We start from the raw sequence: 43812 nt of genomic DNA, 5'->3' as shown, positions 1-43812 counted from the left end.
CACCGCCAGCGGCAACTCGACCCGGCGCAACAACTGCCAGCCGGAGAGCCCCATGCCCTTGGCCGCGTCCCGGGTCTCCGCGTCGACCTGCCGCACACCGGTGTAGGCGTTGGCGAGCAACGGCGGGATCGCGAACACGGCGAGGGCGATGATGATCGGCGGCTTACCGAAACCGAGGGTCAACGGCAGGATCGTCAACAGTGCGATGGTCGGTATCGCCAGCGTCAGGTCCGACAGCAGCACGATCACGCCGCCACCGCGCCCGGAGTGCGCGAGCCAGATGCCCAGCGGCCAGGCGACCACCAGGCCGATCGCCACCGCGGACGCCGAGATGACCAGGTGTTCGCCCAGCCGGTCCAGGATGCCGCCCGGGTTGGTCCAGTTCAGCGGGTCGTTGAGGTACTGGATTGCCGACTGCACGAGGTTCATCGGGCTCTCCTGGTCCACGGGGTCAGCACCCGTCCGGCACCGATCAGGATCAGATCGAGCACCAGCCCGAGCAGCACGCACAGGATCGCGCCCGTGGTGATCTCGGCCTTGAAGAAGTTGTTGCGGAAGCCACCGAGGATCAGGTTGCCCAGACCGCCCTTGCCGATCAGACCGCCGATCGTGACCAACGCCACGGTCGACACCGTGGCCAGCCGGACGCCGGTGAGGATGCCCGGCAGCGCGAGCGGCAGGTCCACGCGGAGCAGCCGGCCCCACCGCCCGTACCCCATGCCGATGGCCGCGTCCTGCGCCTCGCTCGGCACCTGGTTGAGGCCGGCCAACGTGTTGCGCACGATCAGTAACAGCGCGTAGAGCACCAGGCCGATCAGCACGGACGTCGACTTCGTCGGGCCGACCGCGGGTGCGATGAACGCCAGCAGCGCCAGCGACGGAATGGTGTAGAGCACACCGGAGGTGGCCAAAATGGGCCCTCTGAGCGGGCGTACCCAATAGGCCAGCACGCCCAGTGGGATCGCGACCACAGCGGCCAAGGCGACGGCCTCCACCGTCAACGTGACATGCTCGCCAAGAGCGTCGAGGATGGTGCTCGAGTTGGTCCGGATGTAGTCCCAGGAGAACCAGGGATTGGCGGCATCCTGATACGCCAGGTCGCGGAGGGACATAGGTGGACGCTACCTCGGAGAGCCGGACGGCCGCGCCGGCCGATCGCAAGGCGGCGCCGATCGAGCTCCGCGACGTACGCAAGCGGTACCCCGACGGCACGGTCGCCGTCGACAACCTGAGCCTGCGCATCGACGCCGGCGAGCTCGTGGTGCTGATCGGGCCGTCCGGCTGCGGCAAGTCGACCGTACTCCGCATGATCAATCGTCTGGTCGAACCCACCGCGGGCCAGATCCTCATCGACGGCGAGGACGTGACCGCGGCCGACGCGGTGCGACTGCGGCGGCGCATCGGTTACGTCATCCAGAACGTCGGCCTCTTTCCACATCAGACGGTGCACACCAACGTCGGCACGGTCCCCCGCCTGCTCGGCTGGCCCAAGCAGGTCACCAGGGAGCGGTCCGACGAGCTGCTCGACCTCGTCGGCCTCGACCCGGGCCGCTACGGCAGGCGCTACCCGCACGAGCTCTCCGGCGGCCAGCGCCAGCGGGTCGGTTTCGCCCGCGCGCTGGCCGCGGACCCGGTCGTGCTGCTGATGGACGAGCCGTTCTCGGCGGTCGACCCGATCGCCCGCACCTCGCTGCAGCGCGAGTTCCTCCGCCTGCAGGCCGAGGTGCGCAAGACAGTGGTGCTGGTCACCCACGACCTGGACGAGGCGGTCCGGATGGGCGACCGGATCGTGGTGCTCTCGCAGGGCGCGCACCTCGAGCAGTTCGGCACGCCGGCGCAGCTTCTGGGCGAGCCGGCGTCGCCGTTCGTGCGCGAGTTCGTCGGCAAGGACCGAGGCATCCGGCGGCTGGCGGTGATCCCGGTCACCGAGGAGATGCTGACCCCGGCCGCCCAGGTGACCATCGGCGACCACCTGCCCGCCGTCGAGCTGGGCACCTCGCTCTACGACGCACTGGCCGCGATGCTGGTCACCAACTCCGACTACGCCGAGGTCAAGGACGGCGACCGGGTGGTTGGCGTGATCAGCCGGCACCGCATCCTCAGCATCGACTACCCGGCAGAGTAAGGCGGACCCGGCGCACCGGGTCCGCCTTGAACACTCTTAGCTGCGGGTCCCGCGCCAGCCGCCGAGGGTGGCCAGGCCCACGATCCAGCCCACGAAGAAGCCGTACGCGGCACCCTGCCCGGCGGCGTCGAAGGCGGACAGGAGCGTCGGGTTGCTGCGGACCAGCGTGGTGATGAGGCCGGCGAACGCGCCGGCGAAGATGAACGCGGCCCAACCGGCGAAGAGCTGGCTGAGTGTGCCGCGGGCCCGGGCCAGCTGGCTGCCGGGCAGCAGGTAGAGGAAGAGCGCCGTGAGCACCACGACGAGGATCGCGCGCAGGTCGTCGGCGAGCACGTTCTGGAGCGTGTCGCTGGAGTCGAACCGCCAGGCCGGGTAGGCGAGCAGTCGCAGGAACCAACCACCGGCCGTCTGGTCCGTGTAGTTGGCGGTGACCCAATCGCGATACCAGGGACTGCCGAAGACCAGCACGAGGATCAGGGCAGCGATGGTGCCCGATCCGGTCGCTGACTTGTATCGGTTGGTGAGAGCCATGCCGCCGGTAGTTCCCAGCGGAATACATCGACGAAACCTGGCGTCGATTACCTGGAGCTATTTGTCGTGCTTGAGCAGATAGTCGATGAACTTCGCGCGCAACAGCGGCTCGTCCTCACCGAGGTCGTGCCCCTCGAGCTCACGGAACATGGCGTACGCCTCGTCGATCGTGGGTCCGACGGTGTTGAACGCGCCGTCCAGGCTCCCGGCGGTCTCCGCGTCGGGCACGTGCCGCAGCACGGACCAGAAGAAGCGCACGTCGAGGCGCTCGCGGGCGAGATGGAACGCCCGCTCACGCAGTTCCTCGGTGGACAACTGGTCCAGCGCGGCGAACTCCGACGATTCGGTCATGTTCCGAGACTAGCCCGTTGATCGGCCCCGCTGCCCGGCCCGAGTCAGCGCCCGTCGTTGGTCCAGCGGTCGGTGTCCCAGGCGGCCCGGCTCTCGGTCGGCTGCGCCGGCAGCGACGACCACGACTCGGTGCGGTCGCCCAAGGTGTTGTGCGCGTTGCCCCGCGGGGTCGTGGTCTGCCAGGACGTGTCGTCGCCGGCCGACTTGGGTCGGCCGAACGTCTCGACGAGCCGGGTCACCACCAGGCCGATCACCACCGCACCGGCGCCCAGCGCGGCCGGCGTGACCTCGTCCCAGCCGCGCTCGGCGAGGTAGCGCTCGCCGACGACCAGCAGCGCGACCGCCAGCACGGTGCCGAAGATGCCACCCCGGCGGCCGTACGCGCTGGTGCCGCCGAGCAGCGCCGCGCCGACCGCCAGCGCGGTCCACTCGAGGCCGCTCGTCGGTGCCACCGGGCCGTCCGAGGCGGCGGCGATCAGCACGCCCGCGCCGGCCGCGAGCGGCATGGAGATCGTGATGGCGCCGCCGGTGAGCACCGCGGCCACCGAGCCACGGCGCCGCGCCGGATCGGCGACCGGGCGGAACCGGCCGACCGAGCGGCGCACCGACTTGACGGTGCCGAGCAGGCCGCCCAGCACGGCGATCACGGCGACGCCGACGAAGAGGTAGAGCGCGTGGTCGGTGGGGTCGTAGCCGCCCTGCACGTCGACCGGGCCGGGCCGGCGCTCGATGAAGACGAGCGTGCCGGCGGCCGCCGCCAGGCTGGCCGCCCAGCCGGGCACGTGGAAGACCACCACGACGAGGGCCGTCACCAGGCCCAGCACCAGCGCCGCGACCACGGCCTGGGCGAGCGTCGGCAGGAGGCCGCGGTCGCCCTGCTCGGCGAAGTGCAGCGCGGCGGCCACCGCGACCGGGCCCAGCGCGAGGTTGACCGCGCCGGTCCGCAGGGTCAGCCCGGCGCCCATCGCGAGCAGCCCGAGCGCCGCTCCGGCGACGAGCAGTTGCTCCAGGGCGTTGCCCCGTAACGCTCCGGAGTCTTCGCGGAGAAGCAGGAAGCCCACCCCGCCCACGGCTAGCAGGAGGACGACCTCCCACACGACGTGGAACGCCAGCCGGTCGCGGCCCGGCTCACCGTGCGCCGGGTCGTCGAACACGTCGTCGAGAACCGCCGCCGGAACCGCCTGCCGGCCGGTGTCGGTCTGGTCGCCGGCGCGCAGGTCACCGATGCCGAACTCGCCGGTCGACTGGTAATCGTCCGGGTAGTCGCCGGTGAGACCCGCGTCGGTGCCGTCACCCGCGCGTCGCCGGTAGATCGATTCGTCGTAGCCCATCAGGTGCGCCTTCCTACCATTCGCACGCACCCTAACCGCGCCTATGCCCGCCCGTCACCCCCTGTGTATGAGGCGTCTTCGCAGTTACCGGGGGGTAGAGCGGGCGTCGTTGTCCTGGTCCTCGTCCTCGTCCCGCCGCTTGGGCACCCGGCAGGCGCGTTCGAGCAGCAGCGCGGCGATGACCAGGATGATCGAACCGACGAGGCCGCCGATCGCGGCCGGCAGGTCACCACGGGCCGCGTCGGTGTGCTTGAAGATCAAAAAGATCAGCAGGCCGGCGAAGAAGCCGCCGAAGATCGACCCGACCAGCGACGACGCCTTGGCCAGCACCGCGAACCGGGCCACCGCCAGCGGGTCGACGGGCAGCCGGCCGGGCTTGCGCTGTATCCGGGCCCGGGTGTTCAGCGCGAGGTAGCCCTCCAGCACGCCGAGACCGGCCAGCACCGCGGTCGGTGACCAGGGCAGGTCGGGCAGGCTCGCGTAGGTCATGCTGACCAGCAGCCAGGCCAGGGCGGCGGCCACCAGGGCGGCGAGCACCAGCGTGGCCGGCTGGGTCGGACCCATCCGTGGCCGGTGCGGCCCGTGGGGGCGCGGCGAAGGCTGCTGGCTCATCCCGCCGACTGTATCCGGAGATCCGGCCGGGCACGCACCGCCGCCACGTCGCTCGCCGCCGGCTCGGCCGCCAGCAGGTCGGTCAGCCGGCCGTGACCGGGCACCTCGCCGCCGGGCTCGAGGTCGGCCCACGGGCGCAGCACGAAGGCGCGCAGGTGGGCCCGGGGGTGCGGGAGTGTCAGTTCGGGGTCGTCGGTGCGCACCGGGCGGCCGGCGGCATCGGTCACGGTGATCACGTCGACGTCCAGCGTCCGCGGGCCGAACCGGCGCTCCGGGTCGCGACGCCGGCCCTCGGCGCTCTCGATCGCCCGGGCCCGGTCGAGCCAGTCCCGGGCGGTTGCCGCCTCGTCGTCGACGACGGCCACGGCGTTGAGGTAGTTGGGCTGGTCCGGATCACCCCAGGGCGGGGTCTCATAGACATCGGACACCGCCACGAGTACGGGTCGCAGCGCGGTGACCGCCGCCCGCAGGTGAGCGAGCCGGTCGCCCAGGTTGCTGCCGAGGGAGAGCACCGCCCGGGTCAGTGGTCCGCCCTCCCCCGGCGCATCCGGACCGAGACGTCGGCGAACTCGTGCGGGATCGGCGCGTGCGGCTTGTGCACGGTGACGGTCGCCGTGCGTACCCGTTGATCGTCCAGACAGACGTCGAGCAGGCGGTCCGCGAGCGTCTCGATCAGGTCGACCGGCTTCCCCGTGATCACCTCGACCAGCCGGCCGGCGAGCACGCCGTAGTCGACGGTCTTGGCCAGGTCGTCGTCGCGGGCGGCGGCCCGCAGGTCGAGCTCGAGCACCACGTCGACGAGGAAGTCCTGGCCCTCCGCGCGCTCGAACGCCAGCACACCGTGCCGGCCACGGGCCCGCAGCCCTTTGAGGGTGATCCGGTCGGTCATCGTTCTCCTGTTTCGGCCAGCCGCGGGCGCCCACTGGCCTGCCACACGGCGATCGCGTCGGTCGTCTCGCGCACGTCGTGCACCCGGACGCCCCAGGCACCGGCGGCGACCGCCAGCACGCTGGTCGCGACCGTCGCCGCCTCGCGCTCGCCGACCGGCCGCGGCGTGCCGTCCGGGCCGGCGAGGAGGCGGCCGAGGTAGGACTTGCGGCTCGCGGCGAACAGCAGCGGATAGCCGAGCGAGAGCAGCTCCGGCAGCCGGATCGTCAGCTCCCAGTTGTGCTCGGCCCGTTTGGCGAAGCCCAGGCCGGGGTCGATGACGATCCGGTCGGCGGACACGCCGGCGGCGAGCGCGTCGTCGACCCGCTGGCTCAGCTCGTCGCGTACCTCGGTCACGACGTCGTCATAGGTGGCCAGCTCGGCCATCCGGCGCGAGTGCCCGCGCCAGTGCATGAGCACCCAGGGGCAGCCGGCGCCCGCGACCACCTTGGCCATGTCGGGGTCGGCCAGGCCGCCCGAGACGTCGTTGACGACGGTCACGCCGGCTTCGAGCGCGGCCGCGGCGACGCTGGCCCGCGTGGTGTCGATGCTCATCGGCACGCCCTGCGCGGCCAGCTCGTGGATGACCGGCAGGACCCGCGCGGCCTCCGTCTCCGCGTCGACCCGCTCGGCGCCCGGCCGGGTCGACTCGCCGCCGACGTCGACCAGGTGCGCGCCGTCGCGGTGCATGGCGACGCCGTGCGCGACCGCGGCCGCGAGCCCGCCGCCCGCGTCGGCGGAGAAATAACGCCCGCCGTCCGAGAACGAGTCGGGCGTGACGTTCAGGACGCCCATCACCACCGGGTCGGGCGACCGCAGCAGATCGGCCACTCGTAGACGGTACCGAACAGGGCTCACGGCCCTGCGCTCGAACTCCTGTGCCACACCGGTCACGGGAGCCACAGGAGGCACATGCGGGCGCATTCCTCGTAGCTTGTTCGATCCAGGGGCGCGCCGTACGCTTTGCAATTGCTAATGATTCCGGCGCCAACACGAGGGAGACGGGCCGAAACCGGGACAAAACACCCGAGTATGAGACACCGTTAGCGGTGAGCGCACAACACCTGGGCCGGCGGACACGGCGTACGACGAGACGTCACCCGAAGGCCTGACAATCACAGTGCCGCGGCTCCGCCGGCCGTCGGCACCGGGGAGGTTTTCCGATGATCGCCACTGAGCTCGTCCAGCAGGCGTGGGGCGCATCCGCGCAAGCCGCGTCGGGCGTGCTCGCCCATGTCATCGCGGGTGAGGCAGACCCAAAGGGCATCGACACACAGGGCATCGTCAGCTTCTTCGCTGGCAAGGTCGCACCTATCCTGCTCGCCGTGCTCGGCGTGATCTTCATCGGCCGTGCGAGCCGGGGTGAGATCTCGAAGGTCCTGACCAGCTCCGCGATCGCCATCGTCGGCCTGGCGTTCATAGCCGGCGCGGCAACACTGTTCTTCGTCGGCGACTACCTGATCCAGCTGATCTTCGAATAGGCCGCGGAGCACGAGATGCGGCTGCGCACCGACGACGACATCTACCGGGCCCGCCTGGTCTACCTGGGCCCGCCGGGATACACGCTTCCGGTCCACCTGCCCTATGCGCAATACGGGCTGTTCATCGTGCTCGTGCCGCTCTACATGTTCATCCACTGGCTCTTCACGTTCAACGTCGAGCTGTTCCCGGCCTGGGAGATCGCGCTCGCGATCGTGACGACCTCGTTCATCTTCCGCCACGTCGATCCCGACCGCCCGGCACGCATGGTCATCCGCACCGCACTCACCGACTGGCGCCGCACCCGCGAGCCCGCCGTCGAGCAGCGCGACCCGCGCCTCGTCGCGACCAAGATCCGGATTCGCGAGGAGCTGGTATGACCTGGCCCGACGCAGGCGCGTTCGCGGAGCGGAGCGAGGTCCGCGCATGAATCGACCGGTCCCGCCGGAGTCCCGTCCGGCCGACACGCAGCCCGGGAGTCACGGTCACCGTCCGCGATCAAGTGACTACCCGGAGACGGATCTTGATGAGGACCGCGCCGACGACGAGCTCGTGACCACTCCGGGCCACGGTTCGGTCGCCGTGTTCCAGGCTCCGGGGCCGGCGCGGTCGCGGCCGGGAGACGAGCGCGGGCGCGGTGGCGTGCCCGCTGGGCGGCGGCCCACCGCTCCCCAGGCGGACATCGACTCGCCGTTCCTCGACCTCTTCGGTGGCGCCGCGCCGCCTCGCGGTGGCGGCGAGCAGCCGGCCGAGGAGTCCGGTGGGCGGCATGCGGCGCTCACCAACGGGCACAGCGCCGGACCGGCCGCCGAGCCCGTCCACGCGGTGGAGCCGGCGCCTCAGGTGGAGCCTTCACCTCGGATGGAGCCGGCGCCCCGGGTCGAGCCGCCGTCTCGGGTGGACCCGGCGCCTCGGGTGGACCCGGCGCCTCGGATGGAGCCCTCGCCTCGGGTGGAGTCGTCGCGAGCCGAGCCCGCTCGGCGGGTCGCGCCTGATGTCGACCGGCAGCGCATCGTCAGCCGGGCCAACCCTGGCGAACGGCTGCCCGAGCCGCGCCAGGATGCCCGCCCCGAGCCGCGACGCCGGGCGGAGCCGCCGAGTGCGAGCCGCTTGGCGCCGCCACAGCCGGCGCGGCCACGGCGACCGGCTTCGGGCGTACCCCCGCTGCCGTCGGGTCCGGAACGCGGTGCGGAGATGGCGGCGCGTCCGGAGCGCGCGCCCGACGTGCCAGGCGCGCAGCTGCCGGTGGTCCGCGAGCCCGCGCAGCCGCCGCGCCGCGCGGGCAAGGAGCGCCGCGAGCCGGCCAAGAAGCCGGTGACGGTCAAGCCGCCGGCGATCAAGTTCGGCGACCGCGACCCGGCCATCGGCCTGGCGATCACGGAGATCGCCGGCCACCTGACCTTCACGCCCAACACGGTGACCGCGTGGTACTGGCTGCCCGAGGTGCGTTGGGCGTTCCGGCCGGATGCCGAGCGCGAGGCGCTGCTGTCGGCGATCTCGGAGCAATATGCCGGCCTTGCCGGGTTCCGGCTGCACCTGCGCCGCACGACCCGGCCGTTCCCGGCCGACGAGTGGGCCCGCACGGTCGACGCGCACACGCCGTCACCGCTGGCCGGCGTCCCGGGCGCGACGTCGTGGTCCGACCACCTGGTCGCGGCGCAGCGGCACCTGCTCTCGGTCAACCACGCCGAGGGGCAGACCTACCTCGGCGTGACGTTCGCCCGCCGGTCGCTGGGCAACACCATGACCGAGCGCGTCCTGCGTACGTTCGGCCGCGGCGTCGCGGAGGGTGAGCGGCGCAAGCTGGGCCGCACCGTCGAGCAGTTCGACGAGGTGCTCGGCGCGTTCGGCATGCGCGGGCGCCGCGTGACCCCGACCGAGCTGGAGTGGCTGCTCTACCGCTCGGTCGCGCTGTGCATGGCGCCACCGACCGCGCTGTCCCCGGTCTCCAACGGGCAGTGGGAGCGCGGCGACCTGCTGGGGTTGACCGAGCAGATCGAGCGCTACCGCACGCCGTACGGGTCGACGGTCAAGCTCGTCAACCGGATGACCGGCGAGGAACGGCACGTGGCGGTGCTGGCGGTCGGCCGCATGGAGCCGCTGGAGATCCCGGAGCGGCACGAGCCGTGGATGCACTTCCACGAGCGGCTGCCGTGGCCGATGGAGCTGTCGTCGCGGGTCGACGTGCTCGGCTCCGGCGACTCGTTCCGCAACCTCGAGCACCGGCTCCGGATGATCAGGTCGCAGCAGCTCGACTACGCCGAGCACGGCATCGACGCACCGCCGGAGCTGGAGCGGCTGGCCAAGCGCGCACTGGTGATCGGCGACGAGATGACCACCGGGCTGCCGGTCGAGTCGGCCCGGGCGCACGGCTGGCACCGCATCGCGGTCGGTGGCCGCACCCGCGACGAGTGCCTGGAGCGGGCGCGCCGGCTGATCCAGCTCTACTCGCGCGAGCTGCGGATCTCGTTGCAGCACCCGAAGAACCAGGACTGGCTGGCCCGCGAGTTCATCCCGGGCGAGCCGATCGCCAACACCGGCTACATCCGCCGCATGCCGGTCAAGCTGCTGGCGGCCGCGCTGCCACAGGCGGCGTCCACGGTCGGCGACCGACGCGGCGACCTGATCGGCCGCACGGCCGGCACCTGCCGCCGGCCGGTCTTCCTCGACCTGCACTTCCCGATGGAGGTACGCGAGCGATCGGGCCTGGCGGTCTTCGTAGCGGAGCCCGGCGGCGGCAAGTCGACGCTGCTGGGGGCGCTGGGCTACCTGGCGGCTCGGCGGGGCGTCCAGGTGACGCTGCTGGACCCGTCGGGTCCGCTGGCCCGGCTGTGCTCGATGCCGGAACTTCGCCCGTTCTCGCGGGTGTTGAACCTGACGGGTTCCGAAGCGGGCACTTTGGCGCCGTATTCGCTGATCCCCACGCCCTTGCGGACGGAGTTCTCGCTCGGCGCACCCGGGGATCGGGAATTTGAGATCGCGGTGTCCAACTCGCGGGCCGAGCGCCGGATGCTGGTGCAGGACATCTGCCAGATGCTGGTGCCGCCGCAGGTGGCCCGCCAGGCGTCGACGGCGACGCTGCTCCGGCACGCGGTGCGCCAGGTCCCGGCCGAGGAGACGTCGACGCTGGACGACGTGGTCGCCTGCCTGGCCGCGATGGACGACGACGACGGCAAGGAACTGGCCAACCTGCTGCTGGACACGGCCGAGATGCCGCTCGCCCTCCTGTTCTTCGGCCGCCCACCGGAGCACCTGCTCGGCGCCGACGCGGCGCTGACGGTCATCACGATGGCCGGCCTGCGCCTGCCGGACCTGAAAATCGAGCGGGAATATTGGTCGGCGGAGGAAGCGCTGGCGCTGCCGATGCTGCACACGGCCCACCGCCTGGCCGTCCGCCGCTGCTACGGCGGCTCGATGTCGTCGCGCAAAATGGTCGGCCTGGACGAGGCCCACTTCATGGAGGGTTGGCGCTCAGGCCGTTCCTTCCTGGTGCGCCTGGCCCGCGACTCCCGCAAATGGAACCTGTCAGCGCTGGTGGCGTCGCAGAACCCGCGCGACATCCTGGGCCTGGACGTGCAAAACCTGGTGTCGACGGTCTTCGTGGGCCGGATAGCGGAGGACCAGGAAATCGCGTCGGAGGCGCTGCGCCTGCTCCGCGTCCCAGTCAACGACGGCTACGAGGCAACACTGGCGTCGCTGTCTAATGTAGACACCTCATCGGCTTCAAGACTAGGCTTCCGCGAGTTCGTAATGCGCGACGTAGACGGCCGGGTCCAAAAGATCCGGGTCGACGTCTCGTACGTCAACGGACTCCTGGACCACCTGGACACGACACCGGCGGTAGCGGCCAACACGCCGTCCATCCTCCCGCCGGGCACCCCTGCTGCCGACCTGGAGGAGTAGATGGCTCGCGCGCGAGCACGGGTAGCCTCTCTGGTCCTCACCCTGCTGATAGCGGCCGCGGCCACCATCAGCTGGCCCGCCCTCGGCGCCACCGCGGCCCCACTACCCACCCGGGCACCGGGCGACGTGTGCTCAATCGAACAATGGGAATCCAACTTCAAGGCCTGCGTCGACAAGCTGCCCGATGTCGCGGCGGAACGCGCGCAGTGTCTCAAAGCTCCGACCCCGAGCACGCCCGATGCCGGCCTCGCTGGCTGGTTCACGACTACGCCTGAGGCGCCCCGGACGTCGGGCGTAGCCGGCATGTACGGCCGGTACGGATATGCGGGGTATAGCTATAACACCTATGACGTGGAAGGTGGGTGCGCGTCTAGCGTCCTACACCCCGACTACCGTTTCCTCACCACAGTGGCCAACGGCGAGCTCATGATCGCAACAGCTGTCGTTGGGGCGTCGAACGCGGTGCGCGAGCGGGCCTGGGATCCCCAATCGATGTGGGGTTGGGCCGATCCGCTGGTCGACCAGGCCACCAAGGCCATCTACACCAAGGTCTTCACAGTGTTCGGCGGCATCACGCTGGCTGTGGTCGGCCTCTACCTCATATGGCGTTCTCGTCAGTCAGACATGAGCAACGCACTGACGACGACCGGGTGGGCGCTCCTCGTAATGGTCGCGGTCACCGCCTTGGCCGCCTGGCCGGTCAAGTCGGCGAACGTCGCAGACGGAACTCTAGTCAGCGCCTTAGGCGTTGTCCACGACGCCGTCGGACCCCAACCCAAGGACGGCCAATGCGTCCTTGCGGATGACCCGCAGTCGTGTAAAGACAACCGCCCGCCTGCGGTTCGCGCCAGCGACACAGTGACCGAAACGATGCTCTACCGAAACTGGGTGCGTGGGGTCCTCGGCTCGGCCGACAGCGACGTTGCGAAAAAGTACGGTTTGGCGCTATACGACGCAAAGTCCTTCACGTGGTCGGAGTTGCAGCAGATCCGCAACAATCCGAACAGTCGCGACGGGATCATCGCCCGGAAGAGCAACCAGTGGATGAAGGTTGCCGAACAGATCAAGTCCGAAGACCCAGAGGCTTACGAGTACCTCCAGGGCAGTCGCGACATGGAGAGAGTGGGCGCCGGATTCATTGCGCTGCTGGCGGCCATCCTATTTGCGCTATTCGACCTCACGGCCTCGCTACTCGTTCTCCTCGGGTTCCTAATATTCCGATGGGCCGTGATTGCCGCGCCGATCCTCGGAACGATTGGCTTGATGCGGCCGGCGAGCGCAGGGATCCGCAGGCTGGCCAACGCCGTCGTCGCCGCCGTCTTCAACATCGCAATCTTCGGTACTGGTGCGGCGATCTATCTTTTCGCCGTTGACCTGGTCATGAACACGCCGACCCTCCCAGGCTGGCTCCAAGTCGTGCTGGTGTGGCTGACCGGCGTCGTCGGCTGGTTGCTGCTCCGGCCCTACCGACGGATCACACAACTCGGCGGCAAGGACAGCACGGCGGCGATCACGTCGGCTGGGTCCTGGCACCGGCGGTTCTTCCGCGACATGCGAGAGGCTGCGAAGCTCGACGTGGCCGAGCCGGGCGGCACCGCCGAACCGAAACTAGGAAAGGGCCGTGGCGTCGTGGTCGAGCAGACCACGTTGCGGCCAGAGGCGCGGCTCGAGGATCCCAGCCACGCGTCGCCGACCGGCAGCGAACGCAGCCGGCCGGAGGAGCGCTCCGACGCTCCACCGCAGACGCCGCAGCCGCAGCCGAACCCGCCGTCGCGTCGCCGCCCCGGCCGTTGGGTCGAGCCGGAGGTCCCGGACACCGCGCCGGCCAGCTACGCGATCTACCGGCCGGAGTCCTCGAAGGACGTGCCAGCCACTCCACCACGGGTCCGCTCCGAGGCGAGGTGACCCCTTGCGGCGGGTACTCCAACTCCTCGGCACCTCGGTCCTTCGCTCGCGGCTCGGTGTGGCCGTAGTGCTGGCCATCGTTGTGCTCGGCATCGTCGGTGTGGCGCGGGTGGTAGCCGGCCCAGAGGGCCGGTCAACCGGAAACCTCCAGCCGGTCGAGACCTCGACGGCCGAGGCGTCCGCGGATTCCCGCGAGGGAGACGACGGCGTCGTCGAGCCCGCACCGACCTCGTCGACCAAGCTCGATCCGGGACCGAGTCTCAGCCCAGGCGGCGCCAAGCCGGAAACGGTCGCCGAGGCGTTTGCGGAGGCCTGGCTCGACCGCACCGCGAAGGCCGATGCCTGGCACGCGGCCCTCGTGCCCAATGCGACTGCGGAACTCGCCACAAAGCTCGAAGGTGTCGACCCGGTGGTCGTGCCGGCCCAGCGGTTGACCGGCCCGCCCAAGGTGGTGCCCCAGGGCAGCGGGCTGGCCGAGGTCTCTTATCCGGTCGACTCCGGAACCTTGGTTCTCCGAATGGTCGTCGGGCAGGGTCGGTGGTTGGTGGACGGTGTCGACTGGGAGCGCGGATGACACTGTCCGCAGATTTGGAGCAGGCGGGTCGGCGACGCCGGCCGCGAAAGGTCGTCCTGTTTGTGGCGCTGACAGTGGCGCTCTCTGTGCTGTGCTGCGCGGGTGGGATGGCCGCCTTTTTCCTGGACGGGCTCAGCAACGACGATCAGACGCTGTCGACATATGGTTGCGGTGCGGGTGGCCCACTACCGGCCAACGGTGACATGCCGAGCGTCTCGGGCTACAACGAGGCTCAGCTCCGCAACGCGGCGACCATCATCAACGTCGGCGCACAGCTGAAGGTGCCACCGAAGGGCTGGGTGATCGCGGTCGCGACCGCGATGCAGGAGTCGTCGCTGACTAACCACGGCTATCTCGGCGCCCGCAACGACCACGACTCACTTGGCCTCTTCCAGCAGCGGCCGAGCCAGGGTTGGGGCACACCCAAGCAGGTGCAGGACCCGGTCTACGCGAGTCGCAAGTTCTACCAGAAGTTGCTCAAGGTCCGCGGCTGGGAGAAGCTGCCGTTGACAGACGCGGCGCAGGCAGTGCAGCGCAGTGCGTTCCCTGACGCCTACGCCAAACACGAGCCGGACGCGGCCGAGATCGTGAACCTGTTGGCCGACGGCGCGGCCCGTGCGGTCGGCGCCAGCGTCGCACTGGCCTGCACCACCATGGGCGATGTGGCGGCGTCGGGCTGGACCGCGCCGGTGAAGGCAGGCCTCGTCTCGGGCTTCCGCACAGCCGAGCGACCTGACCACCAAGGCGTCGATCTCGGTGCCTCCCGGGGTGACGACATCCTGGCTGCCGCGGCGGGCACTGTCATAGTCTCGCGCTGCGACAACGACTCGCAGCCCCCGTTCCGATGTGACCGGGATGGCTCACCCTCTACGCCCGGTTGCGGGTGGTATGTCGACATTAAGCACGCAGGGGACGTGATCACCCGTTACTGCCACATGCTGTACCGCCCCAAGGTGGGGGTCGGGCAGACCGTAGCGGCCGGTCAGCCGATTGGCATCGTTGGCACGAGCGGCCACTCTTCAGGTCCGCACCTACACTTTGAGGTGCACCTGAACGGCGACCGCAGTTCATCTGGTGCGACCAATCCCATGGTCTGGATGCGAGAACAAGGCGCGCCGCTGGGCACAGGCGCATAGCCGGCGGGCGGGCGCGCGGAGCGGAGACGACGGATGAGCCGCGAGCCGATGCCGGACCCTTTCTCCGGCCAGCCCGACTGGGCACCGAGGCCGCCTCGACCGATCGTGCCGATGCCGGCCGCAAACGTGGAGGACCTGCGGGGACGGCGGCTGGTCGTCGGTTTCCCCGGAGCTGGCTGGCGTGGCGACCTGCGCGCGGACGACCGGATCGTGCAAGGCAGCCGCACCTACGTGCCGGCGATACCCGAACAGGAGTGGTATCGCGCGGAATCCGAGCAGATCGAAGTCTTCGCGCCGTTGGTGCCCATTGAACGTGTCTGGGTTGAGACGCTCGGTAGCGGCCCTGGCTCCGCCAACGTCGGCCACCGGGACGTGATAGCCCGCCTAGTCTCTCTCGACTCCCCGGCCGTCAGGACGCCCATGGCCGCAGTCGATGTGGATGCCCTCTCGGGTCGACGCATCGTCCAGGTTGTCGACGGGGTCGAGCGACGTGACCTGCGCGCGGTTACAGAGATTCATACAAACGCCGATGGCGACATCTGCGTAAGGGTGGCCACCGAGTTGGAGTGGTACCGGTGGGCGTGGAGCGGGCAGGCCCCCAAGACTCTGGAGGTTCCGGTGCACCTCTTGTGGATCGAGTAGTTAGCTCGCCCGTTCAGCCGAGCACACGCGCCAACCGCCATTCTCGTCAACGACGGTGAACCGCCAAACCTGTACCGAACGTTCGCCGCCAGCGAGACTTCGTCCAATGTCGGTAGTGACGAGACGGTCTTCGCCGGCAGGTTGGACCGAAAGGGCCCCCCAGTCAACCAGGATCGAGACGTCAAAACTCTGCTCGCGCATCTCGATGTCACGCTTGAGCGCCCGGACAGGCTCCAGCCCTCGATCCTGTGCACAGGAGTAGAGCTTCGCGGTGGCATCGTCCCGTTCGACGAGCTGCGCGCCGAGGTAGTTCGCGACGACGATGTCGGGTTCGTCGCGCTTAACGGCGGTGGCTTCGTCGTACAGGTTTATGCCTACACCTACTCCGCCCAGGCAGAGGAGGGTTGCTACTCCGGCTAGGACCATCAGGAGTAGGCGCAGCGGGCGAGCGGTTCGCTCCGTTGGGGTCGTGCGTGTGGGGGATGCGGCGGCCACATGCCGAGGTTAGCCGTACGGCGCGCGGAGGGGAGCGTGGGACATTCTGCCGCGCTGCTATACCGTCACTCCGGGAGGTGAGCGGTGTGTCGAGGGCGCAGGCGCGAGCCTTGGAAGCCGCCGCGCTGCACCGGCAGGCGGTTGCCGTTGTCGATGCCGCCGAGGTGGCTGTTGCCGGTGTGCGGGCTCCCGTAGCCGATGAGCGGGCCCAGCACGATCTCGCCGAGCGGCTCCGGGCCGCCGCCGGCGTGCTCACCCCCGGCTGGCTTGGTGGGCAGCTTGACGCTCGGTTCGAAGACACCCCGCTCGGCGGGCCGGGGCTCCCCGGCTTCGTCCGCGTCGGCACCGCTCAACCCCTGGACGACGCGCGGTTTCCGGCGATTGTGCCCCTGCTCGGCACCGGGCATCTAACCGTCGACGCCGACGCTCGTGATCCGCGGGTGGCCGGCCTTTTAAGAGCCCTCCTGCTCAGGCTTCTCGCCGCCGCGCCGCCCGGGTCCGTGCTTGTTCGGGCCGTCGACGCCGCCGGTGGTGGGATGCTGTTCGCGCCGTTCGCCGCGCTCGCCGATGCCGGGCTCATGCCGCCGCCCGCGACCGATCGCACCGGGCTGCGGGCCGTGCTAGCCGAGGCCGAGCAGTGGGTGCGGCCCGCCCGACCCACCGCCGCCCGGCACACCCGGCGCGAACGTACCCTCCTCGTCGTCATCGCCAGCCTGCCCGAGCTGACCGAGACCGCCGACCTCACCCGGATCGCCGCGTTGGCACAGGCCGGGCCCGACGCCGGGCTGCATCTTGTGGTCGCCGGTTGGCCACCGCCGCCGTTGACGTTGGAGACCACCCAACAGCCGCTACCGCTGGCCACCCGGATCGCGTTGCGCAACCCGTACGCCCTCGTCAGCGACCCGCCGGGCGCCGGATTCGCGACGTCGCCGCACGTCGGGCTCAACGCGCCCGTGTTCCTCGACGACGATCCGCCGCCGCATCTGTTCGAGCGGGTGTGCGCCGAGCTTGCCGCCCGGTTCGCCGCCAGCGCCCGGCTGACCCTGGGCGACCTGCTTCCCGACGATCCGCACGAGACCTGGACGGACGACTCCGCACAGGGGCTCGCCACCGTCGTCGGGCAGGACGGCGACCGGCCCGTCAACCTCCAGTTCAACGACCTCACTCCACACTGGATGATCGGCGGCCGGTCGGGCGCCGGCAAGACCGCGTTCCTGATCAACGTCCTGTACGGCCTGGCCACCCGCTACGGCCCCGACGAGATGACGCTCTACCTGCTGGATTTCAAAGAGGGCATCTCGTTCGCCGAGTTCGTGCCCACCGAGCGTGACCGCAGCTGGCTGCCGCACGCCCGCGCCGTCGGTGTCGAGTCCGACCGGGAGTACGGCCTCGCCGTCCTCCGCGAGCTCGACGCCGAGATGGGCCGCCGCTCCGTCGCCTACAAGAAGGCCGGCGTCACCCGCTTCACCGACCTGCGCGAGAGCCAGCCCCTGCCACGGCTCGTCTGCGTGATCGACGAGTTCCAGGTGCTGCTGGCCGGCACCGACCGGGCCGCCACCGAGGCCGTCACGCTGCTCGAGTCGCTGGCGCGCAAGGGCCGCTCGTACGGCATCCATCTGGTCCTGGCCAGCCAGACCGTGCTCGGCGTCGAAGCCCTCTACGCCAAGCGCGACTCGATCTTCGGCCAGTTCCCGGTGCGGGTCGCCCTGCCCGGCGGCGGCGACGTGCTCGAGCCCACCAACGACGCGGCCGCCGGCCTGCCCCTCGGCGCCGCGGTGGTCAACACCGCCGGCGGCCTCGGCGGCCCGCGCGGCGCGACCCGCGGCCACGAGCGGGTGATCCGCTTCCCCGACCCGCACGCCGACCGGTCCGCCCTGGTCAAGCTCCGCCACGCACTCTGGGAACGCCGGGCGACCGACGCCGCTCCGCCCAAGGTCTTCGCCGGGTACGCGCACCAGCACCTCAACGACGACCCGACCTTCCGCGCGGCGCTCGCCGGCCGGGTCACCCGCCCCGCCGCCCTGCTCGGCCGGCACATCGACGTCGCGCTGAGCACGGCCGCCTTCCCGCTCGACACCGCGCCCGGCCGGCACCTCGCCGTGATCGGCCCGAGCACGGCCGGCGCCGGGGTGCTCGACGCCGCCGCCCGCGGTGTGGCCGCGCACCACGCACCGCGTACCGCCAGATTCGTGATCGCGTCGTTGGTCGCCGAAGGCGACGAGATCGCCGCCGAGCTGGCCCGCGACCTGGCCGAGCGTCAGGAGGTCGACATCGTCACCGCGGCCGGCCTGGCCGACGCGCTGACCATCGACCGGCCCGGCTACATGGTGGTGTTCGGCATGGACGCGATGGCCAGCGGCTCGCTGCCGCCCGACCGGCTCCGCCTCGTGCTGCGCACTGGCCCCGGCCGGGGCGTGCACCTGCTGTCGTGGTGGCGCGGGCTGCGCCGGTTCACCGACGAGGTCGGTCCCGCGGCCCGCGAGGACGTCGCCGGCCTGGTCTTCCTCAACGTGCCGGCGTCCGACGTGACCCTGCTGCTCGGCCGCCCGGTCGACTGGCAACCTAGGGACAACCGCGCGCTCCTGCACGACCGGCACACCGACCGCACGTCGGTGATCGTGCCGTTCGTCCGCCCCGAGGCCGACCGATGACGACCGAGCAGCCGACCAACGGCACCCCGTACCAGTTGCCAGACCAGGCAACGGTCATGCCACCGTTGCCGCAACAGCCCACCTACGGGCAAACCGGCCACGGGCGCCACCGCGACGACACCGACCCGGGCACGGCCTGGGCGGAATACTGCGCCGCCGCCCAACGCCTGGACGCGGTCAGACGTGGAGCCGCCACCGCCGCCGGCGAGCAGGCGCAGACCGTGCGCGCGGCCCGCGAGGAACTGACCGCGGTGCGCGCCCGGCTCGTGCCACAACAGGCCCGGCTGCGCGAGGCCGGCGTACCCGATGCGGATCTGCGCCCAACGCCCGCGGACGCCGAGCAGGCCAACCGCGCGGTCGCGGACGGGCCCGCCGCCACGCTGGCCGCCCTCCACCAGGCCCGATCGACCGCCGACCGGGCCGACGCCGCCCTGCTCGGCGTGCCCGGCGCGGCCCTGCGCGCGACCACCGCTCCACGCGGCCCGCTCCGCACCTGGGTGCGCAACATGCTGGTATACGGCCCGTTCGCGGCGGCGGTGCTGGCCGTGCAGATCGCCCTGTTGATCACGGCAGGCGGCACGGCGATGTCGAAGTACTCGCTCGGTTGCGGCCTGGTGCTGCCGCTGGCCGCGCTCGGCTTCGCCTGGGTCACGATCGGCGCCGCGTTCCCGGCCCCAGCCGGCGGCAAGGTCGACCGCACCCTGCCGCTCGGCGCCGCGGTCTGCTTCGCACCAGTCCTGATCCTGCTCATCGGCCAGGCGGTCCTGGCCGTCACCGGATAGGCGGTAGCGCCGTGCCGAACGTCGAAGAGGTCAAGCTCAGCGTCGCCGCGTCGGTCGAGCAGACCCAACGCGCCCTGCAGACCCTGCGCGGTGTCGCGGACTCGTTCGACGAGGCGCTGACCCGCCTGCGGTTCACCGCGATCGGTTCCGCTCATCCGTCCATCGTGGACGCGATCGCCAGCCTCGAACAGGCCCGCGCCCGCCTCGACGAGGCCCAGTCGCTGGCCGCGACCGCGATGAGCTCGGCCGACAACTTCCGCAGCATGGTCTAGGCCCGCCGAGCAACTTGACCGCCAGACAAGACCCACACGAGCGGCTTTGCCCGGGTCCGCGGTGGTCCGGACCGTCGCTCCCGCCGGACACCGCTCCGCTGCGCTGCGCTGCCAGGTCCGCGGCACACAAACCAAGCTGACCGCGGCGGATCGTCGCGGTATGGTCCCGGCGTGCCACTCTTCGTGAATTCGCCACCCGCCACTCGCTAGCGCACATCGCTAGCTGACCCGGCTCGCCCGATTTCCCGAGCCCGGGTCGTCGAGTGGCGCCCGGGCGGCGATGACACGGAGACCATCCATGCGTTCGAACACGACCCTGCCCGTCGGGCGGGGAATTCTCTACATCCTCCTGGCCGCGGTGGCCTGGGGCACGGGCGGTGCCGTAGCCGCCGTCCTCTACGCGACCACGGGCCTCGGCCCGCTCGCTGTCTCGTTCTGGCGCTTCGCCGGCGGAGTCCTGCTCCTCGGCGTTGCGCACCTACTCACCCGCCGCCGGACCGCACCGCGGCGCGCCCGCTGGCACCACGTGGTGATCACGGGCGCGGGCTTGGCGGTCTACCAGACGGCGTACTTCGCCGCCGTCGCCTACGCGGGCCTCGCCGTCGCGACGGTGGTGACGCTGGGCGCGGGCCCGGTCCTGATCGCCCTGGGCGCCCGCGCCACGATGGGCGAACGCCTGGGCCGATCCGGCGCGACCACCGTCGGACTGGCCCTGCTCGGCCTGACGCTGCTGGTCGGCGGCGGAGGAGCGACCACCGGCCCGGCGCCGACCCTCGGCCTGGCCTGCGCCCTGCTGTCGGCTGCGGGCTACGCGGTCGTCACCCTGCTGACCCGCAAACTGGGTCACGACGGCCGCCCGACCCCGACCACCCTCGGCGGCTTCACCGTCGGCCTGGTCTGCCTGCTCCCGCTGGCCCTCGTCGAAGGCCCCCTGCCGGCGACGGGCCACCTGACGACGACCGCGGGGCTCCTCGCCTACCTGGCCCTGGTGCCGACCGCGCTGGCCTACACCCTGTTCTTCGCGGGCCTCTCCACGGTCCGCGCGACCACGGCCTCTGTGATCGCCCTGATCGAACCGCTCACCGCGACGGTCATAGCGGTGCTCTGGCTGGACGAACACCTGACCCCGACCGCGGCGGCGGGCTCCGTCGTCCTGACGGCCGCCGTCCTGGCCCTGACCCGCACGGAACGCCGAACCTCCTCGAACCAACCGACCCCACACACCGAGAGAACCCTCGCGCCAACCCACCTGAGCTGACGACGCTTTGCTCTGCTTCCACGCACGCACCACCCCTCGCCGCGGGTGGTGCGTAACTGGAAGCAGAGCAAAGCCCACGAAGAGGGGGTGGGCGAGCTTCGACGGGCGGAAAACGCAACGAAGGCGCGAGCCCCCGGCTAGGCGCCTGGCGGGACGATCAACCAACCGACGGGCACGGCCGGATCTCGTTGACCCCGCGGACATACGAGGGCTAGCTCCGGGAGATCGTGGTGGGCTTTCCTGATGACGGTCGCGCGCCCGTCAGCGGGGGCCCGGAGGCGCCGGAGGAGGGCGTTGAGGAGGTATGTGCCGGAGGGAAGGCCACTCTTCACACCGAAGGTGTGAATCCCGACGGGGTGCGAGTGGCGATCTCAAGGTCGACAGCCACCGCCGACGTTGCGCACGTTGTGTGGCCTCGGCGCGCGGTCGGCATCGACCGCGGGGAGCCGCGCAATCAGCCGACGCCGTGCCGCCGCCTGCCTCGATCGGCGCGTACGCCAATCATGAAAGCCGCGGACTTGGCACCGACGCGTGTGCGCGACAGTCTCGCGCCCACGGCGGACGGCGAGCCACCTACCCGCGTTGCGCCAATGATCGAAGAAACCACCGCGGACCTGGCAGCGACGCGCGGGAGCGATAGTTGCGCCCACGACGGGCAGCGCGCCACCCACCCGCGTTGCGCCAATGATCGAAGAAACCCCCGCGGACCTGGCGGCGACGCGCAGGAGCGATAGTTGCGCCCACGACGGGCAGCGAACCGCCCACCCGCGTTGCGCCAATGATCAAAGAAACCCCTGCGGACCTGGCAGCGACGCGGAGCGAGCGGTGGCTGGCGGGAGCAACGGACGCGCCCACGACGGGCCCGAGCAGAGACGTTCTTGATTGAAAAGCGTCAGCCGATGATGAGAGCCATGGCTTCGCTGCGGCTCTTCGCGTCGCTTTGGAAGATGCCGCGGACCGCGGATGTGACTGTTTTCGAGCCGTCCTTCTGGATGCCGCGCATCGCCATGCAGAGGTGTTCGCACTCCAGGACCGCGATGACGCCGCGGGGCTCCAGCTTGGTCATCAGGAGGTCGGCGATCTGTGTTGTCAGGCGTTCCTGGACCTGGGGGCGGCGGGCGTAGATCTCCACCAGGCGGGCCAGTTTCGACAAGCCCGTGATGCGGCCGTTGGGGCCCGGGATGTAGCCGATGTGGGCCACGCCCTTGAACGGGAGCAGGTGGTGTTCGCAGACGCTCATGACCTCGATGTCGCGGACCAGGACCAGTTCCTCGTGCGACGCGTCGAAGGTCGTGTTGAGCACCTGGGCCGGGTCTACGCGCAGGCCCGCGAAGAGTTCCGCATACGCCCGGGCGACCCGCAGCGGGGTCTTGGCCAGGCCCTCGCGGTCCGGGTCCTCGCCGATCGCGATCAGGATCTCGCGGACCGCCTTTTCGATGCGGCCCAGGTCGACCGCGTCCTCGACGGGGCGGCCGGCCAGCTTGCCATCCACGAGCCGGGCGGCGAGGTAGTCGAGTTCCTCTACCTCGCCGTCGGCTTCGTAGTCGATGCTGGTCAGTGTGAGCCGTCCGAGTTGGAGTGCGGGTTGCCGCCGCCGTTGCCGCCGCCCACTCGGGCCTCGGCGCCGTCGGCCTCGGCCTGGACCTTGAGCGCCTCGCGCTCCGCCGGGGTGAGCACGGGCGGCTCGGTCGACGGGCGGCGCTTGCCGAAGCCGTTGTAGGGGGCCATCGGCGGCCGCTTGACCACGCGCGCGGCGATCCGCGCCATGTCGGCGGTCGAGATGGTCTCCTTCTCGATCAACTCCAGCACCAGGTTGTCGAGGACGTCCCGGTATTCGACCAGGATCTCCCAGGCCTCGTCGTGGGCCAGCTCGATCAGCGAGCGGACCTCGCCGTCGATCTCGGCCGCGACCGCGTCGGAGTAGTCGCGCTCGTGGCCCATCGTGCGGCCCAGGAACGGCTCGTCGCCGCTGGTGCCGTACTTGACGGCGCCGAGCTTCGACGACATGCCGTACTGCGTGACCATGGCCCGGGCCAGCGACGTCGCCTTCTTGATGTCGTCGCCCGCACCGGTGGTCGGCTCGTGGAAGACGAGCTCCTCAGCCGCGCGGCCGCCGAGGGCGTAGGCCAGGGTGTCGACCATCTCCGCGCGGGTCTGGGTGTACTTGTCCTCCGTCGGCAGCACCAGCGTGTGACCCAGCGAGCGCGAGCGCGGCAGGATCGTCACCTTGTGCACCGGCGCGGAGTGCGGCAGCGCCCAGGCGACCAGCGCGTGGCCACCCTCGTGGTAGGCAGTGATCTTCTTCTCGTGGTCGCTCATCACCCGGGTGCGGCGCTGGGGGCCGGCCACCACGCGGTCGATGGACTCCTCGAGGTTGTCGTTGGTGATCGCCCGCTTGTCGTGCCGGGCGGTCAGCAGCGCGGACTCGTTGATCACGTTGGCCAGGTCGGCACCGCTGAAGCCGGGCGTGCGCCGGGCGACCGCGTCGAGGTCGACGTCGGGCGCGAACGGCTTGCCCTTGGCGTGCACCCGCAGGATGGCCTTGCGACCGTCCATGTCGGGGGTGTCGACGGCGATCTGCCGGTCGAAACGGCCGGGGCGCAGCAGCGCCGGGTCGAGGATGTCGGGCCGGTTGGTGGCCGCGATCAGGATGACCCCGCCCTTGGTGTCGAAGCCGTCCATCTCGACGAGCAGCTGGTTGAGCGTCTGCTCGCGCTCGTCGTGGCCGCCGCCCATGCCGGCGCCGCGGTGGCGGCCGACGGCGTCGATCTCGTCGACGAACACGATGGCGGGCGCGTTGGCCTTGGCCTGCTCGAACAGGTCGCGGACCCGGCTCGCACCGACACCGACGAACATCTCGACGAAGTCGGAACCCGAGATCGAGTAGAACGGCACGCCGGCCTCGCCGGCGACCGCGCGGGCGAGCAGGGTCTTGCCGGTGCCCGGCTGGCCGAAGAGCAGCACGCCCTTCGGGATCTTGGCGCCGAGCGCCTGGTACTTGGCCGGGTTCTGCAGGAAGTCCTTGATCTCGCGGAGCTCTTCGACCGCCTCGTCCGCGCCGGCGACGTCCGCGAACGTCGTCTTCGGCGTGTCCTTGGTGATCATCTTGGCCTTGGACTTGCCGAAGTTGAGGACGCGCGAGCCGCCGCCCTGCATCTGCGACATGAAGAACAACAGCAGCACCACGAGCAGCACGATCGGCAGCAGGTTGACCAGGAGGCTCAGCAGCACGTTGTCGCCGGAGACCTGGGTGTCGATGTCACCGCTGATCCGGTCGGCCGTCTTGGCGTTCTGGACGTCGTTCCAGATCTGGGCGCCGACCTCGGCCGGGAACTGCGCCTCGATCCGGTTGGTCTCCGTGTCGCCGAACTTCTGGGGCTGGGCGAGGTTGATCCGGAGGGTCTGCTCCTTGTCTTGGAACGTGACCTCTTGGATGCTGTTCGGAGCCCCGTTGTTGAGCTGCTGGAGGGCGACGCTGGTGTCCACCCGGTGATAGCTCGGCCCGCCGGTGAACAGGGAGCTGAGCGCGATTGCGCCGGCGATCACAAGGATGATCCAGACCACCGGTCGGCGGAAGAAACGCGTACGTTCCATACTGTTGTCGAGCGGCGAACCGCCCGCATCCTCCTGATCGACGTTATGACCGTGCGGACTCGTGTTTCCGGGGTGTCGGCCCGCCGCGAACTGCCCTTTTCGGGAAGGACGCGACCCGCGCCGCCGGTGCGCCACGGTCATTCGAAGGTACACCCCGAGCGCGAGACGCAAACGACTGAGCCCCGCGCTAGCACATACGGTAGCCGGGGATGCTGTAAGTCCGCTGTACGAACTTGAGGAGATCCTCAGACTCGGGCGTAGACCTCGGGCTTGAGGACCCCGACATAGGGCAGTTCGCGGTAGCGCTCGCTGAAGTCGAGCCCGTATCCGACCACGAACTCGCTCGGGATGTCGAAACCGACGTACTTCACCGGGACGTGGACCTTGATCGCGTCGGGCTTGCGGAACAGAGCGACCACCTCGACGCTCGCCGCGGCCCGCGACTCGAGGTATTTCAGCAGCCAGGAGAGGGTCAGCCCGGAATCGACGATGTCCTCGACGACGACCACGTGGCGGCCGGCGATGTCCCGGTCGAGGTCCTTGAGGATCCGGACGACCCCGGAAGAGGTCGTGCCCTGGCCGTACGAGGAAACCGCCATGAACTCCAGCTCCACCGGCGGACCGTGGCGGCCCAGCGCGCGGGCGAAGTCGGCGACGAACATCACTGCGCCCTTGAGCACGCAGACCAGCAACAGCCCGTCCTGGACGGTCGCGTAGTCGCTGGCCACCTGCTTGGCGAGGGCCGCGGTCTTCTCGCGGATCTCCTCCTCGGTGATGATCACGTGATCGATGTCGGCGTCGTACCAGGACCCGGAGCCGTCGGTCATGCCCTTAAGCCTGCCCCACGCGGGTTACGCCCCGGTGGCCGACCCACAAGGAAGAAGAGGTGGCCACCCAGTGCTACCGGGCGGCCACCGATCAAGATCAGTAGGTCTGTGGTTCTCGGAACCCACCGCGTGATGGCTTCCAGTCGGCCGAGTCGTGGGAGTCGGCAGTGACGCCGAAGGCCGAGGCCAGCGCGAGGAGGAGAAGAAAGGCGACAAAAAGGACGAGAAACATGGCGGTGCCCCTTGGTTGTGTTGGGCTTTCGAGGACCGCCGGCGCGCACCGGGCTTGACATAGATAAGTCTGCGCCAGCACCGGACATGCGGACAGTGGCAGAGATGCCATACACCGTCGAAATCCTGCCACTCTTCCGCTAGGCTCACGAGCATGCTTCGTAACGTCGCGGTCGTGGTCATGGACGGGGTCGCCGCCTTCGAGCTGGGCGTGCTCTGCGAGGTGTTCGGCACCGACCGGACGGCCGACGGTTTCCCCGGCTACCGGTTCGACGTCTGCTCACCCGACGGCGCACCGGTGCGCGCCCAGAACGGCTTCACCCTGATGCCGGGCGCCGACCTCACGCCGCTCGAGGACGCCGACCTGGTGGCGGTCCCTGCGCACAAGGACGGCTCGCGCGTCCCGCCGGAGGTGCTGGCGGCGCTGCGCCGCGCCGACGCCCGCGGCGCGCAGATTTTCAGCGTCTGCTCCGGCGCGTTCGTGCTCGGCGAGGCCGGCCTGCTCGACGACCGCGAGTGCACGACGCACTGGCGCTACGCCGACGCCCTGCAGGCCCGCTTCCCGCGCGCCAAGGTCGCCTGCAACAACCTCTACGTGCACGACGGCAACCTGCTGACCAGCGCCGGGACGGCGGCGGGCATCGACGCCTGCCTGCACCTGGTGCGCCAGCAGCACGGCTCGGAGATCGCCACGAAACTGGCCCGCCGCATGGTCGTCCCACCACACCGCGACGGCGGCCAGGCGCAGTACATCGAGGCCCCGATCGCGGCCACGCCCGACGCACCGACGCTGGAGCCGCTGCTCACCTGGCTGATCACCAACCTCGACCGGCCGATCACCGTCGACGATCTGGCCGCCCGCGCGCACATGGCGCCGCGCACGTTCGCCCGCCGCTTCCGCGCGGAGACCGGCACGACACCGCACGACTGGCTGACCGGGCAGCGGGTGCTGCTCGCGCGCCGCCTGCTGGAGGAGACGGAGCTGGCGGTGGAGGCGGTCGCGGACAAGAGCGGCTTCGGCGATGCGGCAACGTTGCGGCACCACTTCAGCCGGCGGGTGGGCGCGACGCCGTACGCCTATCGGTCGACATTCCGGAAATAGGCGGTCCCGGGTTCGCGGTGGGCACGACCGTCGCTCCCGCCGGACACCGCTCGCTCCGCGTCGCTGCCAGGCCCGCGCTTGGCCAGGCACATTTTCTACGGCGCCCTGTGGCGCCGCCGAGTCGTCCTCAAACGGGTTGCCGCAACCCCAGCCAGTCCCGACGTTGCCGCAACCCCACCCCACCTTCGCCGCAACTCCGCAACGCCACGTTTGCGGCGCGGAAACCCTGCACGGTTGACACAACCCCGCCACGCCCGGCGCTGCCGCAACCCGCACGGCCCGACGTTGCCGCAACCCTGCCACGCCCGGCGCTGCCGCAACCGCACGGCCCGACGTTGCCGCAACCCCCAGCCATCGTCGTCGCAACCGCTCTACTCCCCACGTTGCCGCAACCCCACACGGTTGCCGCAACCCCCGCCACGCCCGGCGTTGCCGCAACCCGCACGACCCGACGTTGCCGCAACCCCAGCCGCCGTTGTCGCAACCGCTCTACGCCTCACGTTGCCGCAACCCCGCACGGTTGCCGCAACCCCGCCACGCCCGGCGTTGCCGCAACCCGCACGGCCCGACGTTGCCGCAACCCCCACGCACAGTCGCGGCAACGCCCACGCTGCCGCAACCCCGCACGCGTTGCCGCAACCCGCCCGCCGCCGCAACCGCGCTACGCCCCACGTTGCCGCAACCCCCGCACGGTCGCCGCAACCCGGCACACACGACGTTGCCGCAACCCCGCACGGTTGCCGCAACCCCGCCACGCACGACGTTGCCGCAAGCCTTCAGGTCGTGTGAGGCCGTCCGTTGGTCAACGCGACGTGCGGGCAGCGACCGCTTGGCCGTTCGTGGTGGCCGCGGTGATCGGTGGCAGAGGAATTACTCGGTGACCACGCGGAGGACGCCCGCTACGCGGGCCGCGCGGATGCCGCCCGGTAGGTGGACCGCCCCCTGGCCGTGCCAGCTCGTGACCAGGGCTTCCAAGGCCGTGACGTGGCGGTGTGACAGCGCGGCCGGTGAGCAGCCCAGCGACAGCGCCCAGGAGTGCAGGGCGCGCGCCCGCAGGGCCGGCAGCAGGGCCTCCAGCATCGCTACCGACAGGCCTTCCTCCAGCTTGGAGCGTTCCAGCTCCTCGGCCGCGAGCACGTCCAGCGCCTCGGCGTCCTGGGCCAGCAGGCGCGCGGTGCGGGCCAGGTTGGACACGACCCCCGGGCCGAGGGCGTCGACCAACGCGGGCAGCGCGGAGCCGCGTACCCGGGAACGGGCGTAAGAAGGATCGAGGTTGTGCGGGTCCTCCCACGGCTCGAGGCCCATCGCGGCGCAGGCCTTGCGGGTCTCGTCGCGGGACATGTCGAGCAGGGGGCGCAACAGCGCGACGCCCTCGACGTCGCGGCGGTCCGGCATCGCCGCCATGCCCCGGGGGCCGGCGCCGCGGGCGAGCGCGAGCAGCACGGTCTCGGCCTGGTCGTCCCGGGTGTGGCCGAGCAACACCGAGTTGGCTTGGCAGGCGCGCGCGGTTTCCAGTATCGCGTCGTAGCGGGCCTCGCGGGCCGCCGCCTCGGGCCCGCCGGGGCGCCCGGAGACGTCGACCGACACCACGAGCGCGGGTCTCAGGTCGACGGACTCACCCCAGGCGGCGACCGCGGCGGCCCGGCGGTCGGAGCCGTCCTGCAGGCCGTGGTCTATGGTGATCAACCCCGCGCGCAGGCCCATCCGCGGTGCGACGAACGCGGTCGCGGCGGCCAGCGCCAGCGAGTCGGCGCCGCCCGAGCAGGCGACCAGGACCAGCGCGTCCTTGCGTATCCCGTGCAGCATGCGGCGGACCGCGACGCGGGTCGCGGCGACCGTTGGCGCGGGACCGACCATCGCTCAGCCCTGCGTCAGGAGCGGACCTGAGCCGCCGCCGGGGCCGTGCACCCGGGCCACCCAGGCGTCCGGGTCGCCGAGCTCCTCGAGCCGCGGCAGCGTCAGCGGCGAGCTGAAGATCTTGTTGAAGCCGGCCATGCCGACCCGCTCGACCACGCCGTGCACGAACTTGCGGCCCTCGGCGTACTGCCGCATCTTCACGTCGATGCCGAGCAGCTTGCGCATGGCCTTCTCCAACGGGTTGCCGGCCTCCCGGCGCCGGTTGAAGCGGGCCCGGATCTGCTCGACCGTGGGTATGACCTCGGGGCCGACGCCGTCCATCACGAACTCGGCGTGGCCTTCGAGCAGGGTCATCAGCGCGGTCAGCCGGTCGAGCACGGCGCGCTGGCCCGGCGTCTGCACGAGGTCGAGCACGCTGGCCCGGCTGTCGGGCTCGCGGATCGCGTCGGACAGCGTGGCCACCGCGCGGCGGAGCCGGTCGGTGAGGTGCTCGGTGCCGGTCTGCGAGGCGTCGACGAACGACTGGACCTCACCGAGGAAGTGGGCGCGCATCCAGGGCACCGAGGTGAACTGGGTGCGGTGGGTGACCTCGTGCAGGCAGACCCAGAGGCGGAAGTCGCGCGGCTCGGCGCCGAGCTTGCGCTCGATCTCGACGATGTTCGGCGCGACAAGCAGCAACTGCCCAGGATCGGTCGAAAAGACCTCATATTGCCCGAGTACGCGACCCGAGAGGTACGCCAGCACGCTGCCCGCCTGCACCCCGGTCAACCGGGAGCCGATGGCGTCGGTGAGCGCGCCGGGCTCCTTGTCACCGGAGAGCCGGGTGATCAGCGGTGTGACCACCTCACGCAACCCGGCCACGTTGACGGCGGCCCAGTCGCGGCGGTCGACGATGCGCACCGGCGGGTGGTCGACCTGCGACCGCAGGCCCGTGTAGTCACTGACGTGCCCAGCGGCCTCTTCGGTCAACCGACGCAGGTCGGCGACCACCTCGGTGGCCTCCTCGTAGGAGGCCCGGGGGCCCGACTTGCCGAGCGCCCCCGCTGTGGCGGCGGCCAGATCCCAGTCCACGAACTGCGCCATCACCCCACGGTACCCGGGCCGGGCACCCCTGGCGCCTCATCCGCTAGCCGGAGCTAGCGGAGGCTTCAGGCGTCACAGCCGCAGGTGGCCAGGGTCGCGGCGATCTTGTCGAGGTGGTCGCGGGCGGCGTCGCTGCTGGCCGTGACCCCGTCGGTGAGCACGGAGAACGCGAGCAGCCGGCCATCGGCCGTGGTCACCGTGCCGGCCATGGCGTGGTTGCCGGTGAGCGTGCCGGTCTTCGCCCGGACCACGCCGGCGGCGCTCTTGCGGGTGGCGGCGTCGCCGAAGCGGTCCTCGAGCGTGCCGGACCAGGCCGCCACCGGGATGCCGGCGAACATCTCGGTCAGCTCCGGCCTCTTGCCGGACGCCGCCAGCGCGAGCAACTCGGTCTGCGCCTCACCGGTCAGCCGGTCGGTGCGGGACAGGCCGCTGCCGTCCGCCAGGACCAGGCCGTCGGTCGGCACGCCGAGCTCCGCGAGGGCCTCGGTCATGCCGGCGCGGGCACCGGCGTACGAGGCCGGCTTGCCCTTCGCCAGCGCGACCTGCCGGGCCAGCGCCTCGGCGACCACGTTGTCGCTGTCGACGAGCATGAACTCGACCAGCCGGACCATCGGCGGCGACACGACCCGGGCCAGCTCGTCTGCGGGGCCCGCGGTGGCGCCCGGGCTCGGCGTGGCGGCGTCGGCCGGCACCGAGCCCTTCGGGGCCGGCGCCGGTGTGCCACCGACACCGAGGGCCTTGGCGAACGCCTGGGCGGCGGCGAGGTCGGGCTTGCTGGAGCGCTCGGAGTAGTGGTTGTCGCTCTCCGTCGGCGTCTTGCGCGCCCCGTCGATCATGAGTGCCGTCGACGGGCCGCCGAAGCCGCCGGTCGGGATGTCGGCGTCCCAGCCAGGCTCGTAGACGGGCCCGGAGAAGAGCGAACTGTCGTAGTAGACCTTGGTCGGCTTCGTGGCGCCGAGCGCCTTCTTGGTCGCCGTGGCCAGCCGGTCCAGCCGGGCCGCGCCCGGGTAGAAGCCCTTCGCGTCGGCACCGAGCGTCGGGTCGCCGCCGCCGACCAGGATCACCTCGCCCGGGTTGGGGCCGGCGACCACACGGGTCGGGATCCGGTAGGCGGGATCGCGGGTCGACAGCACCGTGGCGGCGGTGACCAGCTTCATCGTCGAGGCCGGGACCGTGGGGATCCCGCCGCCGTTGGCGTAGAGCACCTTGCCGCTGGCCACGTCGCGGACCACGAGGCTGGTGCGGCCGCCGATCCCGCCGTCGGTGACCAGCTTGCCGAGGGCCTTGGTGAGGCCGGCCTCGTCGGGCATCGGCGCGGTGCCGTTGAGGGCGGCGAGCACCGGGCCGGGTGCCGGGTCGGGCGGGTCGACGACCGGGGCGGGGCGGGCCGCGCTGTCATCCCCGAGCCAGGCGGCGACCGGGCCCGGGCGGACCACGACGAGGCCGGCGGCGAAGACGACCAGCACCAGGATGCCGGTCAGCGCGATCATCATCGGGATACGGGAGCGCTTGCGCCGTGGTGGTGGGCCGGCGGGCGACCCGCTGGGCGGTGGGCCGTTCCATGGCGGTGGACCGTTGCGAGGCGGACCGCCGGGCGGCGGGGGGTTCGGTGGTCCTAACGGGATCGGGGGGCCGTTCGCGGCCGGGTTGTGGCCGACGCGGGCAGAACCTTGGGGGCGTGCGGTGCCGGCGTTCGCGCGTACACCTGGGATCGGTGGGGTTGTTGGTGTCGCGGCGCGTGCCGGACCCGCCGGAGGGAACGGTCCGGGCGGCGCGGGCAGCGGGGTGTAAGGAGTGGGACCGGATCCGCCGGGGTGTAGGTTGGCTTCCGTCGGCGGGGGCGATGGTGCGGCACCCGGCACGCGGACTATGCCGCGCGCAGGGCGAGGTTGTGAGTCTTCCCCCACCCGCCCCTCCTCCCCTTCGGCGCCCGGCCTAGGCGACACTACTTGCGTCCGTGCGTTCGCAGGGGGCCAACGCGGTTTGCAAGGAGCGTGAAATGGATTTCGACGTCACCGTTGAGATTCCCAAGGGGAATCGCAACAAGTATGAGGTCGACCATAAAACCGGCCGCATCCGCCTCGACCGCACGCTCTTCACATCGACGCAGTACCCGGCCGACTACGGCTTTATCGAAGACACCCTCGGCGAGGACGGCGACCCGCTGGACGCGCTGGTCCTGGTCACGGAGCCGACGTTTCCGGGTTGCCTGATCCGCTGCCGCGCGATCGGCATGTTCCGTATGAAGGACGAAAAGGGCGGCGACGACAAGGTGCTCTGCGTCCCGTTCGAAGACCCCCGCCAGGAACACCTCCGCGACATCCACCACGTCGGTGAGTTCGACCGGCTCGAGATCCAGCATTTCTTCGAGGTCTACAAAGACCTTGAGCCCGGCAAATCGGTCGAGGGTGCGACCTGGGTCGGCCGCGCCGACGCCGAGCAGGAGATCCTCAACTCCTACCGCCGCGCCGAGGACGCCAAAGCCGCCGGCACCTACTAGTCGACCAGCGTGCGGGCCTGGGCGAACAGGCCTAGGACCGCGCAGGCCACCGGGATGACCGCGACCAGCAGGGTCGTGTCCAGGAGGTCGGCGGCGCGACCGAGGTAGGGGCCGGCCGGGCGGCGGGCGTACCCGATGCCGCGCACGGTGAACAGCACCGCGAGGGCCAGTCCCAGCGCGCCGGCCAAGATCGTTGTTGGTGCGTCGGGTCGGTCGGCGACGGCCAGGGCGACGGTGGCCAGGGTTGCGGTGCCGGCGACGAGCAGCGGGACTCGCTGGCGGACGGTGACGAATACCCGGGAGCGCAGCAGCAGAGCCAGGCCGCAGACCACCGCCAGGGTGCGGCCCCAGGCGCCCCCGGTGGTCGCGAGCACGGCCGCCGCGATCACCGCCAGCATGGCGTGGCCGATCAGCATCCCGCCCAGCAGCTCTTCGGCGCGGGTCACGGCGGCCCGGACGCGGTTGGTTTCGACCCGGGCCGGCGACACCGGCGGAATCGGCAGCCGGGCCAGCCGGATCGCGAGCAGAGGCAGCAGACCGACGCCGCAGGCCAGCACCGCGAGCAGAATCGCGGCGGCGCCGTGCGCGCTGAGGGCGAAGCCTAGGCCGGCGGTTGTGGCGCCGAGCAGGCCCGTCAGCACCGCCGCTGCGAAGATCCGGCGGCCGGAGCCGACCCCAATGATGCCGAGTACGCCGTGCAGGGCCAGCGCCGCCGAGCCGAGCAGCAGTTCGGGCGCGCCGATCCAGCGCAGGCCGGGCACGGGGCCGGCCGGGCCGCCGCCGCTCGCCAGGAGCAGGGCGCCGGCGGCGAACGCGTACGGCAGCGAGTAGGCGCCCAGCGCGACGCCCGCGGCGCTGTGGCTGTAGGCGCGGGCCGCCAGGATGCCCGCGACCGTGAGGCTGGCCGCGACGCCGAGGGTGGTCAGCATCGCCGCGATCTCGTCCGGCCCGGCACGCAACAAGATCGCTAGCGCCACGCCGAGTGCCGCGCCGGCCGCCGCGAGGGCCGCCGTCACGGTCTGCCGCGGTGACCAGGCGGTGCCGGTGCGGCGTGCCCCGTCGGCGATCGCCTCGACGACGTCGTCGACCTCCACCTCCGGCCACTCCTGCCGGGCGGGGACGAGGTGCAGCACGTCGCCGTCGCGTACACCCTGGTCGTTAAGGGTCGCACCGCCGTCGAGCGCCGCGCCGTCCGGACGGCGCAGGACCCAACCGCCGTGTGCCTCGCCGTCGTCGGCGAGCCCGGCGCCCGTGTGCCGCAAGATCTCCGACAACAGATCTGCCAGGGGTACGTCCGGCGGCAGCGCGATGTCGATCCGGCGCTGGGGCGCGTTGACGGTGACCAGGGCGAGACCGGTGTGCATCGATGTGACCTCCGTCACGGGAGCCGGGGAGGCTGCCGAAACTACCGGCTCGGCGGGTTATCCACATGACCCCCTTTTGGCCATACATCCACGGCCGCGATTCCCTACGATGAGCGACGCTCGTGTTGCTCATTGTTGGTTGTCGCTGAGGGAGGTCCCTTGTCGACGGTGGTGGTGCGCCGGCCGGCGCGTCGGCCCGCGCCCGAGATCCCGGGCGGCGAGCTGCGGGTCGAGGCGCCGCCGGAGTTGCCGCAACCCGGTGGCGGGCGGTGGCAACAGCTGATGTTGCTGCTGCCCATGCTCGGTGGCGGCGTCGCGATGGCCATGCTGATGGGCCGCGGCGGCGGGGCGTTCTCCTATGTGGTCGGCGGCATGTTCGGCATCTCGTCGCTGGCGATGCTGGCGACGTCGTGGGGCTACGGCGGGCCGCGCAAGGCCGAGTTGGTCGCGGCACGGCGTGACTACCTGCGCCATCTGTCGCTGTTGCGCCGGCAGGCCAGGGACACCGTGGCCAGGCAGCGGGTGGGGCTGTTCTATCGGCATCCCGACCCGTCGCGGCTGTGGTCGACGGTCGAGAGCCATCGACTATGGGAACGGCGGCCCGCCGACAGCGACTTCGCCGTGGCGCGGGTCGGTGTCGGGCCACAGTCGCTGGCCACGGCCCTGGTCCCGCCCGTGACCCGGCCGCCCGAGGATCTGGAGCCGTTGACGGCCGGTGCGTTGCGTCGCTTCATCGAGGCGCATTCCGTGGTGCCTGACCTGCCCGTGGCGTTGTCGATGCGCGGGTTCGCGAGGGTGCATGTGCGTGGCTCGCCGGCGCTGGTCCGCGCCCTCCTGGTGCAGCTGGCCGTCTTCCACGCGCCGGACGAGCTGGTCGTGGCGGTCGCGGCCGGCCCGTCACGGCGGGCCGAGTGGGAGTGGGTCAAGTGGCTCCCGCACGCCCGGCATCCCGGCCGGGTCGACGCGCTGGGTCCGGTCCGGTTGGTGGCCGGCACGGTGGCCGCGCTGGAGCGACTGCTCGACGGCGTCGGCGACGATCGGTTCGTGGTGGCGGTCCTGGATGGTGCCGACCGTGCGGGCGCGGTGCGACTGGTCGGCGGTGAGCCGGTTGACGGACTGGCGGTTGTCGAGGTCGACGGTGCGGCGCCGCGGGTGCTGGATCCGGCGACGGTGGTGCTCACCCGGCTGGCCGACGGCGCTCTGGAGACCACCACGACCGAGGGGGTCGCGGTGGTCGGCGTGGCCGACGGGCTCTCCGTCGCGTCCGCGGAGGGCGTGGCGCGGCGGCTGGCGCCGTTGCGGCTGGCCGGTGCTGCCGCTGGCTTGGTTCCGGCTGACCTGGGTCTGCTCGACCTGCTGCGGGTGGCCGAGCCGGATGCTTACTCGGTCGCCGAGGCATGGACGCCGCGACCCCTGCGCGACCAGCTGCGGGTGCCGATCGGCGTCGCCGCGGACGGCAGTCCCGTCGAGCTCGACCTCAAGGAGTCGGCGCTCGACGGCATGGGGCCGCACGGGCTGCTGGTCGGCGCCACCGGGTCCGGCAAGTCCGAGCTGTTGCGGACGCTGGTCCTGGGCCTGGCGGCGACGCACTCGTCGGCCGAGCTCAACGTGGTGCTGGTCGACTTCAAGGGCGGTGCGACCTTCGCGTCGCTGGACGCGCTGCCGCACACCAGCGCGGTGATCACCAACCTGGCCGACGAGCTGCCGCTGGTCGACCGCATGGTCGACGCGATCAACGGCGAGCTGGTCCGGCGCCAGGAGCTGCTGCGCCGGGCCGGCAACTACGTCTCGCGGCACGACTACGAGCGCGCGCGGTCGGCCGGCGCGCCGCTGGCCCCGCTGCCGTCGCTGCTCGTCGTCTGCGACGAGTTCTCCGAGCTGCTGTCGGCCAAGCCGGACTTCATCGACCTGTTCGTCCAGATCGGGCGGTTGGGTCGGTCGCTCGGCGTCCACCTGCTGCTGGCGTCGCAGCGGCTCGAGGAGGGGCGGCTGCGCGGGCTCGACACCCACCTGTCCTATCGGATCGGTCTGCGGACGTTCTCACCGTTCGAGTCCCGGGCGGTGCTCGGAGTGCCGGACGCCTATGAGCTGCCGCGGGCGCCCGGGCACGCTTTCCTCAAGGCCGGCACGGAGCCATTGCGGCGATTCCGGGTCGCCTATGTGTCGGGGCCGGTGCCGCGCCGGGGCGAGCGCCGTTCGGGGGTCCTGCCTTTCACCACCGAGATCGTGGCCGCCGAGGCCGCCCCGGAGGCGAGTGGGCCGAGCCTGCTCGACGCGCTGGTCGACCGGATCGCCGGGCACGGGCCGCCGGCCCACCGGGTCTGGCTGCCACCGCTGGCCGAGCCGGCGACGTTCGACGAGGTGCTCGGCCCGCCGGTGGTGGCACCAGGGCGAGGGCTGACGTTCGCCAACCCCGAGCTGCACGGTGCGCTGCAGGTGCCGGTCGCCGTCGTCGATCGCCCGCTGGATCAGCGCCGCGACCTGCTCTGGTACGCGCTCGACGGCGCGGCCGGCCATGTCGCCGTGGTGGGCGCGCCGCGCAGTGGCAAGTCGACGGCGTTGCGCACGCTGGTCTGCGGGCTGGCGCTGGCGCACACGCCGGCGGAGGCGCGGTTCTACTGCCTCGACTTCGGCGGCGGCAGCCTGGCCGTGCTGCGCGACCTGCCGCACGTCGGCGGAGTGGCGAGTCGGCTGGAGCCGGCCGCGGTGCGCCGCACGGTCGGCGAGCTGACCACCCTGCTCGCCGAACGGGAACGCGGGTTCGCCGGCACCGAGCCGCACGTGTTCCTGGTCGTCGACGGCTGGTCGACCTTGCGCGGTGACTTCGACGACCTGGAGCCGCTGGTGTCCGACCTGGCGGGGCGGGGCCTCGCCTACCGCGTCCACGTCCTCGCCTCGGCCGCCCGCTGGCTCGACTTCCGCCCGGCCACCCGCGACCTGTTCGCCGCCCGGCTGGAGCTGCGCCTGGGCGACCCGAGCGACTCGATGATCTCCCGCAAGGCCGCCGCCGACGTCCCCGCCGACTCGCCTGGCCGGGGCATCACCAGCGAGGGCCTCCACCTCCTGGTCCTGCGGCCGTCGCAGACCGGCGACGTGCCGTTGGAGCAGGCCGTGGCGGCCGCGTGGACGGGGCTGCCTGCGCCGCCGGTGCGCCTGCTGCCGGCGTCGGTTCCGTACACCTCGATCGATCTGACCGAGACGACCGGGCTGACCCTGCCGATCGGCATCGCCGAGTCCGACCTGCGCCCGGTCGCGGTCGACTTCGCGGCCGACCCGCACGTCGTCCTCTTCGGCGACACCGAGTGCGGCAAATCGTCGTTCCTGCGCGCCCTGGCCACCACCGTCACGCACCGCTTCCAGCCGCACGAGGCCCGCCTCATCGTGGTCGACTACCGGCGCAGCCTGCTCGGCGCCGTGCGGACCGACCACCTGATCGGCTACGGCACCGCGGCGGCCGGCACCGAGGAGCTGATCGAGTCGGTGGCCGGCTACATGCGTCGCCGGCTCCCGCCGCCCGACGTGACACCGGAGCAGCTGCGCGAGCGCAACTGGTGGACCGGGCCGGAGCTGTTCGTCCTGGTCGACGACTACGACCTGGTGGCGGCCGCGCCGCGCAACCCGCTGGGTGCACTGGCGGAGTTCCTGCCGCAGGCCAGGGACATCGGCCTGCACCTGGTGTTGACCAGGCGCACGGGCGGCGCGGCCCGGTCCCTCTACGACCCGATCATCCAGCGGCTCCGCGAGTTGGCGGCGGCGGGCCTGGTGATGTCGGGCGATCCGGACGAGGGCCCGTTGGTCGGCCAGGTCCGGCCGGGCCCGCTGCCACCCGGACGTGGTCGCCTGGTCACCCGCAAGGAGGGCGTACGCCTTGTGCAACTCGCCCACCTTTCCGCACCCTGAACCGGGCGAGTCGGAGATCGGTGGGTAACGCTCCGCACACGTCCGAGGTCAACGGCCTCCCACCTCGGACGATGGCGAACTCCTCGCACATTCTGTGTCCCGCGGGGGTGGGCGGTCGGGGTAACCTCCCACCACAGGAACTCCCGGGGTGAGAAGGCCGTGAGGGTGACGAGGCTGACGCACCAGCGCCGGAGCGCCGTCCCACGGCTAGGCGGGACGGCGCTGGTCGCCATGACGGCGGCGATGGCCCTGACAGCCGCGCCGCTGCCGATACCCCATGCCCCGATGCTCGCTGCCTCCACCGGGGGCCAGGCCGGCGCGATGCCCGCGACACTGCCGATCGCGGCCGACTCGGTCCGCGACGAACAGTGGCAGCTGGCCGAGTTGCGGGCCCGGACGGCGTGGCGCTACTCGACCGGCGCCGGCGTCGTCGTCGCCGTGATCGACTCCGGCGTCGACGCCAGCCACGAAGACCTGGCCGGCCAGGTCCTGCCGGGCAAAGACCTGGTCAAGCCGGAAGGCGGCGACGGCCACACCGACCCGGTCGGCCACGGCACCACGGTCGCGGGCCTGATCGCGGGCCGCGCCGACGACAACAACGGCGTGATGGGCCTGGCCCCCAACGCCAAGATCCTGCCGGTACGCGTCCTGGACGCCGACAACCGCTACGACGACGCGATGATCGTGGCCCGCGCGGTCCGCTGGGCCGTCGACAGCGGCGCCAAGGTGGTCAACCTGTCCCTGGGCGGCAGCGGCACGAGCCCGGCCCTGGCCGCGGCCCTGGACTACGCCTTCGCCCGCGACGTGGTCGTCGTCGCCTGCACCGGCAACGTGCTGCCACAGTCGACGACGAGCGTCTGGTACCCGGCCCGCGAGCCCGGCGTGATCGCCGTCGCGGGCCTTGAGAAGGAAACCGACGTCCTCTGGAACGGCTCGATCACCGGAAGCGCGACGGTGCTGACGGCCCCGGCAACCGACCTGGTGGGCGCGAAGACGGGCGGCTTCTGGCGGGTCCGCGGCACAAGCTTCGCGGCGCCGCTGGTCTCGGCCGCCGCGGCCCTGGTCCGGTCCCGCTGGCCCGGCATGCCGGCGGGCGAGGTGGTCAACCGCCTGATCCGCACGGCCGACGACCTGGGCGCTCCGGGCCGCGACGACACCTACGGCTTCGGCCGGGTGGACCCGGTGGCGGCGCTGACGGCCCCAATGCCGCAGGTCACCCGCAACCCGCTGGACGACAACAAGTCGCCGGGTGTCGCGGGCTTCGGCCCGGCCCCGGGCCGCGGAACTGACTCGGTCACGGGCGGCGGCGCGCTGGACAGCAAGACCACGGCCCAGGGCACGGTGGGAGCGTCGGGCGCGGCCGCCCAACGCTCGGCCACCCCGGCACACCAGAGCAACCCGATGGGTTGGCGCATAGCCACGGCGATAGCGATGCTCGTCCTGGCCGCAGGCGTAGCCTGCCTGATCCTCTTCTCCCGCCACCCAGCGATGGCGCTCCTTTCCAAACGCTCCTCCCGCGGCGCCCGCCCGCCAACCCTCACACCAGAAGACCGCCACTAGCTCCCACCGACGGATCAGCGCGAGCCGATTCGGGTCCCGGTGTTGCCTCCTGGTTTCGGTGGCGGGCCGTGCCGATTCGTCCCAGCCCGGCGGACATGCCGTGGACGGGTAACCCAGCTGCACTCCCGGCGCGAAGTCGTCAAGGCCTGGAAGAGCAACGCTTAATCCTCGTGGAAGCGCGCGGCCGGTGCGGAACGATGAGCGCGGCCTTCGCCGCGGACAAGCCCCGGGCGAGGCCGGCGATGCGGCTAGATCCACTCGCCGGCAGCGGTCTATTGATCGGCTTCCGCGAGCTGGCGATCTCCCGCGGAGAAGTCGTCGAGCCGGGAAGGGCAACGCTCGATCTCCGTGGAACCGCGCGGCTGGTGCGGAACGATGAGCGCACCCGCCCCCGACAAGCCCCCGGCGTTGCTGCTAGATCCACTCGCCGGCAGCGGTTTCTTGATCCGCTTCCGCAAGGTGGCGATCTCCGTGCAGGAAGTCGTCGAAGACGCTCAGGGCCTGGGAGCACCAGCTGGGCTCGAGTGGACTCGGGAACCGCGCGATGCAGGAGCCGTCTTTCGCTGTGTGCGGGAGGCGGGCTCGGGCTGAGAGCAGCCGTCGACCTTCGTGGAGCGAAGCGGATCGGTGCAGAAACGATGGCGGCTGGCGCCGATGGGGCCTGGACGTGCGGCTAGACGCACTCGCCGGTGGCGGTCGCTCGGGTGCGTTCGGCGCCGGCCGTGGCTACGGTCGATGCCTCGTCCGCGGTCACGGCGAAGCCGGTGTTGCGGTCGTCGGCCGCCGCCGCGAAGATCACGCCCAGGACCACCCCGTTCGGGGTGATCAGCGGGCCTCCGGAGTTGCCGCTGCGGACCAGCGCCCGGATGGTGTAGATCTCCCGGGTTACCTCGCCCGACTCGTAGATGTCCGGGCCCGTGATGTTGCCGACGTCCCGGATGCGGGCGGACTGCGCGTTGTACGGACCGTCCAGCGGATAGCCCAGCACGATCGCGTCGGCCTCGGCGCGGGCGTTGCTGGGGGCGAACGGCATCACCGGGGCGTTCAGGTCGGGCACGTAGATCACGGCGAGGTCCCGGTGTGGGTCGTAGACGACCACCCGGCCGCTCTCGCGCTCGCCGTTCACCTCGACCTGCACCCGGTCGGTGCCGGCCACCACGTGTGCGTTGGTCATCACGCGCTGTGGCGCGTACACGAATCCTGAGCCCTCGATCCGCCGCCCGCAGCTTTGCGCGGACCCGAGCACCTTGACCACCGACCGCCGCGAGTTGATCACGACCTGCGACCCGGCGAGGGCCGGATCAGGCGCCGCCACCTCGCGGGCGCGGGTCGCGGTCAGACCGCCGAACACGTCGGGGAACCCGCGCGTGTCGACCGTGTCCCGCAACGACTCGGACAAGGACTGCGCCTGCTCTGGCAACACATTGTCAACGCCGTGCAGCAGCGCGCTGTTGCGCACGGAACTGGCCAGCCAGGGCACCGACGACGACCCGAGCGGCACCGCCACCAGCCAGGCAACGATCAGCACGGCCAGCATCGACACGACCGCACCGCCTGCGTCGTCGACCCGGCGGCCGGCACGGCTGGTGATCGCGTGCCGGAGGTGCGCGCCGACCCACCCGGTGAGCGCCTGCCCGAGCACCGCGAGCCCGAAGATCGCCACCAACGAAATGACGACGCGAAGCGCGCCGTCAGAGAAGCGTTGGGCGACCAGGGGCCCGACCTGAAGCCCGATCAGAGCACCGCCGAAGAAACCGAAGAACGACAGGACACCGATCACGAACCCCTGCCGGTAGCCGCTGATCGCGAACACGACCATGAGCAGAACCAGGACAAGGTCGACGGCGGACACCCTGACAGGGTACGGGCGTCCGGCCACCCACGCTTCAGCCCCGCGACACTCACACGCCCTTCTGCTGACCGCCGCACCGTCGAATACGGACAGTCAGCCCGTCAACGGATAAGTCGGATTTGCCCAAAGCCAGCCCGCCCGTCCCAGCGGCCGGCATGACGAGTTGGTCAAGCCAGCTCATGGATGCACCGGGGAGTCAACTGGGCGCGGCACGAACGACACCGCGTCCGCTGACCCCCTCGATCGGCGCCGCCGGCCAGTTCAGTAACGCCAACCCTGCCCCAACAGACGGCGACAACGCGGTGGCGGCGTGTGCCGGCCGGTTCGGCTATGCCGGCTCGGTTGGGTCGGCGGATGTCGCTGACGGCGAAGTGCTGGGCGGGAGCTCGCCGATCCGGTCCTGCGGCCATGGCCGTGACCACCCCGCCATGTCGAGCAACGTCGACACCACCCCGGCGGTGAAACCCCAGACCAACATCCCCCGCACCTCGAAAGCCGGCCCGATCCAGCCGCTCGGGTGCCGCAGCCGCAGGCGGTTGGTGGGTTCCGCCAGCTCGGCTACCGGCAGGCGGGCCACGTGGGCCACCTCGGCGGCGTCGCGTGGGGCGACCGGGTGCGGGCGGTGCCACCATGCCAGCACCGGCGTGACCAGGAAGTCGCTTGCCGGGATCCAGAGGCGCGGCAGCTCGGCCAGCAAGGTCACGCTGCTCGGGTCGAGGCCGACCTCCTCGTCGGCCTCGCGCAGTGCGGTGGCCGCCGGGTCGGCGTCGCCCGGGTCCGCTACGCCGCCCGGGAAGGCCGGCTGGCCCGCGTGGTTCCGCAACGTCGCCGCCCGTTGCAGCATCAGGATGTCCGGACCGCCGTCTTCCTCCTCGCCGAGCAGCACCAGGACCGCGCTGTCGCGGCCTGCCCGCTCCGGGGTAGGCAACCGGGTGAAGTCCTCGGCCCGCGCACCGTGCAGGCTCCCCAGCAACGGGTCGAACCAGGTTGGCAGCGCCAGCTCGTCGGCGTCCTCGGGTCGGCGGCGCGCGCCTACCCCGGGTGGCAGGCTCGCGCCTACGCCCGGGAACAGCCGCGGCCCGTCCTTCGGCGCGCCCCCGTTGACCCAGATGCCGTCGCGCCCTGCCTCAGCCAACCGGGACCGCCACCCCGAGGTGCCGCTTGACCAGGTCGGCGAGGCCCGCTTCATCGAGCGGCGCGCCGTTGTAGAGGTGGACCACCTTGCCCGCCTTGTCGACGAACAGGGTCGCCGGGATGCCCGCCAGCTTGAGCCCGATGCGGGCCCGCTCGCCGTTGTCGAACACGTTCGGATAGGTGAGCCCGAACTCGCTGACCATCGCCTCGCCGTCGGAGCGCAGGTCGCGGGTGTCGACCCCGAGGAAGTGCACGAGGCCGGTGGTGCGTTGCGCGACCGCGTTGACCGCGGGTAGCTCCTCGCGGCACGGCGTGCACCACGAACCCCAAAGGTTGATCACCGCCGGGCCGCGGACGTCGGCGAGCCGCAGGTTGCCTCCGCCGAAACAGGACAGTTCGGCCGCCGGCAGGGCGATGTCGGTGGCCGCGGTGCCCTTGCCTGCGGACGCCTCCTTCGGCGGCGCGGTCAACGCCCGGCAGTCGGCGAACGACGTCGCGGGCGGCCCCGCCGACCCGACCGGCTCTGCGCTGTCGGACGAGGACGACGGCTTGTTGGAGCAGGCCCGCACACCGACGCCGGCGAGCACGCCGACGACCAGCAGCACGACCAGCGGCAGGTAGCGCTTCACGGCACGTCCGCCGCGAGCGCCTGCTGCGGAACGACCGACGGGTCGACCCCGACGGCCTCGGCCAGTTGCGCGGCCCGCGGCCCCTTGAGCAGCTTGGCCGCCTGCACCGGATCGGTCGGCCCGGTGCCGTAGGACGGACATAGCTTGGCCAGCGTGCAGGCCCCACAAGCGGGCTTGCGCGCATGACACACCCGCCGCCCGTGGAAGATCACGCGATGCGACAGCATGGTCCAGTCACGCTTGTCGAACAGCCCGCCGATCGCGTGCTCGATCTTCACCGGGTCGGTCTCCGCGGTCCACCGCCACCGCCCGACGAGCCGCTGAAAGTGCGTGTCGACGGTGATGCCCGGCACGTCGAAGGCGTTGCCCAGGATCACGTTGGCGGTCTTGCGCCCGATGCCCGGCAGGCTCACCAGGTCGGCCATGTTGCTCGGCACCTCGCCGTCGAACCGCTCGACAAGCTGCTGACCCAGCTTGATGACCGAGTCGGTCTTGTTGCGGAAGAACCCGGTCGGCTTCAGCGTGACCTCAAGCTCACCCCGATCAGCCGCCGCGTAGTCAGCCGCCGTCGGATATTGCGCAAACACCTTGGGCGTGACCTCGTTGACCTTCTTGTCGGTGGCCTGCGCAGACAAGATCGTCGCGACCGCCAGCTCAAGCGGGGTGCGAAAATCAAGCTCACAGTGCGCGTCGGGATGCGTCTCGGCCAGAATGCGCCCCATCCGACGGGCCCGCCGCTTGCGCCCAAGCTCGGTCTCCGCCTCGAAGGCGGCTGTCTTAGTCACGTGCCAAAGACTATTCCGCGCCACCGACAACCTGCGGCCACCCATCCACCCAGTCGGCCCGACTTACCCCAAACCACCTGAACCAAATTCTTCTCCCGGGTACGCGGTGCGCACGACCGTCGCTCCCGCCGGCCACCGCTCGCTCCGCATCGCTGCCACCTCCGCGCCACAAGCCCACCCGCAAAACCGCAGCGCAACGCGCAGGCACAGCGCGGCGCAAGTGGTCAGGTGCGGCGTGCGCGGCGCGCGGCACGGAAACAGGCCGGGCGCGGAACAGGCGCGGGCCTAGAGCGGACCGACGCACCGCGGCGCGGCGCGCGGCACACACGCGGCGACACAGGCGGCGAGGGTAGCGGCACCGCGCAGGCGTGGGCGCAGGCTGGCGCGGGCATAGAGCTGGCTCGGGCACGCGGCTGGCAC

The 43812-nt window shown here is 71.4% G+C and carries 38 protein-coding genes; 16 read left to right on the top strand and 22 right to left on the bottom strand.

Annotated elements, in window-relative coordinates; genetic code table 11:
• Together Air01nite_RS21135 and Air01nite_RS21130 are read right to left on the bottom strand one after the other, a co-directional pair.
• A partial coding sequence (locus Air01nite_RS21135; protein WP_203704481.1) for an ABC transporter permease occupies positions 1-429 on the bottom strand: 429 nt, incomplete at its 3' end.
• Complete coding sequence (locus Air01nite_RS21130) at positions 426-1112, bottom strand: ABC transporter permease (RefSeq protein WP_203704479.1); 687 nt, start codon at positions 1110-1112, stop codon at positions 426-428. The genes Air01nite_RS21130 and Air01nite_RS21135, both read right to left, overlap by 4 nt.
• Before the next feature lie 2 nt (positions 1113-1114).
• On the opposite strand from Air01nite_RS21130, the gene Air01nite_RS21125 reads away from it, so the two are divergent.
• The gene (locus Air01nite_RS21125; protein WP_203704477.1) at positions 1115-2125 is read left to right on the top strand and encodes an ABC transporter ATP-binding protein; all 1011 of its coding nucleotides are present in this window, start codon (positions 1115-1117) and stop codon (positions 2123-2125) included.
• Between the two features lie 36 nt (positions 2126-2161).
• Here Air01nite_RS21125 and Air01nite_RS21120 read toward each other — a convergent pair whose 3' ends face one another.
• From Air01nite_RS21120 to folP, 7 genes are all read right to left on the bottom strand, one after another.
• A complete protein-coding gene (locus tag Air01nite_RS21120) occupies positions 2162-2656 on the bottom strand; it encodes a hypothetical protein (RefSeq protein ID WP_203704475.1) in 495 nt (164 codons plus the stop codon).
• Between the two features lie 57 nt (positions 2657-2713).
• The gene (locus tag Air01nite_RS21115; RefSeq protein WP_203704473.1) at positions 2714-3007 is read right to left on the bottom strand and encodes a hypothetical protein; all 294 of its coding nucleotides are present in this window, start codon (positions 3005-3007) and stop codon (positions 2714-2716) included.
• A gap of 44 nt (positions 3008-3051) precedes the next feature.
• The gene (locus Air01nite_RS21110; protein WP_239090849.1) at positions 3052-4338 is read right to left on the bottom strand and encodes an ABC transporter permease; all 1287 of its coding nucleotides are present in this window, start codon (positions 4336-4338) and stop codon (positions 3052-3054) included.
• Between the two features lie 84 nt (positions 4339-4422).
• Positions 4423-4950 carry a DUF3180 domain-containing protein gene (locus Air01nite_RS21105; protein ID WP_203704472.1) on the bottom strand — a complete coding sequence of 176 codons (528 nt, stop codon included), beginning with the start codon at positions 4948-4950 and terminating at the stop codon, positions 4423-4425.
• A complete protein-coding gene (gene folK / locus Air01nite_RS21100; protein ID WP_203704494.1) occupies positions 4947-5474 on the bottom strand; it encodes a 2-amino-4-hydroxy-6-hydroxymethyldihydropteridine diphosphokinase in 528 nt (175 codons plus the stop codon). Before folK ends, Air01nite_RS21105 begins: the two co-directional genes overlap by 4 nt.
• A complete protein-coding gene (folB, locus tag Air01nite_RS21095) occupies positions 5471-5839 on the bottom strand; it encodes a dihydroneopterin aldolase (protein WP_203704471.1) in 369 nt (122 codons plus the stop codon). The genes folK and folB overlap by 4 nt, the downstream gene beginning before the upstream one ends.
• Positions 5836-6672 (bottom strand): dihydropteroate synthase, encoded by an 837-nt coding sequence (gene folP / locus Air01nite_RS21090; RefSeq protein ID WP_373310440.1) that lies wholly within the window; start codon positions 6670-6672, stop codon positions 5836-5838. Before folP ends, folB begins: the two co-directional genes overlap by 4 nt.
• Positions 6673-7040: 368 nt before the next feature.
• Between folP and Air01nite_RS21085 the strand changes: the two genes are divergently transcribed.
• From Air01nite_RS21085 to Air01nite_RS21055, 7 genes are read left to right on the top strand one after another with little or no spacing between them, the layout of a single operon-like run.
• The gene (locus Air01nite_RS21085) at positions 7041-7358 is read left to right on the top strand and encodes a hypothetical protein (RefSeq protein ID WP_203704469.1); all 318 of its coding nucleotides are present in this window, start codon (positions 7041-7043) and stop codon (positions 7356-7358) included.
• A 15-nt stretch (positions 7359-7373) separates the two neighbouring features.
• Entirely contained in the window at positions 7374-7736 is a 363-nt protein-coding gene (locus Air01nite_RS21080; protein WP_203704468.1) for a hypothetical protein, read from the top strand.
• A gap of 46 nt (positions 7737-7782) precedes the next feature.
• Positions 7783-11259 carry an ATP-binding protein gene (locus Air01nite_RS21075; RefSeq protein ID WP_203704466.1) on the top strand — a complete coding sequence of 1159 codons (3477 nt, stop codon included), beginning with the start codon at positions 7783-7785 and terminating at the stop codon, positions 11257-11259.
• Entirely contained in the window at positions 11260-13164 is a 1905-nt protein-coding gene (locus tag Air01nite_RS21070; protein ID WP_203704464.1) for an MFS transporter, read from the top strand. It abuts the gene before it with no gap.
• A gap of 4 nt (positions 13165-13168) precedes the next feature.
• Positions 13169-13738, top strand: a complete 570-nt coding sequence (locus tag Air01nite_RS21065; RefSeq protein ID WP_203704462.1) for a hypothetical protein — start codon at positions 13169-13171, stop codon at positions 13736-13738.
• A complete protein-coding gene (locus tag Air01nite_RS21060; RefSeq protein WP_203704461.1) occupies positions 13735-14874 on the top strand; it encodes a M23 family metallopeptidase in 1140 nt (379 codons plus the stop codon). Before Air01nite_RS21065 ends, Air01nite_RS21060 begins: the two co-directional genes overlap by 4 nt.
• A 33-nt stretch (positions 14875-14907) precedes the next feature.
• Positions 14908-15516, top strand: a complete 609-nt coding sequence (locus Air01nite_RS21055) for a hypothetical protein (protein ID WP_203704460.1) — start codon at positions 14908-14910, stop codon at positions 15514-15516.
• Here the strand turns inward: Air01nite_RS21055 and Air01nite_RS21050 are convergent, their stop codons facing one another.
• Positions 15517-16011 (bottom strand): hypothetical protein, encoded by a 495-nt coding sequence (locus tag Air01nite_RS21050; RefSeq protein WP_203704459.1) that lies wholly within the window; start codon positions 16009-16011, stop codon positions 15517-15519.
• A gap of 65 nt (positions 16012-16076) precedes the next feature.
• Positions 16077-16364 (bottom strand): hypothetical protein, encoded by a 288-nt coding sequence (locus Air01nite_RS41200; RefSeq protein WP_239090848.1) that lies wholly within the window; start codon positions 16362-16364, stop codon positions 16077-16079.
• Positions 16365-16511: 147 nt separating this feature from the next.
• Here Air01nite_RS41200 and Air01nite_RS21045 point away from each other — a divergent pair, with 147 nt between their 5' ends.
• The 4 genes from Air01nite_RS21045 (at position 16512) to Air01nite_RS21030 (ending at position 20974) form a co-directional block, all read left to right on the top strand.
• On the top strand, positions 16512-18662 hold the full coding sequence (locus tag Air01nite_RS21045) for an FtsK/SpoIIIE domain-containing protein (protein ID WP_239090847.1): 2151 nt from the start codon (positions 16512-16514) through the stop codon (positions 18660-18662).
• Positions 18659-19444 carry a hypothetical protein gene (locus tag Air01nite_RS21040; RefSeq protein ID WP_239090846.1) on the top strand — a complete coding sequence of 262 codons (786 nt, stop codon included), beginning with the start codon at positions 18659-18661 and terminating at the stop codon, positions 19442-19444. Before Air01nite_RS21045 ends, Air01nite_RS21040 begins: the two co-directional genes overlap by 4 nt.
• A gap of 11 nt (positions 19445-19455) precedes the next feature.
• A complete protein-coding gene (locus tag Air01nite_RS21035) occupies positions 19456-19716 on the top strand; it encodes a hypothetical protein (protein WP_203704457.1) in 261 nt (86 codons plus the stop codon).
• Positions 19717-20014: 298 nt separating this feature from the next.
• A complete protein-coding gene (locus tag Air01nite_RS21030; protein WP_203704456.1) occupies positions 20015-20974 on the top strand; it encodes a DMT family transporter in 960 nt (319 codons plus the stop codon).
• 892 nt (positions 20975-21866) lie between these two features.
• On the opposite strand, the gene folE is transcribed toward Air01nite_RS21030, so the two are convergent.
• From folE to hpt, 3 genes are all read right to left on the bottom strand, one after another.
• A complete protein-coding gene (gene folE, locus Air01nite_RS21025; RefSeq protein ID WP_203704490.1) occupies positions 21867-22523 on the bottom strand; it encodes a GTP cyclohydrolase I FolE in 657 nt (218 codons plus the stop codon).
• A gap of 5 nt (positions 22524-22528) precedes the next feature.
• Positions 22529-24568 (bottom strand): ATP-dependent zinc metalloprotease FtsH, encoded by a 2040-nt coding sequence (gene ftsH, locus Air01nite_RS21020; RefSeq protein ID WP_203704455.1) that lies wholly within the window; start codon positions 24566-24568, stop codon positions 22529-22531.
• A gap of 245 nt (positions 24569-24813) precedes the next feature.
• Positions 24814-25395, bottom strand: coding sequence for a hypoxanthine phosphoribosyltransferase (hpt, locus tag Air01nite_RS21015; protein ID WP_203704453.1), 582 nt, complete (start codon positions 25393-25395; stop codon positions 24814-24816).
• A 385-nt stretch (positions 25396-25780) separates the two neighbouring features.
• Here hpt and Air01nite_RS21010 point away from each other — a divergent pair, with 385 nt between their 5' ends.
• On the top strand, positions 25781-26728 hold the full coding sequence (locus tag Air01nite_RS21010) for a GlxA family transcriptional regulator (protein WP_203704452.1): 948 nt from the start codon (positions 25781-25783) through the stop codon (positions 26726-26728).
• An 870-nt stretch (positions 26729-27598) separates the two neighbouring features.
• Here Air01nite_RS21010 and tilS read toward each other — a convergent pair.
• From tilS to dacB, 3 genes are all read right to left on the bottom strand, one after another.
• Positions 27599-28585 (bottom strand): tRNA lysidine(34) synthetase TilS, encoded by a 987-nt coding sequence (gene tilS / locus Air01nite_RS21005; RefSeq protein WP_203704450.1) that lies wholly within the window; start codon positions 28583-28585, stop codon positions 27599-27601.
• Between the two features lie 3 nt (positions 28586-28588).
• The gene (locus tag Air01nite_RS21000) at positions 28589-29668 is read right to left on the bottom strand and encodes an Rv3626c family coenzyme F420 biosynthesis-associated protein (RefSeq protein ID WP_203704448.1); all 1080 of its coding nucleotides are present in this window, start codon (positions 29666-29668) and stop codon (positions 28589-28591) included.
• A 65-nt stretch (positions 29669-29733) separates the two neighbouring features.
• Positions 29734-31161: a D-alanyl-D-alanine carboxypeptidase/D-alanyl-D-alanine endopeptidase gene (gene dacB, locus Air01nite_RS20995; RefSeq protein WP_203704446.1), complete on the bottom strand. Its 1428-nt coding sequence runs from the start codon at positions 31159-31161 to the stop codon at positions 29734-29736.
• A 506-nt stretch (positions 31162-31667) separates the two neighbouring features.
• Here dacB and Air01nite_RS20990 point away from each other — a divergent pair.
• Complete coding sequence (locus Air01nite_RS20990) at positions 31668-32168, top strand: inorganic diphosphatase (RefSeq protein ID WP_203704444.1); 501 nt, start codon at positions 31668-31670, stop codon at positions 32166-32168.
• Here Air01nite_RS20990 and eccD read toward each other — a convergent pair.
• On the bottom strand, positions 32165-33532 hold the full coding sequence (gene eccD / locus Air01nite_RS20985) for a type VII secretion integral membrane protein EccD (RefSeq protein ID WP_203704442.1): 1368 nt from the start codon (positions 33530-33532) through the stop codon (positions 32165-32167). The two genes, Air01nite_RS20990 and eccD, sit on opposite strands and share 4 nt — an antisense overlap.
• Before the next feature lie 159 nt (positions 33533-33691).
• On the opposite strand from eccD, the gene eccCa reads away from it, so the two are divergent.
• Together eccCa and mycP are read left to right on the top strand one after the other, a co-directional pair.
• Positions 33692-37432, top strand: coding sequence for a type VII secretion protein EccCa (eccCa, locus tag Air01nite_RS20980; protein WP_203704440.1), 3741 nt, complete (start codon positions 33692-33694; stop codon positions 37430-37432).
• Between the two features lie 231 nt (positions 37433-37663).
• Positions 37664-38992, top strand: coding sequence for a type VII secretion-associated serine protease mycosin (mycP, locus tag Air01nite_RS20975; protein WP_425546840.1), 1329 nt, complete (start codon positions 37664-37666; stop codon positions 38990-38992).
• A gap of 673 nt (positions 38993-39665) precedes the next feature.
• Here the strand turns inward: mycP and Air01nite_RS20970 are convergent.
• From Air01nite_RS20970 to nth, 4 genes are all read right to left on the bottom strand, one after another.
• Positions 39666-40844, bottom strand: a complete 1179-nt coding sequence (locus tag Air01nite_RS20970) for a MarP family serine protease (protein WP_203704438.1) — start codon at positions 40842-40844, stop codon at positions 39666-39668.
• A gap of 328 nt (positions 40845-41172) precedes the next feature.
• On the bottom strand, positions 41173-41844 hold the full coding sequence (locus Air01nite_RS20965) for an NUDIX hydrolase (protein ID WP_239090854.1): 672 nt from the start codon (positions 41842-41844) through the stop codon (positions 41173-41175).
• Positions 41845-41971: 127 nt separating this feature from the next.
• The gene (locus tag Air01nite_RS20960) at positions 41972-42607 is read right to left on the bottom strand and encodes a TlpA family protein disulfide reductase (RefSeq protein ID WP_203704436.1); all 636 of its coding nucleotides are present in this window, start codon (positions 42605-42607) and stop codon (positions 41972-41974) included.
• Positions 42604-43329, bottom strand: a complete 726-nt coding sequence (gene nth / locus Air01nite_RS20955) for an endonuclease III (RefSeq protein ID WP_239090853.1) — start codon at positions 43327-43329, stop codon at positions 42604-42606. The genes Air01nite_RS20960 and nth overlap by 4 nt, the downstream gene beginning before the upstream one ends.
• Positions 43330-43812: the final 483 nt, after the last annotated feature.

The sequence above is a fragment of the Asanoa iriomotensis genome (genome assembly GCF_016862515.1).
Lineage (GTDB): Bacteria > Actinomycetota > Actinomycetes > Mycobacteriales > Micromonosporaceae > Asanoa > Asanoa iriomotensis.
Note: the sequence above shows the minus strand (reverse complement) of the source record. Positions and strands in the feature narration are given on the sequence as shown.

What these genes read in the sequence shown, in the direction of transcription:
- Air01nite_RS21120 (WP_203704475.1), bottom strand. Translation starts at nt 2,656, where the DNA reads ATGGCTCTCACCAACCGATACAAGTCAGCGACCGGATCGGGCACCATC.
- Air01nite_RS20990 (WP_203704444.1), top strand. Translation starts at nt 31,668, where the DNA reads ATGGATTTCGACGTCACCGTTGAGATTCCCAAGGGGAATCGCAACAAG.
- Air01nite_RS21040 (WP_239090846.1), top strand. Translation starts at nt 18,659, where the DNA reads ATGACGACCGAGCAGCCGACCAACGGCACCCCGTACCAGTTGCCAGAC.
- dacB (WP_203704446.1), bottom strand. Translation starts at nt 31,161, where the DNA reads ATGATGATCGCGCTGACCGGCATCCTGGTGCTGGTCGTCTTCGCCGCC.
- eccD (WP_203704442.1), bottom strand. Translation starts at nt 33,532, where the DNA reads ATGCACACCGGTCTCGCCCTGGTCACCGTCAACGCGCCCCAGCGCCGG.
- folB (WP_203704471.1), bottom strand. Translation starts at nt 5,839, where the DNA reads ATGACCGACCGGATCACCCTCAAAGGGCTGCGGGCCCGTGGCCGGCAC.
- Air01nite_RS21030 (WP_203704456.1), top strand. Translation starts at nt 20,015, where the DNA reads ATGCGTTCGAACACGACCCTGCCCGTCGGGCGGGGAATTCTCTACATC.
- nth (WP_239090853.1), bottom strand. Translation starts at nt 43,329, where the DNA reads ATGGGGCGCATTCTGGCCGAGACGCATCCCGACGCGCACTGTGAGCTT.
- Air01nite_RS21055 (WP_203704460.1), top strand. Translation starts at nt 14,908, where the DNA reads ATGAGCCGCGAGCCGATGCCGGACCCTTTCTCCGGCCAGCCCGACTGG.
- Air01nite_RS21010 (WP_203704452.1), top strand. Translation starts at nt 25,781, where the DNA reads ATGCTTCGTAACGTCGCGGTCGTGGTCATGGACGGGGTCGCCGCCTTC.
- Air01nite_RS21075 (WP_203704466.1), top strand. Translation starts at nt 7,783, where the DNA reads ATGAATCGACCGGTCCCGCCGGAGTCCCGTCCGGCCGACACGCAGCCC.
- hpt (WP_203704453.1), bottom strand. Translation starts at nt 25,395, where the DNA reads ATGACCGACGGCTCCGGGTCCTGGTACGACGCCGACATCGATCACGTG.
- tilS (WP_203704450.1), bottom strand. Translation starts at nt 28,585, where the DNA reads ATGGTCGGTCCCGCGCCAACGGTCGCCGCGACCCGCGTCGCGGTCCGC.
- Air01nite_RS21130 (WP_203704479.1), bottom strand. Translation starts at nt 1,112, where the DNA reads ATGTCCCTCCGCGACCTGGCGTATCAGGATGCCGCCAATCCCTGGTTC.
- Air01nite_RS21085 (WP_203704469.1), top strand. Translation starts at nt 7,041, where the DNA reads ATGATCGCCACTGAGCTCGTCCAGCAGGCGTGGGGCGCATCCGCGCAA.
- ftsH (WP_203704455.1), bottom strand. Translation starts at nt 24,568, where the DNA reads ATGGAACGTACGCGTTTCTTCCGCCGACCGGTGGTCTGGATCATCCTT.
- Air01nite_RS21060 (WP_203704461.1), top strand. Translation starts at nt 13,735, where the DNA reads ATGACACTGTCCGCAGATTTGGAGCAGGCGGGTCGGCGACGCCGGCCG.
- Air01nite_RS21000 (WP_203704448.1), bottom strand. Translation starts at nt 29,668, where the DNA reads ATGGCGCAGTTCGTGGACTGGGATCTGGCCGCCGCCACAGCGGGGGCG.
- Air01nite_RS21080 (WP_203704468.1), top strand. Translation starts at nt 7,374, where the DNA reads ATGCGGCTGCGCACCGACGACGACATCTACCGGGCCCGCCTGGTCTAC.
- Air01nite_RS21115 (WP_203704473.1), bottom strand. Translation starts at nt 3,007, where the DNA reads ATGACCGAATCGTCGGAGTTCGCCGCGCTGGACCAGTTGTCCACCGAG.
- Air01nite_RS21105 (WP_203704472.1), bottom strand. Translation starts at nt 4,950, where the DNA reads ATGAGCCAGCAGCCTTCGCCGCGCCCCCACGGGCCGCACCGGCCACGG.
- Air01nite_RS21070 (WP_203704464.1), top strand. Translation starts at nt 11,260, where the DNA reads ATGGCTCGCGCGCGAGCACGGGTAGCCTCTCTGGTCCTCACCCTGCTG.
- folP (WP_373310440.1), bottom strand. Translation starts at nt 6,672, where the DNA reads ATGGGCGTCCTGAACGTCACGCCCGACTCGTTCTCGGACGGCGGGCGT.
- Air01nite_RS21110 (WP_239090849.1), bottom strand. Translation starts at nt 4,338, where the DNA reads ATGGGCTACGACGAATCGATCTACCGGCGACGCGCGGGTGACGGCACC.
- mycP (WP_425546840.1), top strand. Translation starts at nt 37,664, where the DNA reads ATGACGGCGGCGATGGCCCTGACAGCCGCGCCGCTGCCGATACCCCAT.